The sequence below is a fragment of the Bathymodiolus japonicus methanotrophic gill symbiont genome (assembly GCF_019721995.1).
Classification (GTDB): Bacteria; Pseudomonadota; Gammaproteobacteria; order Methylococcales; family Methylomonadaceae; genus Methyloprofundus.
Window position 1 is genome coordinate 220,199 of sequence record NZ_BLYC01000004.1, and the last position, 53,893, is coordinate 274,091.

Below are 53,893 nucleotides of genomic sequence, written 5' to 3' on the forward strand. Positions count from 1 at the left end.
ACTAAAACCCCGCCTGCGTCAATTTTATTGAAGAAAGCGGCTGGTATCACTTCAGGTAGTAGTAATCCAAACACGGTTAAAGTCGGTACAGTAACTCGTGCGCAACTAGAAGAAATTGCAACGACTAAAATGGAAGACCTGAATGCAACAAATATGGATGCTGCTGTGCAAATTATTGCCGGTAGTGCGCGTAGCATGGGTCTAAATGTGGAAGGTTTATAATGGCTAGATTATCGAAAAGAGCAAAACTTGCTAAAGAAAAAGTAGATGCTGAGCGTCAATACCCTTTTGTAGAAGCTGTCGCTGTATTAAAAGAACTTGCTACAAGAAAATTTTCTGAGTCAGTTGATGTCAGTGTGAATCTAGGCATTGATGCAAGAAAGTCAGATCAAAATGTTAGAGGGGCAACTTTATTGCCTAAAGGCTCGGGTAAAACAGTCAGAGTTGCTGTGTTCACTCAGGGGCCAAATGCCGATGCTGCAAAAGAAGCAGGCGCTGATATTGTGGGCATGGATGATTTGGCTGCTGAAGTTAAAAAAGGTCAGATGGACTTTGATGTTGTTATTGCGTCGCCAGATGCAATGCGCGTTGTCGGTCAGTTAGGGCAAGTATTAGGCCCAAGAGGCTTGATGCCAAATCCTAAAGTAGGCACTGTAACGCCGGATGTTGCAACAGCGGTTAAAAATGCGAAAGCAGGGCAGGCGCGTTACCGTACTGATAAAGCAGGAATTGTACACTGTTCAATTGGTAAAATTGAATTTAGTGCTGATGATATTCAGGAAAATCTGCAGGCATTGATCGCTGACTTAGTTAAAGCAAAACCAAGTGCAGCTAAAGGTGTTTATCTAAAGAAAATCAGCCTGTCGACTACGATGGGAACAGGTGTCACTCTAGATCAATCTAGCTTGTCACTTTAAGCAAAAAAATACGGCAGATTCTTTAGCCGTAGTACGTGTTACAACAATAAAGAATTTTTGGTTGCCTGTTCTATTGGTAGCCATCAAAGACCGTAGGCGCTTTGCTTAAAATAAAAGCCTACGTAGATGGGAGCTGAAACTGGGAAACTGGTGAAAGACCCGTTGGGTGCATTTCGCAAGAGGTGTGGTGTGTAAACCTGATGAAAGTCAGTAATAACGGAGAAAAATGTGGCCTTAGCATTAGATGGCAAAAAAGCTGTCGTAGAGGAAGTTGCTCCATATGCAGCTAAAGCGCACTCTGCTGTTGCAGCTGAATATCGCGGACTTACAGTAGCTGAATTAACTCAGTTGCGTACAGTTGCAAGAGAAACAGGCGTTTATTTACGTGTAGTAAAAAATACACTGGCTAAGCGAGCAGTTGCCGGAACTCAATTTGAATGCATGCAGGAAAAGATGGTCGGACCATTGATCCTTGCATTTTCAATGGAAGATCCAGGCTCTGCAGGTCGTTTAATCAATGATTTTGCTAAAAGCAATAACAAGCTTATTGCCAAAATCGTGTCTATCGATGGGCAAGCTTATAATGGCTCGGAATTAGCGCGCTTGGCTAGCTTACCTACACGTGATCAAGGTATTAGCTTGATTATGGCATTGATGTTAGCTCCTGTAGAGAAGTTAGCACGTACTTTATTGGCTCTAAAAGAGCAGATGGATACGGGCGAAGCAGAGACGGGCAGCACTGCAGATGCGGTAACAGAGTAAGCTTTATAACCAGTTTAAACCAATTATTTAGAGGAACATAGAATGGCAATCTCACAAGAAGATATCTTGGAAGCAGTATCGAACATGACTGTTATGGAAATCGTTGATCTAATTTCAGCGATGGAAGAAAAATTTGGTGTATCAGCAGCAGCAGTTGCAGCAGCTCCAGCAGCTGGCGGTGACGCGGGTGCAGCAGAAGAGCAAACTGAATTTGATGTAGTTATGGAATCTTTCGGTGCTAATAAAGTTTCTGCAATTAAAGCGGTACGCGGCATTACTGGATTAGGCTTGAAAGAAGCTAAAGCAACAGTTGAAGGCTGTCCAGTAACAGTAAAAGAAGGCGTAAGCAAAGCAGAAGCTGAAGAAGTAAAAGCGACATTAGAAGAAGCTGGTGCGACTGTCGAAATTAAATAATTTTGACAAAATATCATAGGCAGCAATGCCTGTAATATGGGCTGGTGATTACTTAAGTAGTCGCCGGCCTTTTACTGTTTTAGGAGTGCGCATGGGATAAGTTGAGCGTATTGACGCAGGATTTTTGTTCGTATTCAAGGCATAGCAATTGGCGCATAGCGAGCTACGCAACAATTGCTGTAACGCAGATGACGGACAAAAAAAGACATCAATTGTTCAAGTTATTCGATGCACGCTACTTTATGCCCCGAATTCAGAAAACTACTCACAATAAGGATAAGGAAGTAATATGGCCTATACTTTTACTGAAAAAAAACGCCTCAGAAATAATTTTGGAAAAGCAAATGAAGTTCTAGACGTTCCTTATTTGCTGGAAACGCAAATCAAATCTTATGCAAGTTTTTTACAGACTGGCATTATTCCATCTAAAAGAAAGGATGGTGGCTTGCACGCGGCATTTTCCAGTATATTTCCAATTGTGAGTCATTCGGGTTATGCAGTTCTTGAGTATGTTAAGTATCGCTTAGGTGATCCCGTTTTTGATGTGCGCGAGTGTCAGCAACGTGGGGCAACGTATGCAGCGCCTTTACGCGTAATTGCGCGTCTTGTTATCTACGATAAAGATGCGCCTGGTAGCAAAAAGATTGTTAAGGATATCAGGGAGCAAGAAGTTTATATGGGCGAATTGCCACTAATGACAGAGAATGGAACATTTGTTATTAATGGTACAGAGCGAGTAATAGTGTCTCAGTTACACCGTAGCCCGGGTGTGTTTTTTGATCACGATAAAGGTAAGACGCATTCATCTGGAAAGTTGTTGTTAAATGCACGAGTGATTCCCTATCGCGGATCCTGGTTAGATTTTGAATTTGATCACAAAGATTGCGTGTTCGTCAGAATTGACCGGCGCCGTAAAATCCCGGCAACCATTTTGTTGCGTGCATTGGGATATGATAACGAAGAAATACTGAAAATTTTCTTCGATATAAATAAATTTTCTATCAGTGCGGATAAGTTTTCTCTGGATTTAATTCCTGAAAGGCTAAAGGGTGAAATTGCTACTTTCGATATTAAATTCGATGGCAAAGTGCTGGTAGAAGAAGGACGACGTGTCACTGCCAAACATATCAGGCAGATGCAAAAACAGAAAATCAAGCAGCTAGACGTTCCCAAAGAATATTTATACGGTAATATTATAGCAAATAATATTATTGATGAGAGTACCGGTGAGTTAGTTGCAAATGTAAATGATGAACTTACCGAAGAGTTATTACACCAGTTAATATCAGCTGGTATTACAGAGATCAATACGCTATATGTCAATGACCTGGATCTTGGGTCATACATATCTTCAGCAATGCGTATGGATAGCACGACTAATCGCCTGGAAGCATTAATAGAGATTTATCGTATGATGCGTCCGGGTGAGCCGCCGACTAAAGATTCGGCGGAGAATTTATTTAAAAACTTATTCTTTACTGAAGACAGGTATGATTTATCTGCAGTAGGTCGGATGAAGTTTAACCGACGTCTAGGCATGCGAGATAATGAAGGCGATGGTACTTTAAGTAAAGAAGATATTATTAATGTCTTAAAAGAGCTGATTAATATTAGAAATGGTCATGGCAGCGTGGATGATATTGACCACCTAGGTAACCGCCGTGTTAGATCAGTCGGGGAAATGATTGAAAACCAGTTTAGAGTAGGCTTGGTTAGGGTAGAGCGGGCGGTTAGAGAGCGCCTGACGCTTGCTGATTCTGAAGGTTTGATGCCACAGGAAATTATTAATGCCAAACCAGTTTCAGCTGCCGTTAAGGAATTTTTTGGTTCCAGTCAGCTATCGCAATTTATGGATCAAAATAATCCATTATCGCAGGTTACACACAAGCGCCGCGTCTCGGCACTAGGTCCGGGTGGACTGGCTAGAGAGCGAGCAGGCTTTGAGGTGCGCGATGTACATACCACTCACTATGGGCGTGTATGTCCGATTGAAACGCCGGAGGGACCAAATATAGGTCTGATTAACTCATTAGCTGTTTATGCGCGTACCAATAGCTATGGCTTCCTGGAAACACCATATCGTAAGGTTGAAAAGGGTGTAGTGACTGACCAAGTTGATTACCTGTCCGCAATCGGTGAAGGAAACTTTGTTATTGCGCAGGCAAGTGTGGCAGTGGACAAAGATCGCAAGCTAGTTAAAGGGTTGGTGTCTTGTCGTTATAAAGATGAGTTTACATTGGTTAATTCTGCTGATGTGGAGTATATGGATGTATCAGCTAAGCAGATAGTTTCAGTTGCAGCGTCTATCGTGCCATTTCTAGAGCACGATGATGCAAATAGAGCATTGATGGGATCGAACATGCAGCGCCAGGCTGTGCCTGTGCTGAAGGCTGAAAAGCCTATCGTAGGTACAGGAATGGAGCGTACTGTTGCCAAAGATTCCGGGGTAACAGTAGTTGCTAGGCGCGGTGGAGAGGTTGTCAGCGTTGATGCAAGTAGAATCGTGGTGCGGGTGAATGATACTGAAACAGAGTCTGCCGAGACTGGGGTAGATATTTATAATCTGATCAAATACGTACGTTCTAACCAGAATACTTGTATTAATCAGAAGCCATTAGTCAGACCTGGTGACACAATCACCGCTGGTGATATTATGGCGGATGGCCCATCTACTGATATGGGGGAGTTGGCATTAGGACAGAATATGCTGATTGCTTTTATGCCATGGAATGGCTACAACTTCGAAGATTCGATTCTTGTATCTGAGCGCGTGGTAAAAGAAGACCGCTTTACATCAATTCATATTGAAGAAAAGACCTGTATTGCGCGTGATACCAAACATAGCCCGGAAGAAATTACCGCAGATATTCCGAATGTAAGTGAAGAGGCGCTATCTAAGCTGGATGATTCAGGGATTGTTTATGTCGGTGCTGAGGTTAAAGGTGGTGATATTCTGGTGGGTAAAGTGACACCGAAAGGTGAATCTCAACTAACCCCGGAAGAAAAGTTACTTAGAGCAATTTTCGGAGAAAAAGCGGCTGATGTGAAAGATACCTCGTTACGCGTACCCGGTAGTATTCGGGCAACAGTGATTGATGTGCAGATTTTTACCCGTGATGGCGTCGAAAAAGATAAGCGTGCGCTGGCGAATGAAGCAATGGCAATCAAGAGCTATAAGAAAGACATCAATGATCAGCTAGCCATTGTCGAAAAAGATATCTATCAACGTACGGCTAATGTCATTATTGGTGAAAAAGCACTTTCTGGCCCAAATAGCCTGAAATCCGCTACGGTGCTTACCCAGGAATATCTTGATTCAATCAAGCGTTCCGAGTGGGCCAGCATCAAGATGGAAAAGGAAGAACTGAATGTGCAGCTGGAAGGGCTAGAAGCGCAGCTAGTCAAATTACGTAAAGAATTTGATGAGCGTTTTGAAGTCAAGCGCAAGAAAATCACCATGGGTGATGATCTGCCACCTGGTGTATTGAAAATGGTTAAAGTTTATTTAGCTGTTAAAAAACGTATTCAGCCGGGTGATAAGATGGCAGGACGACATGGTAATAAAGGGGTTATTTCGCGAATTAACCCAATTGAAGATATGCCGTATCTAGCAGATGGAACGCCTATCGATATTGTCTTAAACCCATTAGGTGTGCCGTCACGAATGAACGTAGGGCAGGTGCTGGAAACGCATTTAGGCTGGGCTGCTAAAGGCCTGGGGCATAAAATTGGCAAAATGCTCGAAGTAAATTCGGCAGTCACAGAAATACGTAGCTTTTTAGATAAAATTTATAATAGTAGTGGGCAGAACGAAGATCTGGATTCATTTTCTGATGCAGAGATTCTTGAAATGGCTAGAAATCTGGTGGCAGGTGTGCCGATGGCTTCGCCTGTTTTTGACGGTGCGAGCGAAGAAGAAATTCGCTATATGTTGTCACTGGCAGATTTACCCGAAAGTGGCCAGACAACACTTTATGATGGTTTAACCGGTGAGGCGTTTGAGCGTGATATAACCGTGGGTTATATGCACATGCTGAAGTTAAATCATTTAGTTGATGACAAAATGCATGCGCGATCAACAGGGCCATATAGCCTGGTAACGCAACAGCCATTAGGGGGTAAAGCACAATTTGGTGGTCAGCGCTTTGGGGAAATGGAAGTATGGGCACTAGAAGCTTATGGTGCAGCGTACACCTTGCAGGAAATGTTAACGGTAAAATCTGATGATGTTACTGGGCGTACGCGCATGTATAAAAATATCGTCGATGGTAATCACCAAATGGACCCAGGTATGCCAGAGTCATTTAATGTACTGCTTAAAGAAATTCGCTCACTTGCTATTAACATCGAAGTGCAATAAGCACTTATTGAAATAGTAACAAGTACAGCGCCGTGTTGTTTAAATGGATAATATTTTTAGTTGCTAGCAACTAAATAATCGGTTTCTAAAAAGAAAATTAGGTGCTGCACAGGCTTATGAGTTCTGGTATAGCCAGATAACAAACAAAGGGGATAAGCTCTTGAAAGATTTATTAAATTTCTTAAAACGCCAAAATAGAACAGTTGATTTTGATGAAATTAGCATAGGCCTGGCATCGCCAAACCAGATTAGATCATGGTCGTATGGTGAGGTTAAGAAGCCGGAAACCATAAATTATCGTACCTTTAAACCAGAACGTGACGGCCTTTTCTGTGCAAAAATATTTGGTCCGGTCAGCGATTATGAATGTTTATGTGGGAAGTATAAGCGCCTGAAGCACCGTGGTGTTATCTGTGAAAAATGTGGCGTAGAAGTTACTTTGTCTAAAGTGCGTCGTGAGCGTATGGGACATATCGAACTTGCTAGCCCGGTTGCGCATATCTGGTTTTTAAAATCATTGCCCTCTCGAATTGCTCTGTTATTAGATATGACATTGCGTGAAATTGAGCGGGTTTTATATTTTGAATCATTCGTCGTGCTTGACGAGGGTTTGACCCCTTTAGAAAGAAAGAAGCTATTAACGGATGATGAATATTTAGATGCATTTGAAGAATATGGTGATGAATTCATTGCGAAAATGGGTGCGGAAGCCATCTATGAGTTATTAAAAACCATTGATATCAAGGCGGAAGTTGATCAATTAAGAGAGGAAATTAACAGCACCAATTCTGAAACCAAGATTAAGAAATTTTCCAAGCGCCTGAAAGTTCTTGAGTCGCTGTTAGGGTCTTCTAACCGCCCGGAATGGATGGTGATGAATGTTCTGCCTGTGTTGCCGCCTGAATTACGTCCGTTAGTACCACTGGATGGCGGTCGTTTTGCAACATCCGATCTGAACGATCTATATCGACGGGTTATTAACAGAAATAACCGCCTGCATCGTTTACTGGACTTAGGTGCGCCGGACATCATCATTCGCAATGAAAAAAGAATGCTGCAAGAGTCGGTTGATGCCTTGCTGGATAACGGTCGTCGTGGGCGCGCGATAACTGGGACTAACCGACGACCACTGAAATCACTTGCCGATATGATTAAGGGTAAGCAGGGGCGATTTAGACAGAATCTGCTAGGTAAGCGGGTCGATTATTCAGGGCGTTCAGTTATTGTCGTTGGGCCTACGCTGAAATTACATCAGTGTGGTTTACCGAAAAAAATGGCGCTGGAATTATTCAAGCCATTTATTTTTAGTAAATTACAGTTGCGTGGTTTAGCAACTACGATTAAGGCTGCCAAGAAACTGGTAGAAAGCAAAGGCGCCGAAGTCTGGGATATTCTGGAAGAGGTTATTCATGAGCACCCTATACTATTAAACCGTGCGCCGACATTACATAGATTAGGTATTCAGGCGTTTGAGCCAACGCTAATCGAAGGTAAGGCGATTAATCTGCATCCATTGGTCTGTAGCGCATTTAATGCCGACTTTGATGGTGATCAGATGGCGGTACATATTCCATTGTCTATCGAAGCCCAGATTGAAGCGCGGACATTGATGATGGCAACCAATAATATTTTGTCACCTGCCAATGGTGAGCCGATTATTAATCCTTCTCAGGATGTGGTTCTAGGGCTCTACTATATAAGCCGTGAAAAACTTAAAGCTAAAGGGGATGGCTCGGCTTTCTTTAATATTAATGAAGTTAAGCGAGCGCTAGATGCAAAAACTGTTGAATTGCAGTCGAAAATTCAGGTAAGAATAACTGAAAAACTCAACAATAAAGATGGCGAAGTTGAGGAAAAAACAACGCGTTATGAAACCACAGTTGGTCGTGTCTTAATCTGGGAAATAGCACCCGCAGGAATGCCATTTGAAATTGTAAACTGTGATATGACCAAAAAGAATATCTCACGTTTACTCGATTTCAGTTACCGTTATTTAGGAAATAAAGACACTGTCATACTTGCTGATCAGATTATGTATCTGGGCTTTAAATATGCAACTCGTTCAGGAATTTCTTTTGGTATTAATGATATGGAAATTCCAGTAGAAAAAGCTGATATTTTAAATGAAGCAGAAAAAGAAGTGATTGAAATTCAGGATCAGTATTCTTCGGGTCTGGTAACTGATGGCGAGCGCTACAATAAGGTTGTTGATATCTGGTCGCATGCCAATGAGAAAGTAGCCAAGGTAATGATGGATGCGCTGGGTACCGATGAAGTTGTGGATGATAACGGGGCGGTCTTAAAGCAGAAATCATTTAACTCAATCTTTATGATGGCTGAATCTGGAGCGCGGGGTTCTGCGGCACAGATTAGGCAGCTTGCGGGTATGCGTGGCTTGATGGCGAAGCCGGATGGTTCAATTATTGAAACGCCAATTACCGCAAACTTCCGTGAAGGTCTAGATGTACTGCAGTACTTTATTTCTACCCATGGTGCCCGAAAAGGTCTGGCGGATACTGCTCTTAAAACGGCTAACTCTGGATATCTGACGCGTCGACTTGTCGATGTGGCACAAGATCTAGTAATTAATGGTGTAGATTGCGGGACTACGAACGGCATGGTCATGGTGCCAATTATTGAAGGTGGTGATGTTGTTGAGCCATTGGCAGAGCGAGTGCTGGGTCGAGTAGTGATTGGTGATGTACTCGCGGGATCTTCTGGCGAAGTTATCGTTTCTGACGGCACCATGCTGGACGAGAATTATGTATCTATCCTAGAAGAGCATAGCATCGATGATGTTTTTGTTCGCTCAATTATTACTTGTGATAATAGGCATGGAGTCTGTGCGAAATGTTACGGGCGTGATCTAGGGCGTGGGCATATGGTCAATAGTGGTGAAGCAGTTGGAGTGATTGCAGCACAGTCTATTGGTGAGCCAGGCACGCAGTTAACCATGCGTACTTTTCATATTGGTGGAGCTGCATCACGACAAGTTGCGATTAGTAATGTGCAAGTGAAATCGAAAGGGGTTATTAAGTTACATAATCTAAAAACGGTAGAAAATCGTGCCGGAAATCTAGTTGCTGTATCAAGATCAGGTGAAGTCGGGGTAATGGATGAGTATGGCCGCGAAAAAGAAAAGTACAAGATTCCTTATGGAGCAGAGTTAAGTTGCAAAGAAGGTAGCATGGTTGAACCTGGTGATATCGTTGTTACCTGGGATCCACACGTGCATCCTGTGGTATCTGAAGTTGCAGGGCGAGTTGAGCTAGTCGATTTTGAGCCGGGACTGTCTGTTCAGGAAGTGTCTGATGAGATTACTGGGGTAAGTTCCATTACGGTGCTGGATCCTAAGCAACGGGTGAGTGCGGGTAAAGATTTACGGCCTCTAGTTAAACTAGTGAGCGAAGATGGGGAAGATGTCATGTTGCCAAACACTGAATTAGCTGCGCAGTATGTATTGCCAGCAGGTTCAATTGTTGCGGTAAAAAATGGCGCGGAAATTCATGTGGGTGACGTGCTTGGGCGAATTCCTCAGGAGTCAAGTAAGACACGTGATATTACCGGAGGTTTGCCACGAGTTGCTGATTTATTTGAAGTAAGAAAAACCAAAGACCCGGCAATTTTAGCCGAAGCGACAGGTGCGGTAACTTTTGGTAAGGAAACTAAAGGTAAGCAGCGTATCGTTATTACCGATTCAGAAGGCGAGCAGTATGAGACCCTGGTCCCTAAATGGCGCCATATCACAGTGTTTGAGGGTGAATTTGTCGATAAAGGTGAAACCATTGCGGAAGGTGAATTAACCCCGCATGACATTTTGCGTCTGCGTGGTGTCACAGAACTCACTACTTATTTAGTGAAAGAGATTCAGGATGTTTATCGTCTTCAGGGGGTGAAAATTAATGACAAGCATATTGAAGCGATTATTCGCCAGATGTTGCGTAAAGTCGAAATTACTGCATCGGGTGATAGTGATTACACCAAAGGTGATCAGGTCGAAAAAGTAGTTGTTAAGGAAATTAATGACAAGCTTGAAGAAAATGGAAAAATTCCTGCCAGCTATGATCCTGTATTGTTAGGTATAACCAAAGCTTCACTAGCAACCGAGTCATTTGTTTCGGCGGCATCATTCCAGGAAACAACTCGAGTGTTAACTGATGCAGCGGTTCGCGGTTTGAAAGATCAGTTATATGGATTAAAAGAAAATGTAATTGTTGGGCGTTTAATTCCGGCAGGTACAGGTTTGGCATTCCATGAAGCAAGAAGAAAGCGTAAGGAAGCGCAGTTAGAAGCGATACAAACTCCGGAAGAAGTGAAGTCAATGGAAGTTGTAGATGCGGAAGAAGCATTAAAGCAAGCCTTGAATGCCGAATAACAAGAAATAGTTGACTTTAAAGGAGCAGGATAATAGAATGTTCTGCTCAATAGAGTTATTGTAAATAATTAAAGTGCATTATTGAATGCGCTAAGCAAAAATAATGCAAGACGGAGTAATTTAACTTATGGCTACTATTAACCAACTGGTTCGTAAGCCGCGCACAAGAAAAGTAGAAAAAAGTAATGTGCCAGCGCTTGAGGCTTGTCCTCAAAGACGTGGTGTTTGTACGCGTGTTTATACAACTACACCAAAAAAACCAAATTCTGCATTACGTAAGGTAGCGCGGGTAAGGCTCACTAGCGGTGCTGAAGTGAGTAGTTATATAGGTGGTGAAGGGCACAATCTGCAAGAGCACTCGGTGGTTCTGATTCGCGGGGGAAGGGTAAAAGATTTACCCGGTGTGCGTTATCACGTAGTACGCGGAAGTCTGGATACTTCTGGCGTAGATAGTCGTAGATGTGGCCGTTCTAAGTACGGTACAAAAAAGCCTAAGGGCTAAGCAGTAAAAAATAAAATTAATTGTTGGTGATATAAATGTCAAGAAGAAGAGCGGCGATAAAACGTACGGTTTTACCAGACCCAAGATATAGTAGCGTTACTTTAACCAAATTCATGAATATGGTTATGGTGGACGGGAAGAAATCAGTAGCAGAGAAAATAGTCTATGGCGCACTTGAAGCTGTTGAAGCTAAAGGTCATGCCGAGCCATTAGAAGTTTTTACTAAAGCACTAGAAAATATTCAGCCTCGTGTTGAAGTAAAGTCAAGACGTGTCGGTGGCGCAACTTATCAGGTGCCTATCGAAGTTAGACCTAGTCGTCGAGTGGCGTTAGCTATGCGCTGGATGATTGAGGCATCACGCAAGAGAAATGAAAAAAATATGCCGCTTAAGCTGGCAGGTGAAATGATGGATGCAGTGGAAGGACGCGGATCAGCAGCTAAGAAACGCGAAGACACACATAAAATGGCAGAAGCGAATAAAGCATTCTCTCATTATCGTTGGTAGTATTGTAGGTTTTTTGCAGTGGGACGTGTAACGCCGATTGAGAATTATCGGAATATAGGGATTATGGCTCATATCGATGCGGGTAAAACCACAACGACAGAGCGAATTCTATATTATACGGGTGTCTCACATAAGATCGGTGAGGTTCATGATGGCTCGGCTGTTATGGACTGGATGGAGCAGGAGCAGGAAAGAGGGATTACCATTACCTCTGCAGCAACAACCTGTTTCTGGTCAGGCATGGAGGGCGGATACGTCAAGCATCGTATCAATATTATTGATACGCCTGGTCATGTAGATTTCACCATTGAAGTTGAGCGCTCGCTGAGAGTTCTTGATGGTGCGTGTGCAGTTTTCTGTGCTGTGGGAGGTGTAGAGCCACAGTCTGAAACAGTTTGGCGGCAAGCGAATAAATATAAAGTACCCAGAGTAGTTTTCATCAATAAGATGGACCGTTCGGGTGCTGATTTTTTTAGAGTAATCGAGCAAATTACTACCCGGCTAGGGGGAGAGCCCGTAGCTATGCAGATCCCAGTGGGTTCAGAGGATGAGTTTGCTGGGGTAGTTGATTTGTTAAAAATGAAAGCCATTTATTGGCAAGATGCCAATATGGGGATGACGTTCAGTGAAGAACCGATACCTGAAGCTTTGCAGGGTGAAGCTGAAGAATGGCGTGAAAAGTTATTTGAAGCTGCGGCCGAAGCAGATGATGAGTTAATGGAAAAGTACCTTGAAGAAGGCGAGCTATCTATAGACGAGATCAAGTTGGGGCTGAGAAAGAGAACCATAGCTAGTGAGATTTCACCGGTGTTCTGTGGTTCAGCCTTTAAGAATAAGGGCGTACAGGCTTTGCTTGATGGCGTGCTGGATTATATGCCTTCGCCACTGGATGTCAAATCGATATCGGGTGAGCTAAAGGACGGCAGTCATGCAGAAAGTCATGCATCTGATGAAGGGCCGTTTGCAGCATTGGCATTTAAAATAGCAACTGACCCTTTTGTAGGTTCGTTGACTTTTATCCGGGTTTATTCCGGGGTGCTGGCATCAGGTAGTGTTGTATACAACGTGCTGAAAGGTAAACGCGAGCGAGTTGGCAGATTGCTGCAGATGCACGCAAACAGCAGAGAGGAGATCTCTGAGGTAAGAGCGGGTGATATTGCGGCGGCAGTGGGTTTTAAGGATGTAACGACTGGCGAAAGTCTGTGTGCAGAAAATGCACAGATCATTCTGGAAAAAATGGATTTTCCCGAGCCGGTTATCTCTATAGCAGTTGAAGCTAGAACTAAAGCTGATCAGGATAAGATGGCTGAAGCACTGGGACGCTTAAAGAAAGAAGATCCGTCTTTTCATGTGATGACAGATGAAGAGTCAGGGCAGGTTATTATCTCAGGGATGGGTGAGTTACATCTGGAGATTTTGGTCGACCGGATGCGCAGGGAATTCTCTGTAGCTCTGAATGTTGGAGCACCGCAGGTTTCTTATAGAGAAACCATAAAGCAGGCGGTTCGGCAAGAAGGAAAGTTTATTCGACAGAGTGGCGGAAAAGGACAGTATGGACATGTCATAATCAAGCTGGAACCTATGGAGTTGGGCTCTGGCTATGCTTTTATCAGCGAAGTGTCTGGTGGTACGGTTCCCAAAGAATATATACCTGCTGTTGATAAAGGAATACAGGAGCAAATGAAAAATGGTGTCCTGGCAGGGTATCCGGTAGTGGATGTTAAAGTAACCTTACTCGATGGTTCTTACCATGATGTAGACTCAAGTGAAATGGCTTTTTCCATTGCCGGGTCTATGGCTTTTCGAGATGGGTCAAAACAGGCTAAGCCAGTTTTGCTGGAGCCGGTGATGAAAGTGGAAATCGTGACTCCCGAAGAATATATGGGAGATGTGGTAGGAGATGTAAACAGGCGTAGAGGTGTGGTTCTAGGGATGGAGGATGCGTCAATAGGTAAGACAATTAACTGCGAAGTGCCGTTAGCTGAAATGTTTGGTTATGCAACTGACCTGCGCTCGGCAACTCAAGGGCGTGCTACTTACAGTATGCAATTTGAAAAATATAATGAGACACCTGCAAAAATTGCAGATGCAATTATACAAAAAACGTCATAAGAATTGATATTTAAAAAAGGTATGGGCTAATGGCTAAAGAAAAATTTGAACGTAATAAACCACATGTAAACGTCGGCACAATTGGCCACGTTGATCACGGTAAGACTACTCTAACTGCTGCGCTGACAAAGGTGATGGCAGAAAAGCTGGGTGGTGAAGTAAAAGCATTTGATCAGATTGATAATGCGCCAGAAGAGCGTGAGCGCGGAATTACAATTGCAACATCACACGTAGAGTATGAATCAGACACGCGTCACTACGCACACGTAGATTGCCCTGGTCACGCGGATTATGTGAAGAACATGATTACCGGTGCTGCGCAAATGGATGGTGCAATCCTGGTGTGTGGTGCAACAGACGGTCCTATGCCGCAAACAAGAGAGCATATCCTGTTATCAAGACAGGTAGGTGTTCCATATATCGTAGTGTTCCTGAACAAAGCTGATCTACTAGCCGAAGATTGCGGTGGTGTAGGAACAGAAGAATACAACGAAATGCTAGAGCTCGTTGAAATGGAAATTCGCGAAATTCTAGACCAGTATGAATTCCCTGGTGATGACACGCCAATTATCGTTGGCTCTGCTCTGAAGGGACTGGAAGGTGATGATAGTGAGCTAGGTACGCAGTCAATTATTAAATTAGTGGACGCATTAGACAGCTATATTCCCGAGCCAGAAAGAGCGACGGAAGGTGCTTTTTTGATGCCGATTGAAGATGTATTCTCAATCTCGGGTCGTGGTACTGTTGTAACCGGCCGTATTGAGCGAGGCATTATCAAGGTTGGCGAAGAAATCGAAATAGTTGGTATTAAAGATACTGTTAAGACAACTTGTACAGGTGTTGAGATGTTTCGCAAGTTGCTTGATGAAGGTCAGGCGGGCGATAACGTTGGTATCCTGTTAAGAGGAACCAAGCGTGAAGAAGTTGAGCGTGGTCAGGTACTGGCGCATGTTGGCTCAATTAATCCGCATACCAAGTTCTCTGCTGAAATCTATGTGTTGGCTAAAGATGAGGGTGGTCGTCATACGCCATTCTTTGATGGTTACCGTCCGCAGTTCTACTTCAGAACTACAGATGTAACTGGCGCAGTTAAATTGCCCGAAGGTACGGAGATGGTAATGCCTGGTGATAACGTATCTGTAGAAGTAACCTTGATCGCGCCAATTGCGATGGAAGAAGGTTTACGTTTTGCGATCCGTGAAGGTGGTCGTACGGTTGGTGCCGGTGTTGTTGCAAAAATTATTGAGTAATAGATATGTCTAGTCAAACAATTAGAATAAGCCTGAAAGCATTTGATCATAAACTGATTGATCAATCCGCAGGTGAGATTGTTGAAACAGCAAAAAGAACAGGTGCACAAGTAAAAGGCCCTATTCCGCTACCAACAAAACATGAGCGTTTTACAATTCTGACTTCACCGCATGTCAATAAAGATGCGCGCGATCAGTATGAATTGAGAACATACAAACGTCTGCTTGATATCGTTGAGCCGACTGATAAGACTGTTGATACGCTAATGAAGTTAGATTTAGCTGCAGGTGTCGACGTTAAAATAAAGCTTATTTAAGCTTGAGAAGTTTGAGGGTTTAATTATGTCATTAGGTCTAATTGGTCGTAAATGTGGGATGACGCGTGTCTTTACGGAAGATGGTGTGTCAATGCCTGTTTCGGTTGTACAAATAGATTCAAATAGAGTTTCACAGATTAAAGGGCTGGAAACTGATGGTTATCGTGCGGTGCAGGTTGCTGCAGGTGATAAAAAATCATCAAAAGTAAATAAAGCAATGGCGGGTCATTATGCTGCGGCAAATATGACTGCGGGTCGTGGTCTATGGGAATTTAGACTGGCAGAAGGTGAAGGCGAAGAGCTGGAAGTCGGTGCCGAACTGACTACAGATGTATTTGCTGATGGGCAGTTAATTGATGTGCAGGGTGCAAGTATCGGTAAAGGATTTCAGGGTGGTGTAAAGCGTCATAATTTCCAGATGCAGGATGCAACCCACGGTAATTCAATCTCGCATAGATCGAATGGTTCGATTGGTATGTGTCAGACGCCAGGTCGAGTTTTCAAAGGCAAGAAAATGTCGGGTCATATGGGGGCGGTTACTGTTACTACGCAAAACCTGACTATTCATTCTATCGATGCTGAAAGAAATCTTATATTAGTTAAAGGTGCAATTCCTGGTGCTAAAGGTGGCGATGTCATTTTAACGCCGGCAATTAAGCAAAAAAATAAAGGATAGGTCATGAGTGTCAAAATACCAGCAATTAATAGTGCAGACTCTGCAGGTGAAATAGAGGTAAGCGCAGATGTTTTTGGGCGTGAATATAACCAAGCCTTGATTCATCAGTTGGCTGTGAAGAGCATGGCCGGCCTACGTTCGGGAACAAAAGCACAAAAAAATAGATCTGCCGTAAGTGGTGGTGGGGCGAAGCCCTGGAAACAAAAAGGTGCGGGTCGTGCAAGATCTGGTACAATACGCAGTCCACTTTGGATAGGAGGTGGTACGACATTTGCAGCACAGCCTAGATCTTTTGATCAAAAGCTAAATAAAAAGATGTATCGTGCTGGAATTCGTTCCATATTATCTGAGCTACTACGTCAAAATAGATTAGTGACTAGCGAAGATATAATGCCGTCAACTCCAAAAACTAAAGAGTTAGTTGCAAGATTGAAAGGCTTAAGTAAAAGCCGGGTTTTAATTATTGCCGATGAGTTAACTGAAAATATTTACTTGTCGTCAAGAAATGTTGCAAACCTGGAAGTTACTACTGCAAACGAACTTGATCCAGTGATGTTAATTGCTGCGGATAATGTTATTGCGACACCTGCAGCGTTAAAAGCAATTGAGGCACAGTTATTATGAGTGTAGAGTTTAATCTTTCTAATGTCATAAAGGCGCCAGTAATATCTGAGAAAGGTACGATTGCTGCTGAAAACGAAAATAGATTTGTGTTTAAAGTGGCAAATCAGGCGACGAAACTACAAGTTAAAAAGTCTGTAGAGTTAATGTTTAATGTTGAAGTGGAAAAAGTTCAGCTGTTAAATGTTAAAGGCAAATCAAAGAGATTTGGTCGCTATATGGGCAAGAGATCTGACTGGAAAAAAGCCTATGTAAGGCTTAAGCTAGGTCATGATATTGATTTCGAATCAGCTTAATTGCAAGTAAAAGAATATAAACGGTAGGGTAAATGGCTATTGTAAAATCAAAACCGACATCGCCGGGTTCAAGGTTTGTCGTAAGAGTAAAGCATGAAGATTTACATAAAGGTAAACCTTATGCTCCTTTACTAAGTAAAAAAACTAAGAGTGGTGGACGTAATAATAACGGCCGCATTACAACTCGGCATATTGGTGGTGGACACAAGCAAAGCTACCGGATTATAGATTTTAAGCGCAACAAAATGGATATTCCAGGTATAGTAGAGCGTTTGGAATATGATCCTAATAGGACGGCAAATATTGCACTAGTCTTATATAAAGATGGCGAGCGAAAATATATTATTGCACCTAAAGGTGTGGTTGCTGGTCAGGAAATTATTGCATCAGAAAATGCACCTGTTAAAGCAGGAAATTGCATGCCTTTGCGTAATATGCCTTTAGGTTCTGTTATTCATTGTGTTGAACTTAAGCCTGGTAAAGGTGCGCAAATGGCGCGTAGTGCTGGGACATCAGCGCAGCTAGTTGCTAAAGAAGGCGCGCATGTTACTTTGCGGTTGCGTTCCGGTGAAATGCGTAAAGTATTAGCAGATTGTAAGGCGGTTATTGGTGAAGTATCAAACTCTGAACATAATCTAAGATCACTTGGTAAAGCGGGTGCTTCTAGATGGCGTGGTGTGCGCCCAACTGTTCGTGGTGTGGTAATGAATCCGGTAGATCATCCGCACGGTGGTGGTGAAGGAAGAACATCAGGTGGTAGACATCCTGTTTCTCCTTGGGGTACGCCAACTAAAGGATATAAAACCAGAAAAAATAAGCGTACTGACAAGATGATTGTTAGGCGTCGTAACAAGCGTTAGAGAGGAATTAATAAAGTGCCACGTTCAATTAAAAAAGGTCCTTTTATTGATCATCATTTACAGAAAAAAGTTGATGATGCGGTCAGTAGCAATAGTAGGAAACCGATTAAGACTTGGTCTAGACGATCAATGATATCGCCTGAAATGTTAGGCTTAACAATAGCTGTACATAATGGTCGTCAGCATGTTCCGGTATTAGTCTCGGAAAATATGGTAGGCCATAAATTAGGTGAATTTGCGCCGACTCGTACATACAGAGGCCATTTGGCTGATAGAAAGTCAAAATAAGGGTGAGTTATGGAAGTTTCAGCTAAATTAAGTAATGCGCCATTGTCTGCTCAAAAAGCGAGATTGGTTGCAAATCAAATCAGAGGACTCAAGGTCGAAGAAGCTTTAAATGTATTGAAATTCAGTACCAAGAAAGCAGCTGCGATTACAAAGAAAGTACTTGAATCAGCTATTGCGAATGCAGAGCATAATGAAAGTATGGATATTGACGAGTTAAAAATTTCAACAGTATTTGTTGATGAAGCGCCAACGCTTAAACGCTTTAGAGCGAGAGCGAAAGGTCGTGCAAATCATATATTGAAGCGCACTTGTCATATTACAGTTAAAGTCGCAGAGTTCGAGTAGAGGCAATCAAATGGGTCAAAAGGTACATCCAACCGGAATCAGACTGGGAATAGTCAAGGATTTCACTTCAAGATGGTATGCAAATAGTAAGGACTATCCTGTATTTTTACACCAGGATTTAACAGTTCGTGACTATATTCAGAAGAAATTAGCACATGCATCTGTTAGTCGTATACAAATCAACCGTCCAGCAAATAATGCTCATATAACTGTACATACGGCTCGTCCTGGTATTGTTATTGGTAAAAAAGGTGAAGATATTGATTTGCTACGTAAAGAAGTGTCTAAAATGATGGGCATTCCTGTACAGATTAATGTTGAAGAAATTAGAAAGCCTGAGCTAGATGGGAAATTAGTTGCCGAGAGTATCGCGCAGCAATTAGAAAAAAGAATAATGTATCGTCGTGCTATGAAGCGCGCGGTGACAAATTCTATGCGTTTAGGTGCTGAAGGGGTTAAAATTAATCTAGGCGGTCGTTTGAACGGCGCAGAAATCGCTCGTAGCGAATGGTATAGAGAAGGGCGTGTTCCTCTACATACCTTAAGAGCCGATATAGATTACGGTGTTGCCGAAGCCAATACTACTTACGGTATTATTGGAATTAAAGTCTGGATTTTTAAAGGAGAGGTTTTTAATACAGACCCTGCTTTGGCAAATTCAGAAAAAACTAAAACTAAAAAATAGGTGAAGGGAAAATACAATGCTTCAACCTAAAAGAACGAAATTTCGTAAACAGCATAAGTTAAGAAATACAGGTATCGCTGTTCGTGGGTCATCAGTCAGTTTTGGTGAGTATGGGCTAAAATCAGTCGAGCGTGGCAGAATTACTGCGCGTCAGATTGAGGCAGCTCGTAGAACCATAACCAGACATTGTAAGCGTGATGGAAAGCTTTGGATCAGGATTTTTCCTGATAAGCCGATTACTAAAAAGCCTTTAGAAGTTAGAATGGGTAAAGGTAAAGGTAGCGTTGAATACTGGATTGCACAAATTAAGCCAGGAACAATGTTATATGAATTGCAAGGTGTGCCAGAAGAAATAGCTCGTGAAGCATTTACTTTGGCTGCAGCAAAACTACCTGTTAAAACTAAATTTATAGTTAGGACGGTACTGTGATGAAAGTAACTGAATTACGTCAGAAAAGTGTGGCAGAACTAGATTCAACCCTGGTTGAATTAGGACGTGAACAATTTAATTTACGGATGCAAAAAAGCACGGGGCAATTAAGTAAGCCTGACCAGGTAAAAAAGGTTAGAAGAAATATTGCGAGAGTGCAAACCATCCGCAATGAAATGGCGAGACAAGCATAATGAGTGATAATGCAGAAAAAATACGTACCATAACAGGTCGTGTGGTAAGTAATAAAATGGATAAAACAGTCACTGTCTTAGTAGAGCGTCTGGTTAAGCATCCTATATACGGAAAATATATTCGTAGATCTACAAAATTATTCGCACATGATGAGAATAATGTTTGTAACGAAGGTGATGTAGTTTCGATCACATCCTGTCGTCCGTATTCAAAAAATAAAACGTTTAAATTAGTAGAAGTAGTTTCTAAAGAAAGCTAATCAACTGTTTTAAATAACAAGTAAAAAGATAATTAGGTATTAAATAATGATTCAGATGCAAACTAACCTTGATGTCGCTGACAACAGCGGCGCAAAAAAGGTCATGTGTATCAAAGTTCTCGGCGGGTCACATAGACGCTACGCTGCGATTGGGGATATTATTAAAGTCAGCATTAAAGACGCTATCCCACGCGGCAGAGTGAAAAAAGGCGAAGTTTATAGTGCTTTAGTTGTACGTACTAAAAAAGGTGTGCGTAGAGCTGATGGCTCGTCTATAAGATTTGATGGCAATGCAGCGGTAATTTTAAACACTCAACTACAACCATTAGGCACACGTATTTTTGGGCCGGTGACGCGTGAGTTGAGAAATGAGAAGTTTATGAAAATAATTTCTCTGGCACCAGAAGTATTGTAAGGGTCTTAATTATGCAAAAACTTAAACAAGGTGACGAAGTCATCGTTCTTATCGGAAAAGATAAGGGCAAACGAGGACGAATCAGCAAATTCTTAAACGATAAGGTGCTGGTTGAAGGTGTTAATCAAGTTAAAAAACATCAAAAACCAAATCCAAATGCGGGCGTACAGGGAGGCATTATTGAAAAAGAAATGCCAATTCATAAATCTAATGTTGCACTCTACAATGCTGCAAGCAAGAAAGCAGATAAAGTAGGCTTTAAAACATTAGATGATGGCAAGAAAGTGCGATATTTTAAATCTAATAACGAAACTATTGATGTGTAGGCATAAGCATGGCTAGATTACGAGAAGATTATAAACAAAAAGTTCAGCCTGCATTGATGGAACAATTCAAATACACATCAGTAATGCAAGCTCCAAAAATTACTAAAATAACACTCAACATGGGTTTGGGTAAAGCTGTTGCAGACAAGAAAGTTGTCCAGGCTGCGCTTAGTGATATGGAAAAAATTAGTGGTCAAAAACCGGTTGTAACATTATCACGCAAATCCATAGCGGGTTTTAAAATACGTGATGATATGCCAATTGGCTGCAAAGTGACTCTGAGACAAGATAAGATGTACGAATTTCTCGATCGTCTTATCAGTATAGCGATACCAAGAATTCGTGACTTTAGAGGCTTGAGTCCTAAAAGCTTTGACGGTCGTGGTAACTATACTATGGGTGTTACTGAGCAGATTATCTTTCCGGAGATCGATTACGATAAAATCGATACTTTGCGTGGCATGGATATTTGTATCACTACAAGTGCTAAAAACAATGAAGAAGGTCTGGCATTGTTGAAGCAGTTTAACTTTCCATTTAAGAGCTAACAGTATGGCTAAAAAATCAATGATAGCTCGTGAAAACAAGCGAGTTAAACTAGTAGAAAAATACGCAGCAAAACGAGCTTCTTTAAAAGAAATTATTAGAGATCCAAATACCTCTTTTGAAGAAAAAGATCAAGCTAGTCTGGCATTACAAAAACTGCCAAGAGATTCTAGTGCGGCAAGATTGCGCAATAGATGTAATATTACCGGTCGTCCACATGGGTTCTATCGCAAATTTGGTCTAAGCAGAAACAAGCTTAGAGAAGCCACAATGCGCGGGGATGTTCCCGGCTTATCAAAAGCCAGTTGGTAATAGACTAGTTAGATATTTGGAGAATAAAAAATGAGCATGACAGATCCAGTTGCAGACATGCTTACCCGCATTAGAAATGGGCAGTCTGCAGGAAAAATAAACGTTAGTATGCCATCTTCAAAACTTAAAGTTGCAATTGCAAAGGTTTTGAAAGATGAAGGCTATATTACTAACTACTCTACTGAAACGACAGGTGCACATGTATCGATGTCGGTAGAATTAAAGTATTACAATGGTAAACCCGTAATTGACAAGGTAAAGCGTATTAGCAAACCTGGTTTACGTGTTTATAAATCAAAAGATGAGCTACCTAAAGTTTTAGGTGGCTTGGGTGTAGCAATCGTATCTACTTCTAAAGGTGTTATGACAGATCGCGCGGCGCGTGCAATTGGTCATGGCGGTGAAGTACTTTGCACTGTTTGTTAAGGGAAGGGTGAGTTATGTCTAGAATTGCAAAAAGCCCGATTACTTTACCCGCTGGTGTGGAAGTAAAAGTGGATGGCTCAACAGTTTCAGTAAAAGGCTCTAAAGGTCTTTTAAGTATGAGAATCAACAATCTTGTACAGCTAGAGCAATCTGATTCTACTATCAATATGAAGTGGGATCAGAATAATAAGAAAGCGACTGCTCAGGCTGGAACAGCACGAGCAAATATTGCCAATATGGTAACTGGTGTTACTGACGGCTTCGAAAAGAAGCTAACTTTGGTAGGTGTTGGTTATAGAGCCCAGGTTAAAGGTAAGACCCTTAGTTTAAGCCTTGGATTCTCGCATCCCATCGAGTTTAGTATGCCTGAGGGTATTGTTATTGAAGCACCCAGTCAAACTGATCTAATTGTTAAAGGTATAGACAAACAGTTAGTTGGTGCAGTATCCGCAGATATCAGAGCGTATAGGCCTCCTGAGCCATATAAAGGTAAAGGTGTAAAGTATGCTGATGAGCATATTGTTAGAAAAGACGCGAAGAAAAAATAGGCTAACAAAATGAATAAAAAAGCATCTCGAATGAAAAGAGCACTAAAACTTAGATCCAATATTAAAAGATTGGCTGCTAACCGTTTATCAGTGCACAAAACATCGAAACATATGTATGCTCAGATAATTACTGAGAATGGGACAGTGACTGTTGCAAGTGCCTCTACTACACAGGCTGAAATTAAATCAGCTGTCAAAAGTACTGGTAATGTTGAATCAGCCGCATTGGTTGGTAAAGCAGTAGCGGATAAAGCAATCGCTGCAGGTATTACAGAAGTAACTTTTGATCGTTCTGGTTTTAAATATCATGGCCGTGTAAAAGCATTAGCTGATGCTGCTCGCGAAGCTGGCTTGAAGTTCTAGGGGAAAAAAATGGCAAATGCACCTAAACAAGCGAATTCTGATGGATTGCAGGAAAAATTAGTTTCTGTCCGAAGAGTCGCAAAAGTTGTTAAAGGCGGTAGAGTATTCGGTTTTACTGCGCTTACTGTAGTAGGCGATGGTGATGGTAATGTGGGTTATGGTGTTAGCAAAGCAAAAGAAGTGCCGATAGCAATCCAGAAGTCACTTGAGCAAGCTAGAAAAAACATGCATAAAGTAGCGCTTAAAGGCGATACTTTACAATATTCGATTATGTCTGAATTAGGCGCAGCAAAAATATTTATGCAGCCGGCTACAGAGGGTACGGGTATTATCGCGGGTGGTCCAATGCGTGCAGTTTTTGAAGCAGTTGGCGTTCACAACGTACTGGCTAAATGTATTGGTACTAACAATCCAATCAATGTCGTACGTGCAACGATTGATGGCCTGGCAAATATGAATAATGCTGAGCAAATTGCTGCAAAACGTGGCTTATCAGTTGAAGAGATCACAGGGTAATCGACATGGCAGATAAAAAATTACGCATTACAATGACAAAGAGCAGTATCGGTCGTTTAAAAAAGCACAAAGCCTGTTTGCAGGGTCTGGGCTTAAGACGTATCAACCACACCGTTGAGGTTATCGATACTGTTGAAAATAGAGGGATGATTAATAAAGTCTCTTATATGGTTACAGTAGAGGAAGTCTAATGTATTTAAATACAATCAAACCTGCTGAAGGTTCTAGGAAAGATCGTAAGAGAGTAGGTCGGGGAATTGGATCTACTTTTGGTAAGACTTGTGGGCGTGGTCATAAAGGTCAAAAGTCACGTAGTGGCGGATTTCATAAGGTCGGTTTTGAGGGTGGTCAGATGCCACTACAAAAACGCTTGCCGAAAGTGGGTTTTTCAGCAAGAAAAACTAAATATACTTCTGAAGTAAGGCTCAGTGAAATTCAAAAATTGAATCTTGATGTTGTCACACTTGCAGATCTTATTAAAGCAAACGTAGTCCCTGCTTTTACTAAAGTAGCCAAGCTTATCAAGTCTGGTGAAATAACTTCCGCTGTTACTTTAAAAGGTATCAAAGCAACGGGTGGTGCAAAAGCAAGTGTTGAAGCTGCTGGTGGAAAAGTAGAGGAATAAAAGTGAGTAGATCAGGCGCGCAAATGAAAGATCAATTCGATAAGACTTCGGAATTGCGATCAAGACTGTTATTCGTTCTCGGCGCTTTTTTTGTTTACCGGATCGGAGCACATATTCCGGTTCCGGGCATTGACCCTCAGGCATTAGCTTTGATGTTCAAGCAACAAGAAGGTTCTATCTTCGATATGTTTAATATGTTTTCCGGAGGAGCTTTAAAGAGACTCAGTCTTTTTGCTCTGGGAATCATGCCGTATATCTCTGCCTCTATTATTATGCAGTTGATGGCGATTGTTATTCCTGCGCTGGAACAGATTAAAAAAGAAGGTGAATCTGGTCGGCGCAAAATATCACAATATACTCGATATGGTACGGTTGTGCTGGCTACTTTTCAGGCGATTGGTGTGTCAGTTGCGCTGCAGAATCAGACTGCAGGTGGATTGCCGGTGGTAATCAATCCGGGAATGCAGTTTATCGTTATTACCGCGATCACCCTGGTTGCAGGAACTATTTTCCTGATGTGGTTAGGAGAGCAAATTACCGAACGTGGTTTGGGTAACGGAATTTCACTAATTATTTTTGCCGGTATCGTGTCTGGTTTACCATCTGCAATTGGCGGCACGCTGGAATTGGCAAGAACAGGTGAGTTGAATGGTGCATTTATTGTGCTGCTTTTCTTATTGAGTATCGCAGTGACAGCTTTGGTCGTATTCGTGGAGCGTGGTCAGAGAAGAATTGTTATCAACTACCCAAAAAGGCAGCAAGGCAAAAGAATGTATGCAGGGCAAAGTAGTTTCTTGCCTTTAAAGCTAAATATGGCAGGCGTAATTCCACCTATCTTTGCTTCAAGTATTATATTGTTTCCAGCGACTATTGCTGGATGGTTTAGTAGTTCTGAAGGAATGGGCTGGTTGCAGGATATTGCTACGTCAATTTCTCCGGGGCAGCCACTGTATGTCATGCTTTATACTATTGCGATAGTATTCTTCTGTTTTTTCTATACTGCATTGGTATTTAATTCGACAGAAACTGCGGACAACTTAAAAAAATCAGGTGCTTTTTTACCTGGAATCAGGCCGGGCGAGCAGACTGCAATTTATATAGATAAGGTCATGACACGTTTAACGTTGATTGGTGCTTTTTATATAACAGCCGTTTGCCTCTTGCCTGAGTTCTTAATCGTTTACTGGAATGTACCATTTTATTTTGGTGGGACTTCACTACTGATTATTGTTGTGGTTGTGATGGATTTTGTTTCGCAAATGCAAACACATCTTATGTCACAGCAATATGATGGTCTGATGAACAAAGCAAATTTAAAAAGATAATTAATTAATTAATCAATAAGGGGTGAGCTGTGAAAGTACGAGCTTCTGTAAAAAAAATATGCCGTAACTGTAAGGTAGTAAAAAGAGCCGGAGTTGTTAGAGTTATATGTAAAGATGGACGTCATAAACAACGTCAGGGTTAGAATTTTTATTGCTTTATAAAGTGTTAGTGCTATAATTGAGCGCTTAACTTTAGAATACTGTGAGGAGTATCTAGATGGCACGAATTGCCGGAATTAATGTACCAGATCATAAACATGCAGAAATTGGTTTAACTGCAATATATGGTATTGGTAAACCAACTGCAATTAATATCTGTAAAGAAGTTGGTATCGAACGGACAATTAAAATTAAAGAACTAAGCGAAGAGCAGTTAGAGGCGATTCGTGGTGTTATTGCAAAGATTATTGTTGAAGGTGATCTACGACGCGAAGTATCAATGAATATTAAGCGTCTAATGGATCTTGGTTGTTATCGCGGTATTCGTCATAGACGTGGACTGCCATTACGCGGTCAAAGAACGAGAACAAATGCTCGTACTAGAAAAGGACCACGTAAACCTATTAGAAAATAAGGGTATAAGAAATTATGGCTAGTTCAAACCGTACAAAGAAAAAGATTAAAAAGGAAATTGCAGATGGCATTGCGCATATTCATGCAACTTTCAATAATACTATCGTTACAATTACCGATCGCAAAGGAAATGCTCTAACATGGGCAACATCTGGTGGTTCTGGTTTTAGAGGCTCTAGAAAAAGTACGCCTTTTGCTGCTCAGGTAGCTGCAGAACATGCTGGTAAGGCAGCCCAGGAATTCGGAATGAGAAATCTTGATGTCATGATCAAAGGTCCAGGCCCAGGTCGTGAGTCTGCAGTTAGATCATTCAACAACCTAGGTTTTAAAATTGGCAATATCGTAGATGTTACGCCAATACCACATAATGGTTGTCGTCCACCGAAAAAGCGTAGGGTATAGTTAGGAGTTTATTATGGCTAGATATGTAGGACCCACTTGTAAATTAAGTCGTCGCGAAGGTACTGATCTGTTTTTAAAGAGCAGAGGTAAGTCGCTAGAAGGTAAATGTAAATTAGATCAGCGTCCTGGTCAGCATGGAACAAAACGTGCTCGTGACTCTAACTATGCAACACAGTTAAGAGCTAAGCAACGTATCAGACGTATCTATGGTGTGCTAGAAAAGCAATTTAGAAATTACTATAAATCAGCAGATCTACAAAAAGGTGCAACAGGTTTAAACCTATTGAATCTTTTAGAGTCTAGACTGGATAATGTTGTTTACCGTATGGGGTTTGCTGTCACTAGAGCAGAGGCTAGACAATTAGTCAGCCACAAATCTATTTTGGTCAATGATCAGATTTTAAATATTCCTTCAGCACAGATTGCTGTTGGCGATAAGATCTCGGTAAGAGAAAAAGCAAAAAAACAGGTGCGTATTATTGATGCACTGACGGTTGCAGGCCAGTATGGGATTCCAGCATGGCTAGAAGTCAATACAAAGGATTTTTCTGGTTCTTTTAATTCCTTACCTGATCGTGCTGATTTAGGTTCTGATATTAATGAGCAGCTAGTAGTTGAGCTTTATTCTAAATAACTTGGGGTTTTAAATGCATAGTGCTGTTACTGGTTTATTAAGGCCTCAATTGGTTGAGGTTGTTAGTAAATCAATTAATCATTCAAAAATAGTTGTCGAGCCTCTAGAGCGAGGTTTTGGTCACTCTTTGGGAAATGCATTAAGAAGAGTTCTTCTTTCTTCAATTCCTGGTTGTGCTGTTGTTAGTGCCGAAATTGAAAAAGCGGAACATGAATATTCAGTAATTGATGGAGTACAAGAAGATGTTATTGACATCCTACTGAACTTAAAGCAATTAGCTATTATTCTGCATTCTGGTAATGAAGTTACTTTAACATTAAGTAAAAGTGGTTCTGGTGCTGTTACTGCAGCGGATATAAAAGTTACCCATGACGTTGAAATCATAAACCCTGAATTGGTTATTGCGAATTTAACCGAAGAAGGCGAACTGAATATGAAAATCAATATTCAGCGCGGTCGTGGTTATGAGCCGTCAAACACGCGCACCGAAGGTTTGGGTGTCGGTGTCGTCGGTGCATTGCAAGTTGATGCTTCATATAGTCCGGTTGAGACTGTTGCTTATAGTGTAGAAACTACACGAGTTGAGCAACGTACTAACCTGGATAGACTGATCATTGAGCTAGAGACTGATGGAACAATAGATCCTGAAGCGACTATAAAGCTTGCGGCAACAATCTTGCATGATCAACTTTCTGTGTTTGTTGATTTAGAGCAAATTAACGAGCCAGTTATCGACGAGCCAGTCGAGCCAGTCCCGCAGATCGATCCAAATCTACTGCGTCCAGTAGACGATTTAGAGTTGACTGTTAGATCTGCAAACTGTCTGAAAGCTGAAAATATATATTATATCGGTGATTTAATTCAGCGTACTGAATTTGAATTATTGAAAACCCCCAACTTAGGTAGAAAGTCGCTAACTGAAATAAAAGATGTGTTAGCACTTAAGGGACTTTCTTTAGGAATGCGACTAGAGAACTGGCCGCCTGAAAATTTGCTTGAGCAAGCTCAAGCGGTTTTATAACAAAACAAGGTTTAACCGTATGAGACATCGTAAGTCTGGTAGACAACTCAATAGAAATAGCAGTCATAGAAAAGCTATGTTTAGCAATATGGCAACGTCTTTATTTGATAAAGAATTAATTAGAACGACTTTGCCCAAAGCAAAGGAATTACGCACTATCGCTGAGCCACTTCTGACTTTATCTAAAAAAGATTCAGTAGCAAATCGCCGTATCGCTTTTGCAAAACTAAGAGATCGCGCAATTGTAACTAAATTATTTAACGAACTTGGCCCACGTTACCAAGATCGTCCTGGTGGTTATTTGCGTATCATGAAGTGTGGCTTCCGTACCGGTGATAAAGCACCTATGGCATACGTTGAATTAGTTGACCGCCCTGAACTAGAAGAAGCAGAAGATTAAACTTCCTGCATTTCTATTAAAAAGACCAGCTTCGGCTGGTTTTTTTATGTCCGCAGGTTTGTAGGGTTATTGCTTGAACCAAGAATCCGCAGTTGAGCGCAGAATTTGTGGATAACCTGTGCATGAAAGTTAAGATACAACTCGCAGACAATGGCCGGAGCCCTTGGCAAGAGCTGTAAAACAGGGTTTCGCGCATAGATTTATTCACAAAACTGTGAAGCGGAGGTCACTCACCCAACAGGTGACAAGGTTTACGATCATTATTTTTTAATGTTCAGCGGTTTACAATGTTACATATCGGTCAACTGCGTTTTTTAGGTTCAAGAGATATTGATAATACCTGAATTCAGGAATGAAAAAAACAACTGAAAACATAATAATATATTTAGCCCGTCAAAAAGGCCAAAATAAAAAAATATGGCGCGAAATGATACAGGAGCTAATGGAAAGCAGAGAGTTAATTTGGCGACTGGTTATTCGAGACTATTCTGTACTCTATCGCCAATCTATACTCGGATATATCTGGGCTGTCTTACCACAACTTGTTACCGTAGCTATCTTTACTTTTTTAGCAAAACATCCGCTGAAAATCATGGAAACGGAGCTTAGCGAAGTGTTGATTTTTAGTCCCTGATAGGCGACAGGGCAATTTGCTGATTCGACGTGTGCTAGCAGCACGCGAGAGGAGCAAGAATTGCATTCCGAATAGCCGTCCAGCCAGTGAGGTAGTAATGACGAAGCGGCTTTTGTGCGTAGTCGTTGCGGACGCAGGGCGTTCAGGGCATCTCCCATCCGCTGCGTAGGTGAACGAATTATGGCGACAGGAGTCCCGGAATTTCGTGAGGTAGCATGGCGCGCCTGGTGTTTTTGATATGGGAGAAACTGCCATGCCGTATGTGATACACGCGTTATGGAGTGTTTCTGTCTGGCACTTATTTTCGGGGTGCCTAATTGGCTGTACTAATAGCCTTGTTAATGCTGGGTCTTTAGTGACTAAAATTAATTTTCCTAAGGAAGCATTGGTCTTCTCTGCCATTGGACAGGCCGTATTATATTTTATTATTCGATTGCTACCAGTCACTATCGTCTTTATTTGGTATGGCTTCATTCCCTCATGGCATAGCCTGCTGATTCCTTTTATCTTAATTAGCATTATACTTTATGGCTTTAGGCGTTGGCTTTACCATGGCGATTATTAACCTGGTTCTACGCGATATGGGGAATATGATGAGTATGGCATTAACCTTTGGCATGTTTTCAGCGATCGAGGTTTATTTTAGGTGGTTTTGCCATGTTTATAGCAAACCCCTACTTAATTCCCCTTAGGCAATAGCATTTGAAACGAATGAAAAGACTATTTTTTCATATAGTTGTAGCATAGTTTCAATTTTACCATAAATAATTATTGGGAAACTTCAGTATATGAATCCTTTTAGTCCATTATTAATTGCCACCCAAAATTTGCTGTAGGGACAAGAACTAATGCAACCGCAAATATTAGGGATAATGCTTGGTTTAAGTCTCTTCATTTTCCTTTTCGGTTGGCGAATGTTTCATATCACCATGCCTGGAATTGCAGAGAGAGCTTAAGCGATGAGTGATGATGTTCTTATTAAGGTCATCAGTGTTCCCATTGAAAGAAGAGGTGCCTAAACAAAGCAGCCTATAACCTACCTGAATGTAGCACCACTCGAATATTTCCATCTTTTTGATTTTAATCACTTATAACAGCAAATAGACACTCTGTAGGCACCGTAAAAAAACAACAAATAATTTCAAATAAAGCTTGCAATTGCCGAAAAAGGTTTTCTAAAAATTTTCGTTTTAATCACCTCATAAACGGATATCACCCATGCTTAAAGACCTACCACTCTCTGAGCATATTCACCAACACTGCAATGAAAGTATGGAACCTGCCCTGTTAGCAGAGCGTCATCCTTTGTGGGCTCGTTCATGCCCAGAGTTGAAGGATATCGACTTTATTCGCCTTCGCTGAAAATCATGGAAACGTAGCTTAGCGAAGTGGTGATTTTTAGTCCCTGATAGGCGACAGGGCAATTCGCTGATTCGACGTGTGCTAGCAGCACGCGAGAGGAGCAAGAATTGCATTCCGAATAGCCGTCCAGCCAGTGAGGTAGTAATGACGAAGCGGCTTTTGTGCGTAGTCGTTGCGGACGCAGGGCGTTCAGGGCATCTCCCATCCGCTGCGTAGGTGAACGAATTATGGCGACAGGAGTCCCGGAATTTCGTGAGGTAGCATGGCGCGCCTGTTTTAGATGAAATGGTCAAGGAACGAACCAGGGAACTAGACCAGACTCGCCTGGAAATTATTCAACGCTTAGGGCGTGCTGCCGAGTATAAAGATAACGAAACGGGTATGCATGTTATTCGCATGAGTCATTACTCAAAACTGCTGAGGCTTGCCAATGGCATGTCTGACGAAGAAGCGGGCCTGTTGCTTAATGCGGCGCCTATGCATGATATAGGCAAGATTGGAATTCCGGATAGAATTCTTCTGAAACCTGGATGCCGGTGAATGGGAAATCATGAAAACCCACCCGCAGATGGGCGCTGAAATTTTAGGTAGCCATAATTCAGTATTACTTAATTTAGCACGGGATATTGCTCTGACCCATCATGAAAAATGGGATGGATCTGGATACCCCCGCAGGGTCTAAAAGGGGAAGAAATTCCATTGCACGCACGTATCGTTGCAATTGCAGATACGTTTGATGCGCTCACGACAGTGCGCCCCTATAAGCATCTGGCTGGTAGCAGATGCTATCGATCTATTAAAGAAGGAGAAGGGAGCTCATTTCGATGCTGATCTGGTGGATAAGTTTCTAGGCATTATACCGCAAATCATCGAAATAAAAGATAAGTATGCCGAGATTACAGTTGAGAATTTAGGTTAAAATTGCGGTCTTAAAACTTGTGCACTGACATTTAAGTGCTTTGGCGACCGTGCTGTATAACCGTATGCTACTCGATAACTATTAGCTCACAGACATAAAAAATGCTCATCGCTTTGCATGCAATGAGCCTTTTATTAATTTGGTGCCTTAGGTCAGCACCATTAACAATAAATGTTTTTAGAAGTTGTGATATTGGTCTCTTACTTTCTTGAATTTATCAACTGCTTGACCCATTAACTCTTCAGCTTTTTCATGTTGATCTTTTTTATACGCAGAACGAGCTTTTTTAAGCTTTCCAAGTGCCCTGTCACGATTAGCTAATACAACAGAACTTTCAATTGTTTTACCAGTCTGTTTAGTCTTCTTTAGTAAAGCCATAACTGTCTCTTTATCGGCCCCACTTTTCATTGCCGCTAAAGTTTCTTCTGCGATCGCAACCGTGTCATCTAGCGATTGTACTACGCCCTCTTGAGTCTGGTTTGCCACTTTACCTGCAGGCTTTGCCATTGCAGAAGGAGCCACAGCAAGCATTGCGAAGCTAACTAAAAAAGCCACTACTAATTTTTTCAATAAACCCATCTTAGATTTCACCTTATGTAAATGATTATTATAGAGTTGATGCATAATACAAAGCTTACGCATGTAGAGTATAATAACATAAAGTAGCAAAAATATTTTTTTAAAATTAATAACTTATATTAAGCATGGTTATTAATCACTCATATTAATGCCGCTAATTATGTCGTGTATACGATTTAGAAGCTGTAAAGGCACTGCCACGATGTAACAATGCCTGGTTATCTTTATTCAGGAATTAAGCCTGCTCCAACGGTTACTACTTTAAGTGCGTTTGTTCCGCCTTCCTGCCCAGTTAGATCACCTTTAGTAATAATAAAGGTGTCGCCTTTTTCGGCATAATGGAATTGTTTTAGTAATTCAATTACGTCTCTGTTTATTTGCACATGATCTTGAGTTTTTAGCTCATAGTAAATCGGTATAACACCGCGATACAGAGTAACTCTTCCCAGGGTCGCTTCAGAGCCACTAAATGCAAAGATAGGTAATCCGGATCTGATTCGCGACATCCATAAAGGCGTTGCACCTGATTCTGTTAGCGAAACCAGGCCTTGTATATCTGAATGATTAGCCAAATACATCGCTGCCATAGCAATTGCCTCATCTGTACGTTCAAAGCGCGTATCAACTCGATGCTTGGACGTTCTAGCCGCTCGCTGCTTATCTGTTTCCAGACAGACGCGCACCATTGCTTGAACGGTCTGTACTGGATACTTACCCGCTGCTGTTTCTGCTGAAAGCATAATGGCATCAGTTCCATCAAGTACAGCATTGGCGACATCAAAGACCTCAGCGCGCGTTGGAATTGGATTTTCAATCATCGATTCCATCATTTGCGTTGCGGTAATAACGGCTCGATCTAGTTCTCGTGAACGGCTGATAAGTATTTTTTGTGCAGCTGGTAAATTTGCATCACCAATTTCCACGCCTAAATCACCTCGCGCCACCATAATTACATCAGAAGCAAGAATGATTTCATCCATCACTTCTTTCTGCATGGCTTCTGCGCGTTCTATTTTGGCAACGATTCCAGCGTGACAGTCTACATCAGCTAATAGCTTGCGAGCTAGATGCAGGTCATCCGCACAGCGCGGAAAAGATACAGCAACAAAATCTGCCTGAATCTTGCCAATAGTAATAATATCTTCTTTATCTTTTTCTGTCAGAGCAGCAGCAGATAAGCCTCCACCTAATAGATTAATACCTTTGTTATTGGATAAATATCCGCCGACAACTACGGTGCAATTAATACGCCCATTAACGACATTGACAACATCTAAAACCACGCGGCCATCATCAAGCAACAATCGGCTGCCTTCTTTTACCTCATTAGCTAATGCTTCGTAGGTAATGCCCACATGGGTATTATCACCATCGTTTTCATTAAGATTAATATCTAAAGCAAAATCTTGTCCCTCATCCAGCCAGACCTTATCTTCAGCAAAACGGGCGATACGAATTTTGGGTCCTTGCAAATCTGCCAGAATACCGACACGTCGTCCGGTTTTTTTAGAGACTGCGCGTACATTATTGGCGCGATCAATATGATCTTGTGCGCTACCATGAGAAAAGTTTAGTCGTACAGCGTCAACCCCTGCTCTAAAGAGTTCTTCTAATACTCCAGGTTTATCTGTTGCAGGTCCAAGGGTTGCTAATATTTTCGTTCTTCTGATTTCAGGCATATAAAGGGGGAGTAGCTATTAAGGTAATCTAAATAAGACAAAGAGTTCAACCATAGATATGGTTGAATGATCTATCAGCTAATGCTGGGGCGTGTTCGTCTGATTATGTGGGCGAAAGCAGGTGGACTAAAGTCCGCCTTACATCGTGATCAATTGGGTGCTTATTTTGCGTTCATTAGGGCAACCGTAGTATCAACCATACGATTTGAAAAGCCCCATTCGTTGTCGTACCACGCGAGTACTTTAACTAATGTTCCGCCGGTTACTTTAGTTAGGCTTGCTTCATACGTTGAAGAAGCAGGGTCATGATTAAAGTCCATAGAGACTAAAGACTTGTTATTGATATTTAATACGCCTTTTAATGAGCTTTCAGATGCCGCTACTAATAACTGGTCAATTTCTTCTTTCGTTGTGGCTCTGGATGCGACAAAGGTTAAATCTACTACAGATACATTAATTGTCGGCACACGCATCGCGAAACCATCCAGTTTACCGGCCATTTCAGGTAATACTAAACCCACTGCTGCCGCTGCACCTGTTTTAGTGGGAATCATAGATTGCGTCGCTGAACGCGCACGACGTAAATCAGGATGATAAACATCAGTTAAAACTTGATCATTTGTGTAAGAATGGATTGTCGTCATCAAGCCGCTTTCAATTCCGATACCGTCAATCAACGGCTTAACTAGAGGTGCAAGGCAGTTTGTTGTGCAAGATGCATTAGAAATAACAGTGTCGGATGCTTTTAAAACATCATGATTTACGCCATATACAATCGTAGCATCAACATCTTTTCCTCCAGGCGCAGAAATGATGACTTTTTTTGCACCTGCGGCTAAATGTGCAGAGGCTTTTTCTTTAGTAGCAAAAAAACCAGTACACTCATGTACAACATCAACGCCTAATTCTGTCCATGGAAGTTTTGCAGGGTCTCTTTCTGCCAAAACTCTGATTTTATCGCCATTAATAACAATATAATCACCTTCTACAGTCACTTCAAAAGGGAACTTTCCATGTACAGTGTCATATTGCGTTAAGTGCGCATTCGTTTCTGCATCACCTAAATCATTGATTGCAACAATTTCAACTTCATCTGTACGGTTCGCTTCATATATAGCACGTACAACATTACGCCCAATACGGCCATAACCATTAATTGCAACTTTAATCGCCATCCAGTTTTCTCCTAGAGATAAATGTAAAAGTCTGTCCGCAACTTAAAATTAGGTGCGGAAAATATTCTAATTATAACAAAACCCAGTAGGGCTAGTCTATCGAATTCAGATTAAACCACACAAATTTAAGGCGATACCTGAATTACCTGTGCTTATCTGCAGCCAAGAGCTAACGAATATAGCCATACTGCCTCGCGCGATAGCAAAAATCCTCGGCTTATTGATATGCTATAATAATCTGATGTTCAATCACGCACTATTCTTTATGCCTGGTTTTAGCCTGCCGTTAACTTACCAGGACATACAAAAGCAATCTCAAACAAGCATCAATATAATGCCAGTATCACTAGACACACTTGAAACTATTATCCGCGAAGCCGGAGATATTGCTCTAAGTCAGTTCAATGACCTGCAAAACCTGGAAATTTCCCAAAAAAGCCCGCGCGACTTTGTTACCGTAGCCGATGTCGCCGTAGAAAAATTTCTTAAATCTGCGCTCGCCAAACATTATCCAGAATATGGTTTTTGGGGCGAGGAGAGCGGAAAAAGTGAGAACCAGAGTCAGCGCTGGATTGTTGACCCGATTGATGGCACTCACTCATTTGCCAAGGGGCAATACTTCTGGTCTATCAGTGTTGCTTTGGAAATTGATGACGAGCTGATTTTCGGTGCCGTTTATGCACCAGCACTGAGCGATTATTACTGTGCAAAAAGGGGGCAAGGCGCGTTTAAAAACGCCCAGAAAATCAGTGTTTCTAATGAAACTGACCTGGGCAATTCCATGATTGCAACCGGGTTCGCCTGTTTACGCTCGTACCTGGAAGAAAATAACCTTGAGCGCTTTTGCAGAATCGCACAAAAAACCACGGGACAGCGCCGCTTTGGTTCAGCCGCAATGGACTTATGCCTAGTTGCTGACGGTCAGGTCGATGCTTTCTGGGAGCAGGAATTAAATTTATATGATGTTGCAGCGGGTGCGCTAATCGTATTGGAGGCAGGGGGAACGGTAACAGATTTCAAAGGAAATAACGGCGTATTCCCCAAGCAAATCCTGGCCAGTAATGGCACAATTTTAGATGAGCTTTTGGTGTTGATGTAATGAACGAAACTAATGCAGCGCTCTTTCTCTATGAACCTAGAAGCGGCGTTTGCGCCCCATACAAGCCCTGGTAGCTGATGATATTAGATAAATAGCATCGTCAGGGGCTGTTGATCTAGCCCGAATTTATATAATTAAGTGCGTGGATTTCTAGAATGTCTGGGGCTGTTGCAGCGTGTTAATTAGCGTGAGCGACGTCCTGCTTTCGGAGTTTCAAAGCCAACTCTTAGTGGCTTGCCGTTGAAATCTTTGCCGTCCAGGCCTGATATTGCTGCACGCGCTTCATGACCTTCCATTTCAATAAAGCCAAAACCTTTGCATTGTCCAGAAAAAACATCCGTGATAAGCTTTAGTGAGCGCACCTTTCCAAATTCAGAAAACAAAGCCTCAAGCTCTGGTTCACTTGTGTTGGCAGATAAATTTCCAATAAATAGTTTTTTCAATTCTGTTTCCCTTTGGGGTATTGAGGGGTTAATGATTAAATTAAGCCACAAAAAAAGAACCCCGCTGGAGCGGGGTTCTGCGTATTTAAGGCGTTATGCCTTAAGCAGCTGTAACGCTCGTAGCTTGAGGACCTTTTGGGCCATCTTCTACTTCGTAAGCAACAGCTTGACCTTCATTTAATGTTTTAAATCCAGAACCCTGGATTGCACTGAAATGTACGAATACATCTGCGCCGCCATCATCCTGAGAAATAAAACCAAAACCTTTAGCCTCGTTGAACCATTTTACTGTACCTGTAGCCATGTATCTTTACACCTGAAATAAATTAAACAAATAGGGAATCGCATACAGCTAGTGAAACGGGGTATTCAGAAGAGGGGGTAACACGGTGGGAACAACCATAACTGCCAATAACAAAACCTGTAGCTGTGATTACTATAAGATAATTCCGCGTAATTTACCAGAAATAAATTATAATTTATTAAGATATCTGGCTGTTCCGAGCACGCTCAAATGGTAGTAGTCCGCCAATAAGTCCTGTAAATGATGCCTGAATCCTAGTGTTAGCAGGTTATGCAGAGGAATTTCCGCATAGCATGAAAGAGAGCTATGCGCGTAGAAAAATGTGCAATGTACAGAAAAATATAAGTACAATGAGTGCTGAGGTTCTCGTAGGCAGTTAAAATAATTTAAATCGGATCTCCCTCACTTCACCGGACCCAAATATGAGCAAGAGTTCAACTGTAGGTATCATGCGCGAACAGATACGTCAGCAATTGTTGCATATTCTCCCTGCTGATTGTATTTTATACTAGGAAGAAGATCTAAGACCGTATGAATGCGATGAGCTATCCGCTTATCGGAAGATACCTTTAATTGCTGAAGTTTCTTAGAAATTCATCAAGCAACCATTCGCAATAAAACGGCTACCACCGAATTTACAGGGGAGCTGCTGTATTTGGGGCAAACCCTTTCAAAATCCGGATCCAAAGCCGCTTCGGCAATGATGCGGCGGATATCTGAAAATGCGAAACTGGCTCGCCCCTTCACTTTGTGCCGACGTTCCGGATCGGTTTTTAAACGATCCGCGTAAATCCACGTCAGCGTTGTTACCATCATACAGAAGTTCAAACGCTGTCAGCCCCGGACGGGCTGATAGTCTCCAGAAGGCGCAGGGAAATTTGCCAATCCGAAGTGCGCGATAGCGCGCGAGGGAGGCTAAAATTTTATCCCGAATAGCCGTAGAGCCATTTGTGGTAGCCATGACTGAGCTTCTTTGTGCTCAGTCTGTGGCGGACGCAGGGCGGCTGGAGCATCTCCTATTCGCTGCGTAGGTGAACGAATTACGGCGACAGGAGTCCCGGAATTTCGTGAGGTAGCATGGCGCGCCTGTGGTTGGTCACTGCCTGCGCATTTCGACACTGACTTTTCTGACTCCCTATGTCTTGCTTGAGCTCTTTGAACCCGGATTCTATTTTCCATCGCGCACCATAATACTCAATAATCTGTGTGACGGATAAACTTAGATCGGTCGTAAACAAAGCAATCCACTGTGTGCGACGAAACACCCAGACAACCTGAACGGGTCGTTTCAATGTTTTCAGCATGACAACGCGACTATAAGCCCTGACTTCACGCTGTTTTCCATAGAGATTCACGGTATACGATCGGGTCTTCGCTGAAAATCATGGAAACGGAGCTTAGCGAAGTGGTGATTTTTAGTCCCTGATAGGCGACAGGGCAATTCGCTGATTCGACGTGTGCTAGCAGCACGCGAGAGGAGCAAGAATTGCATTCCGAATAGCCGTCCAGCCAGTGAGGTAGTAATGACGAAGCGGCTTTTGTGCGTAGTCGTTGCGGACGCAGGGCGTTCAGGGCATCTCCCATCCGCTGCGTAGGTGAACGAATTATGGCGACAGGAGTCCCGGAATTTCGTGAGGTAGCATGGCGCGCCTGAAAGCAGTGGGATAAAGAAGATAAACGGTTGAAAAAGAGCGGTATAGCAAAAAAAGATCGGCCTATTAAGCCTGAACGTGACAGTGCCTACCCGACCAAAACAGAGATTGCATTAGGCTTATTAAAAGAGTTTAAAGTTGCGCATAGCCTTATTAAAATTAAAGGCGTACTGTCTGATGCGCTGTATGGTGAAAAAGCCTTTATGGACGAAGCTGCTAAAGAATCTGGAGGCTCGCAGGTGATTAGCCAATTACGTAAAAACCAAAATATTGAATATAGAGGTAGAATAAGGTCAGTCGAGAGCTACTTTAATTCGATTAACAAAGGCATTGATCAGATAATACGTGTACGTGGCGGCAAAGAGATTAAAGTGACTGTCAGCAGTGCAGGATTAAAGGTGAGTTCTCACAGTAAAAAACGCTTTGTCATTGCCTTAAAATATGACGGTGAAAACGACTATCGCTATTTAGTGGCGACAGACCTGACTTGGCGCACACAAGATATTATTCAAGCCTATGCGTTGAGATGGCTGATTGAGGTTTTCTTTGAGGACTGGAAGCTTTAATGAAGGATGGGGGCGTGAGGCCAAACAATTAGATGAAGAGGGATCAAGCCGTGGCCTGATTCTGAGTCTTTTGTTTGACCATTGCCTTCTCCTTCACCCAGAGCAAATAGCCCGCATTGAAAGCAAACTACCTGCGTATACCGTAGGAAGCTTACAGCGCAAGTCTCAAATGGATGTACTGCTTGAGTTCATCACGTCATTGCTAGAGTTTCCAGATCCTGGTGATAAGCTGAAAGAGTTAGGTGAATTAATAAAGGATGTGTTTCAACTGATGCCATCAGGAAAACATATGATTGGCAGAGATTTAGGGCGCTTAGGGCCAACAGCATCATTAAAGTATTGTTCTGCTGGGTGAAGGTAAGAGTTTGATGGCAATGGGATGGAAAAACTTGAACATCGAGTTATAGCAAACCCCTACTTAATTCCCCTTAGGCAATAGCATTTGAAACGAATGAAAAGACTATTTTTTTCATATAGTTGTAGCATATTTTCAATTTTACCATGAATAATTATTGGGAAACTTCAGTTACTTCAACAATGTCACCGAGAAGGTGGAAGACCTGGTTCCGTTGATTGATAAGTGGGGTGGCCCGGAGACCTTTCCTCCGCTGAAAATCATGGAAACGTAGCTTAGCGAAGTGGTGATTTTTAGTCCCTGATAGGCGACAGGGCAATTCGCTGATTCGACGTGTGCTAGCAGCACGCGAGAGGAGCAAGAATTGCATTCCGAATAGCCGTCCAGCCAGTGAGGTAGTAATGACGAAGCGGCTTTTGTGCGTAGTCGTTGCGGACGCAGGGCGTTCAGGGCATCTCCCATCCGCTGCGTAGGTGAACGAATTATGGCGACAGGAGTCCCAGAATTTCGTGAGGTAGCATGGCGCGCCTGACATGGCGGCTGGTTGGGCAGTAGCCTTTGATGCGCCTTTTACGTGGACCAAGCAGGTAGCCTCAGACTTCGGCGGTACCCGCAATGGAATGATCGTTCATTGGCTGAATGACATCAAGGAGAAGGGCGGAATGCGCAGCCAATTTGGTCACGTCATCGATATCGCGCCGACCATTCTCGAAGCAGCCGTGTTACCTGAGCCGAAGAGCGTTAATGGTACACCTCAGACGCCTATCGAAGGTACCAGCCTACTATATTCGTTCAATGACGCAGATGCCCCAGAGCGGCACACAATCCAGTACTTTGAGATGTTTGGCAACCGGGCGGTCTATCACGATGGCTGGTTTGCACGGACAATTCATCGGGCACCCTGGCAAGCGGTTAATATGCCTCCATTAGAGACAGACACATGGGATTTGTACAATGTAAATGAAGACTTCAGCCTTGCCAATAACCTGGCTGACAAATATCCGCAGAAAGTTGTCGAGATGGAGGCGCTGTTTATGAGCGAAGCTGAGAAATACCATGCTTTGCCGATTGATGATCGGGTCATAGCGCGGATGAATCCTGCCATTGCGGGTCGTCCTGATCTCCTGGGTGACAGAACAACACTGACGCTCTACTCTGGGATGGACGGTATGTTGGAGAATACCTTCATGAATGTGAAGAACCGCTCGAAGACGATCACGGCTGAGGTTGTGATTCCCAAGGGTGGCGCGAATGGTGTGATTCTTTCTCAGGGTGGGCGGTTCGGAGGCTGGTCGCTCTATATGAAAGACGGAAAACCAATCTACACCTACAACTATCTTGGCTTGGAACGTTTTACCGTAGCATCGACTAGCAGGATTCCTGCGGGTGATGCGACTATTTTACTGGACTTTGTCTACGATGGTGGTGGACTCGGCAAAGGCGGTAAGGCGACTCTTTCCGTCAACGGAAATACAGTCGCCAAGGGACGTATCGAGAAGACCCAGCCACTGATATTCTCCGCCGATGAAACGGCTGACGTTGGTCTCGACAATCAGACGCCAGTCGCTGAAGGCATCGGCATCGGGCGTGATGAGACCCGTTTTACTGGCAAAATTCACAAAATTACGCTTGCGGTGAAAGATGTGAAGTAGGCGTTAGAAATTATCCTTGGAGGTGCTATGTACACAAGGTACTCTAAGGTTGCTCTTGTCTGGGCAGTCGCGTTTTATGTTTCATTAGTGGTGTTTAATAATCTTACGGATTGGCGCGAACTATGAGTTCGTTGTGCACCTGCTTAAAATGGATGCCGTATTTCAGCATAATAGAGATTCATGGTGGGCAATTGATACGCCTTTTGTTTATCATGCAGCTTATTTTTTTATCATCATTGTTGATGTTGTAATTGCAGTTTTGTGCTGGTTGGGAGGATGTAATCTATTCAGTTCAGAAAACGATTTAGCCCGATTTAATATAAAGCTAAAGGGTTTGCAATTCTTGGGCTAACATTAGGTATATTGCTCTGGTTTACAGGGTTTATTGCGCTAGGTGGGAAATTGTTTTTAATGTGGCAATCGAAGACCTGGAACGGCCAACAGGCAGATTTCCATTTGCTTGTAATTCTTGGTTTCACGCTTTTGTATCTTATCCAGCCGGATAGGGAGGATCAAGCCTAGACAGTATTAAATTTATCAGATCAAATCTGCATAACTACATATAAGCTATGTATAAACTGTGTTTTTTCGTACCAGAAAGTCATGTTGAACAAGTAAAAACAGCCTTGTTCGCGCAAGGGGCTGGAAAGATAGGCGAGTATGATTGCTGTGCCTGGCAAGTTAAAGGCACAGGACAATTTAAGCCACTGCAAGGCAGTCAGCCGTTTATTGGTGAAACCGAAAAAAATCACCAGGCTATCTGAATATAAGGTAAAAATGGTGTGTGCTGATCGGCTGATTAAACAAGTGGTAGTAGCTCTGTTGCAGGCATACCCTTATCAACAGCCCGCTTATGAAGTCACAAAAATATTATCGCTTAATGAGTTGCCACAATAAAATGAATCGCGAAATATCTGAAAGTTCGTTCCTCGGCTTAGTCTCACTGCCATGAAGAGAAAATCAATAATTATCATGACCCACAGAGACAAGACATAGCTTATCTCTATGGGGTTTAGAGAAGTTAGAAACTAACACCAGCCTGTAGCCAGAATTTGTGGGTGTTTTTATTAAATGCAGCCAGACCGTTTGCTTCATTCGCATCATAATACGCGTATTTGGCCAGGATACGATAATGGCGGGCAAATTTTTTGGTGATTAAGAAATCAAATTCATTGCCGTAATCGATGCTGTTAGTAACACTTTGAAAATTATGGTATACAAACATTAATTTAGTGCCTAAGATCTTGCCTGCTAGTGTTGCATTAATATCGCGTACACCATCTTTTGGCGTGACCAGAAATTTATCAGCCCAGCCTTGGAATTTATGGTTGGTTCCAAAGGGTGTCTGAAATGCCTGAGAGACATTTGCGCCTAATTCTTCTACAGCACCTTTGGCAGTAACGCCCATAAAGCTGAATCCCCCCATCAGGCTGTAACGGCTTAATTTAACACTATTAGGATTATTAGCGTAATTAGACTGATAACTGTATTCTGCACGATAATGCAGTTTTATTTCATCATTGAGTATAGGTGAGCCATGTACACTTAAGCCGTATGTCTGAGCAGATAGACCGGCTTTATGTTTATCGTAACTTGCTAGCCAAAAACCATAAGCTGTTACAGTGGCGAGCTCCTGATATTTATATTTCACGTTAGCAAAAGGGAAGTTAACATCTCTGCTCTGAGACCAGATATCCTGGATCTGACCGATATAACCCGCTTTTAAAGTTAAATTTTCAATTGATGTGTTGGTGATGACACCTGAGTCGAATGTTTGCTCCATCTGTCTCCAGGCTACTGTACCGATAAAACGCTGATCATCAATGTTGATTTCTTGGCGACCGGCTTTTATTTCAGTATCTGGTATACCTTTATAACTTATCCATAACTGATTTAATTCACTTGTCTGTGGGTCTGCGACTACTTCACGAGTAGGATCGCCTTTCCAGTTGGATAGTGGTGAGAAATAATCTTTTTGCATGGCAAGATTACCTTCATATTCAGCATACCCCTGAAAACTATAAAATTCAGGTGTTAAATAACCCAGGCGTAGACGCAGGGTATTAGCATAGGCTGTTTCTCTACCATTGTTGGCGACATCGACCATTTCAAAGCGGTAGCGCAAGTCAACTTTAAATTGACCATACTTTGCATCTTCCTGACCTAGCTTTAAGCCGCTTTCGACAGGTTTGTCAAAATCAGCTATATCATAAGCGGTTGCAGGCTGCATAACAAAAGCTGCGATGATAACTGAGGGCAGGGCGATTTTATTAAAATGCTTAGACTTAATGGGGTTGATTGCTTCTGACAGCATAGCTGATGTGGCTCCTAAGTTATTTATTGTAATTTAACCAGGGTGGGTAACAGGCTTGACTAGTACAGTATCCCTTAAATAAGTAAAACAAAAAACAGCATAAGCAATTGATTTATTGCTAACTTCGGGGGTGCTGAACAAGTATTAAAATAATGAGGGTGCTTGCTATAAGATAGAGCACGTAGCAGCTTTAATGGCTAATAGCCTAATTCCATACTGGTATTATTGTATTATACGCTATCTTTATTTCTGATTGGGCAGAATGTGGAAAAGTTTGCAGCTAAATAGCTTTATATGCGGTAGTGGCGTCATCAAATAATGATTATTTAATACCAACCCAGACATTATTATCCTAAAAACACCAGTTGAGTACTTTGTTGTGGAAAATCTAGGCGTGAAAGACAAAAAATAGCTCGAAGAGAATGGCCTTAGTCCTTGTCGAGAGCTATTCTGCAGGATAATGAATATCCATCAATTCCGGATGCAGAAATTTATAGTTTAAAACCTGCTTCACTTTTGCATTACTGACAATTTTAAAAGCTGAAGTTTCCCCGCTTAAAATCAGGGAAACGGAGCCTAAGCGGAGTGATGATTTTTAGTCCTTGGTAGGCGACAGGGCAATTCGCTGATCCGAAGTGCGCTAGTAGCGCGCGAGGGAGGCAAGAATTGCATTCCGAATAGCCGTCCAGCCATTTGAGGTAGTCTTAACGGAGCAGGGTTTTGTGCGTAGTTGAGACGGACGCAGGGCGACCAGGGCATCTCCCATTCGCTGCGTAGGCGAATGAATGTTGGTGACAGGAGTCCCAGAATGTTGTGAGGTAGCATGGCGCGCCTGTATTAATTCACCTAACTCTTTCAGCTTATCACCAGGATCTGGAAACTCTAGCAATGACGTGATGAACTCAAGCAGTACATCCATTTGAGACTTGCGCTGTAAGCTTCCTACGGTATACGCAGGTAGTTTGCTTTCAATGCGGGCTATTTGCTCTGGGTGAAGGAGAAGGCAATGGTCAAACAAAAGACTCAGAATCAGGCCACGGCTTGATCCCTCTTCATCTAATTGTTTGGCCTCACGCCCCCATCCTTCATAAAGCTTCCAGTCCTCAAAGAAAACATCAATCAGCCATCTCAACGTATAGGCTTGAATAATATCTTGTGTGCGCCAAGTCAGGTCTGTCGCCACTAAATAGCGATAGTCGTTTTCACCGTCATATTTTAAGGCAATGACAAAGCGTTTTTTACTGTGAGAACTCACCTTTAATCGTGCACTGCTGACAGTCACTTTAATCTCTTTGCCGCCACGTACGCGTATTATCTGATCAATGCCTTTGTTAATCGAATTAAAGTAGCTCTCGACTGACCTTATTCTACCTCTATATTCAATATTTTGGTTTTTACGTAATTGGCTAATCACCTGCGAGCCTCCAGATTCTTTAGCGGCTTCGTCCATAAAGGCTTTTTCACCATACAGCGCATCAAGCCAGTACGCCTTTAATTTTAATCAGGCTATGCGCAACTTTAAACTCTTTTAATAAGCCTAATGCAATCTCTGTTTTGGTCGGGTAGGCACTGTCACGTTCAGGCTTAATAGGCCGATCTTTTTTTGCTATACCGCTCTTTTTCAACCGTTTATCTTCTTTATCCCACTGCTTTAAGGCTGGATCCGGCATATAAAAGAAAAAACCGACAGGCACTGTAATGGATGAGGTAACTAGCAGCAATAATACTATCGTTTGTCCATTAACATACCCGCCGGAGCCTTTGTGTTTCTGCTTGTAAACCTTATAAATACGTTTTGTAGACTTAGATCGTGCTCGGTCTGATTCATCAAAGGCCAACACACCTTCAGTAATGCCATAACGTTTTAAAATTAAGACCACACTCACCCGTAGCAACCAGTCCCAGGGTATACTTGCTTTACGAAACACCCAGGATAATGCGGCTACTTTGCAATCTCCAAGGCTTGCTCGCTCAAACTTAGCCCAGCAAACAGAGTTCATTAGCAGTATGCCCGTTAAACAAGTGCCCAACCAAGCGGCTTGAATCCGTGTCAAAGCGGCTCCGGGTTTTAGCTGATTGAGCGCATCATTTAAATCGTCAATATAGCTTTGGATAAAGGTGGCTGGGGCATTCATTAACATGGGCTTACACCGATAAAATTACAACAACCTCAGAATACCTGATTTTACCTTCTCAATATCAAAAACTTGAACATCGAGTGAAAGCTACCAAAGTGAGGATGATTTAGAACGTGAGCTGATTCGTGACCTGGAAAACCAAGGCTATGAATATATAAGCGGTTTAAATACACCGGATAAAATGCTGGCTAATGTGCGAGTAGCTTTGCAAGCATTGAATGGTTTACAGTTTTTGGAGGGGGAATGGCGACGCTTTGTTGAACAATATTTAGATAAACCTAGCGATAACAGCCTCGCCAAAACTCGTAAGATTCATGATGACTATATCTTTGATTTTGTGTTTGATGATGGGCATATCGAAAACATTTATTTGCTGGATAAAAAACCATTGCACGCAATAAAGTACAGGTGATTAAACAGTTTGCGCAAACAGGAACACTGGCAAACCGTTACGATGTTACGATTTTGGTGAATGGTTTGCCCTTGGTGCAAATAGAGCTTAAAAAGCGCCAGGCGCGCCATGCTACCTCACGAAATTCCGGGACTCCTGTCGCCATAATTCGTTCACCTACGCAGCGGATGGGAGATGCCCTGAACGCCCTGCGTCCGCAACGACTACGCACAAAAGACGCTTCGTCATTACTACCTCACTGGCTGGACGGCTATTCGGAATGCAATTCTTGCTCCTCTCGCGTGCTGCTAGCACACGTCGAATCAGCGAATTGCCCTGTCGCCTATCAGGGACTAAAAATCACCACTTCGCTAAGCTACGTTTCCATGATTTTCAGCGGGTGTGGCGATACGCGAAGCCTTTAATCAAATGCACAGTTACAGCAAAGAAAGCTTTAATGCCGATAACTCTCTGTATAAGTATTTACAGCTATTCGTGATTTCTAACGGTACAGATAGCCGCTATTTCGCCAATACCATCCAGCGCGATAAAAATAGCTTTGATTTCACCATGAATTGGGCGAAGTCGGATAATACATTAATTAAAGATTTAAAAGATTTTACCGCGACATTTTTCCAGAAAAATACCTTGTTAAATGTGCTGTTGCACTATTCGGTCTTTGATGTGAGCGGTACTTTGTTGGTGATGCGCCCCTATCAAATTGTCGCGACTCAGCGGATTTTGTGGAAAATTAACAGTGCCTATCAAGGCAAAAACTGGAGTAAGACCGAGAGCGGTGGCTATATCTGGCATACCACCGGCTCAGGTAAAACCTTAACCAGCTTTAAAGCCGCCCGTTTGGCGACTGAACTGGATTTTATTGATAAAGTATTTTTTGTGGTTGATCGTAAAGATCTCGATTATCAGACCATGAAAGAATACCAACGCTTTTCACCCGATAGCGTGAATGGCTCTGACAGTACCGCAGGCTTAAAGCGTAATCTTGATAAGCAAGACAATAAAATTATTGTTACCACCATTCAAAAGCTCAATAACTTAATAAAGGGTGACGATGACTTGCCTATTTATAATAAACAAGTGGTGTTTGTTTTTGATGAGGCACACCGTAGCCAGTTTGGTGAGGCGCAAAAGAACCTTAAAAAGAAATTCAAAAAATATTATCAGCTTGGTTTTACGGGTACGCCGATCTTCCCAGAAAACGCTTTGGGTGCTGAAACCACGGGCAGCGTGTTTGGCAGTGAGTTGCATTCCTATGTGATTACCGATGCGATTCGTGATGAAAAAGTGCTCAAGTTTAAAGTAGATTATAACGATGTACGCCCACAGTTTAAGGCTATTGAGACTGAGCAGGATGAGCTTAAGCTCAGTGCCGCAGAAAACAAGCAGGAGTTATTACACCCCGACCGTATTGGTGAAATAACTCAATATATCTTAAATAATTTCAGACAAAAGACGCGTCGTCAGCAAGCGAGTGGCAAAGGCTTTAATGCACTGTTTGCCGTGAGCAGTGTGGCTGCTGCCAAGGCGTACTATGAATCGTTTAAGCGCTTACAAAAGGGGGCTGATAATAAGCGGCTCAATGTAGCGACCATATTTTCATTTGCAGCCAATGAAGCGCAAGATGCAATAGGCGCAATTCCTGATGAAACCTTTGAAGTCAGCGCGATGGATAGCAGTGCTAAAGAGTTTTTAAGTGTCGCTATAGACGACTATAACGCCCGTTTTAATCCAATTTTGGGGTCGATAGCAAGGGCTTTCAAAACTACTACCGCGACCTTGCGCTGCGGGTTAAAAAACAAGAAGTGGATTTGCTGATTGTTGTGGGGATGTTTTTAACGGGCTTTGATGCACCCACGCTGAATACGTTGTTTGTTGATAAAAACCTGCGTTACCACGGCTTAATGCAAGCCTTTTCACGCACCAACCGCATTTATGATGCCACCAAAACCTTTGGCAATATTGTCACCTTCCGCGATTTAGAGCAAGCTACGGTGGATGCGATTACTTTATTTGGCGATAAGAACACTAAAAATGTAGTGCTGGAAAAAAGCTACCAAGAATATATGGAAGGCTTTACCGATATAACCACAGGCGAAGCCAGACGCGGTTATCTGGATGTAGTAAAGGAATTACAACAACGTTTCCCCAAGCCTGATGAGATTGTGTTAGAAAAAGACAAGAAAGACTTTGCTAAACTATTTGGCGAATATTTGCGGGTAGAAAATATACTGCAAAACTATGATGAATTTGCAGGCCTAAAAGCCTTACAGAATATTGACATGGATGACCTGCAAGCAGTTGAAGGATTTAAAGAAAAACACTATTTGAACGATGATGACTTAGCCGCAATGCAAAGCATCGAAGTACCGTCAGAACGAACTATTCAGGATTATCGTTCAACGTATAACGATACGCGCGATTGGCTACGCCGTGAAAAAGCGGACAATGATAAAGCAAGCTCCCATATCGATTGGGATGATGTGGTATTTGAGGTGGTTCTGCTTAAATCACAAGAGATTAATCTAGACTATATTCTTGAGTTGATTTTTGAACACAATAAAAAGAACAAGAGCAAAGCCACGTTGATTGAGGAAGTGCGCCGACTTCCGCTGTCAGCCCCGGACGGGCTGATAGTCTCCAGAAGGCGCAGGGAAATTTGCCAATCCGAAGTGCGCGATAGCGCGCGAGGGAGGCTAAAATTTTATCCCGAATAGCCGTAGAGCCATTTGTGGTAGCCATGACTGAGCTGCTTTGTGCTCAGTCTGTGGCGGACGCAGGGCGGCTGGAGCATCTCCTATTCGCTGCGTAGGTGAACGAATTACGGCGACAGGAGTCCCGGAATTTCGTGAGGTAGCATGGCGCGCCTGTTCTTTCAATGGGAACACTGATGGCCAGCTTAGGTAATCGCGCTAAAGAAAGCCTAATTGTCGATTTCATTAATCAAACCAATCTGGACGATATTAACGATAAGGCCAGTATTATTGATGCTTTTTTCTCATTTGCACAAGCTGAACAAAAGCGTGAAGCTGAACAATTGATTCGTTCGGAAAGTTTAAATGAGGATGCTGCCAAGCGTTATATCACGGCATCATTAAAACGGGAATATGCAAGTGAAAATGGTACTGAGCTAAATTCAACTCTGCCAAAAATGAGTCCGCTTAATCTAGAATATAAAACAAAAAAGCTGACTGTTTTTGCAAAGATAGCCGCCTTTGTTGAAAAGTTTAAGGGCGTAGGCGGTCAAATTTAACCCTGGCATTATCCATACACTTGAAGAGACCTAATACAATTTATGTGAGCTTTGAGGGGAATTTAAAACATCCCTTCCAAGACACCAGGAGTTGAAATACTTCCACCTCCTGAAAAACTAAACTCCACCACCTCATCCCCAGGCCGCAACGAAAACTGCACCAAATAACTAGGCTCAGGTACACATTAAATCATGAGGTAAAAAAGGCCGCTTTCTGCAGCCTTTTTTATGCCCAGAGAAAAGGCAATACTTGTGTATGCCTATGCACAGGCGAAGCCGACACCTGTAAATTTTATTTTTTTATAATCAAGGCATCATTAAGATAGTTTTTAAAGATTGAATCGTAAGTTATTACGCGTAAAGATTCGTATTTTTCCTGAGCAATAAGTAAACGATCAAAGGGAACTTTGTGGTGTGTAGGTAATTCCATGATGGCTTGAGTATGACGGGGCGTAATATTTAACCATTGAAAACCTTGTGATTCGATCTGCTCGGCAATTTGAGAGGTGGGAAGAGGCATCCTCCCTAAGCCATTTTTGATTGCCATCTCCCATACTGCAATCGAGCTGACCAGGGCTCCTTCATTTAAAATTAGCTCAATGATGGAATAATCCTTAATTCTGTCCATCATCCAGGCATAAATGATGCAGGTATCAAGTAGCAGAGGCATTATCGTTTGCTGTAAGAAGTAGCTCTATCTCTGCATTGGTTTCCGGTGAGTCCCAATCATCGCTGTATGCTATTTGATTTTTCGAGATGCCAGGAGGCTGTACTTTTGGCGGGGTGTATTTGATTAGTTTAGCGACTGGCTGGCCATTGCGTGCAATAACGACTTCCTCGCCTTGTTCTGCTGCAACAATCAAACTTGATAAATTATTTTTAGCCTAGAATATATTAATTTGCATAATAAATGACCTTTACAAGTAGATTATAGCTAACCATAGCTAATCTTGAATTTTTTGTCAATAATGCAAGTATAATTCGGGTAAAATACGCCAACTCAAGTATAAGGCTAAAGAATATGAACAGACGTGATTTTATTAATAAGGCAGGTGTCGGTGCAATTGCTGCTGGCGGGGCATTGCTCGCGCCCGGTGTTGTGCATGCCAAGGCGCAATTTAAATGGAAAATGGTCACTGCCTGGCCGAAGAATTTCCCTGGCCTGGGTGTAGGGGCAAATTTGCTGGCCAAAATGATTAATGAAATGAGCGGCGGGCGCATTAAAGTCAAGGTCTATGGTGCCAATGAATTAGTGCCCGCCTTCGAGGTCTTTGATGCAGTCTCTAAAGGAACGGCGCAAATGGGGCATTCGGGTGCTTATTACTGGAAAGGTAAGAATGCAGCAACGCAGTTTTTCTCTGCGGTACCGTTTGGCTTAACCGCTCAGGAAATGAATGCCTGGCTATATTATGGTGGTGGCATGGAGTTATGGCGCGAGTTATATGCGCCGTTTAATTTAATTCCAGTCGCTGCGGGTAATTCTGGCGTGCAAATGGCGGGCTGGTTTAATCGTGAAATCAAGACGGTCGATGATTTAAAAGGTCTGAAGATGCGGATTCCGGGCTTAGGCGGAGAAGTATTGCGCAGAGCCGGAGGCACAACGGTTAATATTCCGGGCGGTGAGTTATTTACGTCTCTGCAGTCTGGTACTCTGGATGCGACCGAATGGGTGGGGCCTTATAATGATCTGGCGTTTGGTTTTTATAAAGTAGCGAAATATTATTACTACCCAGGCTGGCATGAGCCAGGCTCGACCATGGAGGCGATGATCAATAAAGATGCGTTTAATAAATTACCCGCTGATTTGCAGAGTATTGTTATGGCTGCCTGTAAAGCAGTCAATATAGATATGCTATCTGATTATATGGCGAAAAATAATCAGGCATTGGATACTCTGGTTAATAAACACGGTGTCAAGCTAATGCCATTGCCTGATGATGTATTGCGCAAATTAAAGCAGCTGTCTGAGGAGGTGGTGCTTGAGCTAGCTAATAAAGATCCGATGGCGAAGAAGATATATGCTTCATTTAGCCAGTTTAGAACCCAGGTCTCACAGTGGAGTACTTTGTCTGAACAGGCGTTTTTAAAAGCTAGGGCTTTGGTATGATTTATAAAACAATGTAGGCTGGATTAGCGATAGCGTAATCCGGCAAAGTATTTACTAGCTGAAGTTTCCCAATAATTATTTATGGTAAAATTGAAACTATGCTACAACTATATGAAAAAAACAGTCTTTTCATTAGTTTCAAATGCTATTGCCTAAGGGGAATTAAGTAGGGGTTTGCTATAAACATCATCAGTGTTCCCATTGAAAGAAGAAGTACCTAAACAAAGCAGCCTATAACCTACCTGAAGGTAGCACCACTCGAATATTTCCATTTTTTGATTTTAATCACTTATAACAGCAAATAGACACTCTGTAGGCACCGTAAAAAAACAACAAATAATTTCAAATAAAGCTTGCAATTGCCGACGCTGAAAATCAGGGAAACGTAGCCTAAGCGAAGTGATGATTTTTAGTCCGCGATAGCCGTAGGGCCGTTGTTTTGTCGGAGTCTGAGCGTTAGCGAAGGTGGAGACAAAATAAAAGGCCATCCGACACGGCGTCAAGTCATTTGGAGTCTATGTTCCGACCCCTTGTTGGGTCGGGACGAGGTGACGAGGACGAATCGGGGCCGCCGGAGGCATAAGTGGTCGCGTTAAGTTTTTGCTGCTTGCTTGGGCTGGGATGCCCAAAACAAGCTTTCGCAAAAATAGCGACTCCCCGCAGTGGTCGCCATTTCCTCCAAACCAATGAACAGATGTATGGCCAGCTGCTTCCCCACTCAACGTATTTTAAATCACTGAAGTCGCATAGACGAACAAGTATGCTTGAGGCATTTGAACAGCAGAGCTATCATCTTCACGTTGAAACACTGCTATCGCAAGGCATTGATTATCTTAAAGCATTCCCAGAACTTGACGAATACACCATAGAAGCAGTGGATGGACATTTTATTGATCATGCCTGCCATACTGAAAAAAACAGCAAGGGGAAAGTTTATGCGGCCGGGGGGATTTACGCGTTGAATCTCAGAAGTGGGTTGCTCAGATTTCTTTGTCTGGTGACAAACGGAACTCAGAGGCATCAAGAAATACCTGTGTTACGAGATCATATTGAAAAGCAAAACAAGGGAAATAACAGCTCTCAGAAACATCTCTATGTCTACGATAAAGCCGTCACCGACTTTGTCTGGTGGGATCGGCAGAAACGACATGCTAATTACATATTTCAATGCTAAAAGAAAATTCAATTGCGACTCTGGTTGAGTCTATCCCTTTTGACTCCCGCCATGAGATCAATACAGGGGTTGAAGCATAAAGTGTGTACGAAAACAAGGGCATCAAATTTAACGTGGTGGATTACCGTGATCCAGAAACCGGAAAACTTCACCGGTTTGTGACAACCTTGCCAATGACTATTAACCCTGGAACCATTGCCATGCTGTATTTCAAGCGATGGACGATTGAAAAGACATTCAATAACACTAAAACTCGATGTTCAAGTTTTTCCATCCCATTGCCATCAAACTCTTACCTTCACCCAGCAGAACAATACTTTTCGGGGAGTCGCTATTTTTGCGAAAGCTTGTTTTGGGCATCCCAGCCCAAGCAAGCAGCAAAAACTTAACGCGACCACTTATGCCTCCGGCGGCCCCGATTCGTCCTCGTCACCTCGTCCCGACCCAACAAGGGGTCGGAACATAGGCTCCAAATGACTTGACGCCGTGTCGGATGGCCTTTTATTTTGTCTCCACCTTCGCTAACGCTCAGACTCCGACAAAATAACGGCCCTACGGCTATCGCGGACTAAAAATCATCACTTCGCTTAGCCCATCTTCGTCACTTTCATCTTCCTAAGCCATTGATTCATCGGTTTAAGCGATTTTTTGTCGAAAAATTCTCTTTAAAATCAATGGTGTTTTTTTTGAAAGTTTTGTAGTGCCATTTATATTATTTTTGTCGATAAATTCATTGACTTTTGTCAAAAAAATCATCATTATTTGAGTGTAATTTACATGCGACAAAAATACTCTAAAAAATCCAACGTTTTATACAAAAACACAAAATCTGTAGTGCCAACTGGCTACTTTTTAAAATTTCAACCAATTGATTTATAACAACTACATCATCAATAGTGACGAAGATGGGTTAGGCTCCGTTTCCCTGATTTTCAGCGAATGATGGTGTTGGCTCTAAGCGCCCTAAATCTCTGCCAATCATATGTTTTCCTGATGGCATCAGTTGAAACGCATCCTTTATTAATTCACCTAACTCTTTCAGCTTATCACCAGGATCTGGAAACTCTAGCAATGACGTGATGAACTCAAGCAGTACATCCATTTGAGACTTGCGCTGTAAGCTTCCTACGGTATACGCAGGTAGTTTGCTTTCAATGCGGGCTATTTGCTCTGGGTGAAGGAGAAGGCAATGGTCAAACAAAGGACTCAGAATCAGGCCACGGCTTGATCCCTCTTCATCTAATTGTTTGGCCTCACGCCCCCATCCTTCATAAAGCTTCCAGTCCTCAAAGAAAACCTCAATCAGCCATCTCAACGTATAGGCTTGAATAATATCTTGTGTGCGCCAAGTCAGGTCTGTCGCCACTAAATAGCGATAGTCGTTTTCACCGTCATATTTTAAGGCAATGACAAAGCGTTTTTTACTGTGAGAACTCACCTTTAATCGTGCACTGCTGACAGTCACTTTAAACTCTTT

General features: G+C 42.4%; 73 protein-coding genes and 8 pseudogenes (2 of these 81 cut by a window edge). 60 read left to right on the forward strand and 21 right to left on the reverse strand.

The features are described 5' to 3' along the window. The 38 genes from rplK to rplQ all read left to right on the forward strand — a co-directional run. Positions 1–222, forward strand: the 3' portion of a protein-coding gene (gene rplK, locus K6984_RS08160) for a 50S ribosomal protein L11 (RefSeq protein WP_221895069.1). Its footprint begins 210 nt before the window's first position; only the last 222 of its 432 coding nucleotides appear in the window; its start codon lies off the left edge, out of view; it ends in the stop codon at positions 220–222. After that, the gene (gene rplA / locus K6984_RS08165) at positions 222–917 is read left to right on the forward strand and encodes a 50S ribosomal protein L1 (protein ID WP_221895070.1); all 696 of its coding nucleotides are present in this window, start codon (positions 222–224) and stop codon (positions 915–917) included. The genes rplK and rplA overlap by 1 nt, the downstream gene beginning before the upstream one ends. Before the next feature lie 228 nt (positions 918–1,145). Then, complete coding sequence (rplJ, locus tag K6984_RS08170) at positions 1,146–1,679, forward strand: 50S ribosomal protein L10 (RefSeq protein ID WP_221895071.1); 534 nt, start codon at positions 1,146–1,148, stop codon at positions 1,677–1,679. 42 nt (positions 1,680–1,721) lie between these two features. Then, positions 1,722–2,093, forward strand: a complete 372-nt coding sequence (rplL, locus tag K6984_RS08175; RefSeq protein ID WP_221895072.1) for a 50S ribosomal protein L7/L12 — start codon at positions 1,722–1,724, stop codon at positions 2,091–2,093. Positions 2,094–2,382: 289 nt separating this feature from the next. Further along, positions 2,383–6,453 carry a DNA-directed RNA polymerase subunit beta gene (gene rpoB, locus K6984_RS08180; RefSeq protein WP_221895073.1) on the forward strand — a complete coding sequence of 1,357 codons (4,071 nt, stop codon included), beginning with the start codon at positions 2,383–2,385 and terminating at the stop codon, positions 6,451–6,453. Positions 6,454–6,613: 160 nt separating this feature from the next. Then, positions 6,614–10,828 carry a DNA-directed RNA polymerase subunit beta' gene (rpoC, locus tag K6984_RS08185; RefSeq protein WP_221895074.1) on the forward strand — a complete coding sequence of 1,405 codons (4,215 nt, stop codon included), beginning with the start codon at positions 6,614–6,616 and terminating at the stop codon, positions 10,826–10,828. A gap of 127 nt (positions 10,829–10,955) precedes the next feature. Next, a complete protein-coding gene (gene rpsL, locus K6984_RS08190; RefSeq protein WP_221895075.1) occupies positions 10,956–11,330 on the forward strand; it encodes a 30S ribosomal protein S12 in 375 nt (124 codons plus the stop codon). Positions 11,331–11,365: 35 nt separating this feature from the next. After that, entirely contained in the window at positions 11,366–11,836 is a 471-nt protein-coding gene (rpsG, locus tag K6984_RS08195; protein ID WP_221895076.1) for a 30S ribosomal protein S7, read from the forward strand. An 18-nt stretch (positions 11,837–11,854) separates the two neighbouring features. Further along, entirely contained in the window at positions 11,855–13,948 is a 2,094-nt protein-coding gene (fusA, locus tag K6984_RS08200) for an elongation factor G (protein WP_221895077.1), read from the forward strand. A 29-nt stretch (positions 13,949–13,977) separates the two neighbouring features. Continuing rightward, positions 13,978–15,198: an elongation factor Tu gene (gene tuf / locus K6984_RS08205; RefSeq protein WP_221895078.1), complete on the forward strand. Its 1,221-nt coding sequence runs from the start codon at positions 13,978–13,980 to the stop codon at positions 15,196–15,198. Between the two features lie 5 nt (positions 15,199–15,203). Then, positions 15,204–15,515, forward strand: coding sequence for a 30S ribosomal protein S10 (gene rpsJ, locus K6984_RS08210; RefSeq protein WP_147635848.1), 312 nt, complete (start codon positions 15,204–15,206; stop codon positions 15,513–15,515). 25 nt (positions 15,516–15,540) lie between these two features. Further along, entirely contained in the window at positions 15,541–16,191 is a 651-nt protein-coding gene (gene rplC / locus K6984_RS08215; RefSeq protein WP_221895079.1) for a 50S ribosomal protein L3, read from the forward strand. A 3-nt stretch (positions 16,192–16,194) separates the two neighbouring features. Continuing rightward, on the forward strand, positions 16,195–16,815 hold the full coding sequence (gene rplD, locus K6984_RS08220) for a 50S ribosomal protein L4 (RefSeq protein ID WP_221895080.1): 621 nt from the start codon (positions 16,195–16,197) through the stop codon (positions 16,813–16,815). Continuing rightward, the gene (rplW, locus tag K6984_RS08225; protein ID WP_221895081.1) at positions 16,812–17,108 is read left to right on the forward strand and encodes a 50S ribosomal protein L23; all 297 of its coding nucleotides are present in this window, start codon (positions 16,812–16,814) and stop codon (positions 17,106–17,108) included. Before rplD ends, rplW begins: the two co-directional genes overlap by 4 nt. Before the next feature lie 32 nt (positions 17,109–17,140). Continuing rightward, positions 17,141–17,968 (forward strand): 50S ribosomal protein L2, encoded by an 828-nt coding sequence (rplB, locus tag K6984_RS08230; protein WP_221895082.1) that lies wholly within the window; start codon positions 17,141–17,143, stop codon positions 17,966–17,968. Between the two features lie 15 nt (positions 17,969–17,983). Continuing rightward, the gene (gene rpsS, locus K6984_RS08235; RefSeq protein WP_221895083.1) at positions 17,984–18,256 is read left to right on the forward strand and encodes a 30S ribosomal protein S19; all 273 of its coding nucleotides are present in this window, start codon (positions 17,984–17,986) and stop codon (positions 18,254–18,256) included. A gap of 9 nt (positions 18,257–18,265) precedes the next feature. Next, on the forward strand, positions 18,266–18,601 hold the full coding sequence (rplV, locus tag K6984_RS08240; protein WP_221895084.1) for a 50S ribosomal protein L22: 336 nt from the start codon (positions 18,266–18,268) through the stop codon (positions 18,599–18,601). Positions 18,602–18,611: 10 nt separating this feature from the next. After that, positions 18,612–19,286, forward strand: coding sequence for a 30S ribosomal protein S3 (rpsC, locus tag K6984_RS08245; RefSeq protein ID WP_221895085.1), 675 nt, complete (start codon positions 18,612–18,614; stop codon positions 19,284–19,286). A 16-nt stretch (positions 19,287–19,302) separates the two neighbouring features. Continuing rightward, positions 19,303–19,716, forward strand: a complete 414-nt coding sequence (gene rplP, locus K6984_RS08250; protein WP_221895086.1) for a 50S ribosomal protein L16 — start codon at positions 19,303–19,305, stop codon at positions 19,714–19,716. Beyond that, positions 19,716–19,910, forward strand: coding sequence for a 50S ribosomal protein L29 (rpmC, locus tag K6984_RS08255; protein ID WP_221895149.1), 195 nt, complete (start codon positions 19,716–19,718; stop codon positions 19,908–19,910). The genes rplP and rpmC overlap by 1 nt, the downstream gene beginning before the upstream one ends. Further along, the gene (gene rpsQ, locus K6984_RS08260) at positions 19,910–20,170 is read left to right on the forward strand and encodes a 30S ribosomal protein S17 (RefSeq protein ID WP_221895087.1); all 261 of its coding nucleotides are present in this window, start codon (positions 19,910–19,912) and stop codon (positions 20,168–20,170) included. The genes rpmC and rpsQ overlap by 1 nt, the downstream gene beginning before the upstream one ends. A gap of 46 nt (positions 20,171–20,216) precedes the next feature. Next, the gene (gene rplN, locus K6984_RS08265) at positions 20,217–20,585 is read left to right on the forward strand and encodes a 50S ribosomal protein L14 (protein WP_221895088.1); all 369 of its coding nucleotides are present in this window, start codon (positions 20,217–20,219) and stop codon (positions 20,583–20,585) included. Between the two features lie 11 nt (positions 20,586–20,596). Beyond that, positions 20,597–20,911 carry a 50S ribosomal protein L24 gene (gene rplX / locus K6984_RS08270; protein WP_221895089.1) on the forward strand — a complete coding sequence of 105 codons (315 nt, stop codon included), beginning with the start codon at positions 20,597–20,599 and terminating at the stop codon, positions 20,909–20,911. An 8-nt stretch (positions 20,912–20,919) separates the two neighbouring features. Further along, positions 20,920–21,459, forward strand: a complete 540-nt coding sequence (rplE, locus tag K6984_RS08275) for a 50S ribosomal protein L5 (RefSeq protein WP_221895090.1) — start codon at positions 20,920–20,922, stop codon at positions 21,457–21,459. Positions 21,460–21,463: 4 nt separating this feature from the next. Then, a complete protein-coding gene (gene rpsN, locus K6984_RS08280) occupies positions 21,464–21,769 on the forward strand; it encodes a 30S ribosomal protein S14 (RefSeq protein ID WP_221895091.1) in 306 nt (101 codons plus the stop codon). Positions 21,770–21,799: 30 nt separating this feature from the next. Then, complete coding sequence (gene rpsH / locus K6984_RS08285; protein WP_221895092.1) at positions 21,800–22,195, forward strand: 30S ribosomal protein S8; 396 nt, start codon at positions 21,800–21,802, stop codon at positions 22,193–22,195. Positions 22,196–22,209: 14 nt separating this feature from the next. Then, on the forward strand, positions 22,210–22,743 hold the full coding sequence (gene rplF, locus K6984_RS08290) for a 50S ribosomal protein L6 (protein WP_221895093.1): 534 nt from the start codon (positions 22,210–22,212) through the stop codon (positions 22,741–22,743). Between the two features lie 9 nt (positions 22,744–22,752). Beyond that, entirely contained in the window at positions 22,753–23,106 is a 354-nt protein-coding gene (gene rplR / locus K6984_RS08295) for a 50S ribosomal protein L18 (RefSeq protein ID WP_221895094.1), read from the forward strand. Positions 23,107–23,115: 9 nt separating this feature from the next. Further along, the gene (gene rpsE / locus K6984_RS08300) at positions 23,116–23,622 is read left to right on the forward strand and encodes a 30S ribosomal protein S5 (protein ID WP_221895095.1); all 507 of its coding nucleotides are present in this window, start codon (positions 23,116–23,118) and stop codon (positions 23,620–23,622) included. 5 nt (positions 23,623–23,627) lie between these two features. Beyond that, positions 23,628–23,813 (forward strand): 50S ribosomal protein L30, encoded by a 186-nt coding sequence (gene rpmD / locus K6984_RS08305; RefSeq protein WP_221895096.1) that lies wholly within the window; start codon positions 23,628–23,630, stop codon positions 23,811–23,813. Next, positions 23,813–24,247, forward strand: a complete 435-nt coding sequence (rplO, locus tag K6984_RS08310) for a 50S ribosomal protein L15 (protein WP_221895097.1) — start codon at positions 23,813–23,815, stop codon at positions 24,245–24,247. The genes rpmD and rplO overlap by 1 nt, the downstream gene beginning before the upstream one ends. Before the next feature lie 23 nt (positions 24,248–24,270). Next, positions 24,271–25,572: a preprotein translocase subunit SecY gene (gene secY / locus K6984_RS08315; RefSeq protein ID WP_221895150.1), complete on the forward strand. Its 1,302-nt coding sequence runs from the start codon at positions 24,271–24,273 to the stop codon at positions 25,570–25,572. Between the two features lie 29 nt (positions 25,573–25,601). Then, positions 25,602–25,715: a 50S ribosomal protein L36 gene (gene rpmJ, locus K6984_RS08320; RefSeq protein WP_221895098.1), complete on the forward strand. Its 114-nt coding sequence runs from the start codon at positions 25,602–25,604 to the stop codon at positions 25,713–25,715. Positions 25,716–25,789: 74 nt separating this feature from the next. Continuing rightward, positions 25,790–26,146, forward strand: coding sequence for a 30S ribosomal protein S13 (rpsM, locus tag K6984_RS08325; protein WP_221895099.1), 357 nt, complete (start codon positions 25,790–25,792; stop codon positions 26,144–26,146). 14 nt (positions 26,147–26,160) lie between these two features. After that, positions 26,161–26,547: a 30S ribosomal protein S11 gene (rpsK, locus tag K6984_RS08330; protein WP_221895100.1), complete on the forward strand. Its 387-nt coding sequence runs from the start codon at positions 26,161–26,163 to the stop codon at positions 26,545–26,547. A gap of 13 nt (positions 26,548–26,560) precedes the next feature. Then, positions 26,561–27,181: a 30S ribosomal protein S4 gene (gene rpsD / locus K6984_RS08335; RefSeq protein ID WP_221895101.1), complete on the forward strand. Its 621-nt coding sequence runs from the start codon at positions 26,561–26,563 to the stop codon at positions 27,179–27,181. Positions 27,182–27,194: 13 nt separating this feature from the next. Further along, positions 27,195–28,202: a DNA-directed RNA polymerase subunit alpha gene (locus tag K6984_RS08340; RefSeq protein ID WP_221895102.1), complete on the forward strand. Its 1,008-nt coding sequence runs from the start codon at positions 27,195–27,197 to the stop codon at positions 28,200–28,202. A gap of 19 nt (positions 28,203–28,221) precedes the next feature. Then, the gene (rplQ, locus tag K6984_RS08345; protein ID WP_221895151.1) at positions 28,222–28,602 is read left to right on the forward strand and encodes a 50S ribosomal protein L17; all 381 of its coding nucleotides are present in this window, start codon (positions 28,222–28,224) and stop codon (positions 28,600–28,602) included. 495 nt (positions 28,603–29,097) lie between these two features. On the opposite strand, the gene K6984_RS08350 is transcribed toward rplQ, so the two are convergent. After that, positions 29,098–29,394, reverse strand: a complete 297-nt coding sequence (locus K6984_RS08350; protein WP_221895103.1) for a hypothetical protein — start codon at positions 29,392–29,394, stop codon at positions 29,098–29,100. Between K6984_RS08350 and K6984_RS32895 the strand changes: the two genes are divergently transcribed. The 3 genes from K6984_RS32895 to K6984_RS08360 all read left to right on the forward strand — a co-directional run bounded on the left by K6984_RS32895 (position 29,351) and on the right by K6984_RS08360 (position 30,598). Next, positions 29,351–29,473: a hypothetical protein gene (locus tag K6984_RS32895; protein ID WP_263458679.1), complete on the forward strand. Its 123-nt coding sequence runs from the start codon at positions 29,351–29,353 to the stop codon at positions 29,471–29,473. The genes K6984_RS08350 and K6984_RS32895 overlap by 44 nt on opposite strands. 1 nt (position 29,474) lies before the next feature. Next, complete coding sequence (locus K6984_RS08355) at positions 29,475–29,801, forward strand: hypothetical protein (protein ID WP_221895104.1); 327 nt, start codon at positions 29,475–29,477, stop codon at positions 29,799–29,801. Between the two features lie 653 nt (positions 29,802–30,454). Then, positions 30,455–30,598: a hypothetical protein gene (locus tag K6984_RS08360; RefSeq protein WP_221895105.1), complete on the forward strand. Its 144-nt coding sequence runs from the start codon at positions 30,455–30,457 to the stop codon at positions 30,596–30,598. Here the strand turns inward: K6984_RS08360 and K6984_RS08365 are convergent. Beyond that, the gene (locus K6984_RS08365) at positions 30,582–30,803 is read right to left on the reverse strand and encodes a hypothetical protein (protein WP_221895106.1); all 222 of its coding nucleotides are present in this window, start codon (positions 30,801–30,803) and stop codon (positions 30,582–30,584) included. The two genes, K6984_RS08360 and K6984_RS08365, sit on opposite strands and share 17 nt — an antisense overlap. Here K6984_RS08365 and K6984_RS32900 point away from each other — a divergent pair. Beyond that, positions 30,760–30,882, forward strand: coding sequence for a hypothetical protein (locus tag K6984_RS32900; protein ID WP_263458680.1), 123 nt, complete (start codon positions 30,760–30,762; stop codon positions 30,880–30,882). The two genes, K6984_RS08365 and K6984_RS32900, sit on opposite strands and share 44 nt — an antisense overlap. Then, positions 30,875–31,517 (forward strand): annotated as a pseudogene (locus K6984_RS08370) (HD-GYP domain-containing protein); the annotation flags it as partial. The gene K6984_RS32900 and the pseudogene K6984_RS08370, both read left to right, overlap by 8 nt. Before the next feature lie 177 nt (positions 31,518–31,694). Here K6984_RS08370 and K6984_RS08375 read toward each other — a convergent pair. The 3 genes from K6984_RS08375 to gap all read right to left on the reverse strand — a co-directional run bounded on the left by K6984_RS08375 (position 31,695) and on the right by gap (position 34,950). Next, entirely contained in the window at positions 31,695–32,159 is a 465-nt protein-coding gene (locus K6984_RS08375; protein WP_221895107.1) for a hypothetical protein, read from the reverse strand. 161 nt (positions 32,160–32,320) lie between these two features. Further along, a complete protein-coding gene (gene pyk / locus K6984_RS08380; protein WP_221895152.1) occupies positions 32,321–33,766 on the reverse strand; it encodes a pyruvate kinase in 1,446 nt (481 codons plus the stop codon). 170 nt (positions 33,767–33,936) lie between these two features. Next, positions 33,937–34,950, reverse strand: a complete 1,014-nt coding sequence (gene gap / locus K6984_RS08385; RefSeq protein ID WP_221895108.1) for a type I glyceraldehyde-3-phosphate dehydrogenase — start codon at positions 34,948–34,950, stop codon at positions 33,937–33,939. A 334-nt stretch (positions 34,951–35,284) separates the two neighbouring features. Between gap and K6984_RS08390 the strand changes: the two genes are divergently transcribed. Beyond that, positions 35,285–36,049: an inositol monophosphatase family protein gene (locus tag K6984_RS08390; RefSeq protein WP_221895109.1), complete on the forward strand. Its 765-nt coding sequence runs from the start codon at positions 35,285–35,287 to the stop codon at positions 36,047–36,049. 182 nt (positions 36,050–36,231) lie between these two features. Here the strand turns inward: K6984_RS08390 and K6984_RS08395 are convergent, their stop codons facing one another. From K6984_RS08395 to K6984_RS08405, 3 genes are all read right to left on the reverse strand, one after another. After that, positions 36,232–36,492, reverse strand: a complete 261-nt coding sequence (locus K6984_RS08395; protein ID WP_221895110.1) for an RNA recognition motif domain-containing protein — start codon at positions 36,490–36,492, stop codon at positions 36,232–36,234. Positions 36,493–36,592: 100 nt separating this feature from the next. Beyond that, positions 36,593–36,796 (reverse strand): cold-shock protein, encoded by a 204-nt coding sequence (locus K6984_RS08400; RefSeq protein WP_221895111.1) that lies wholly within the window; start codon positions 36,794–36,796, stop codon positions 36,593–36,595. Between the two features lie 670 nt (positions 36,797–37,466). Next, the gene (locus K6984_RS08405; RefSeq protein ID WP_221895112.1) at positions 37,467–37,757 is read right to left on the reverse strand and encodes a hypothetical protein; all 291 of its coding nucleotides are present in this window, start codon (positions 37,755–37,757) and stop codon (positions 37,467–37,469) included. Between the two features lie 12 nt (positions 37,758–37,769). On the opposite strand from K6984_RS08405, the gene K6984_RS08410 reads away from it, so the two are divergent. Continuing rightward, positions 37,770–37,946: a hypothetical protein gene (locus K6984_RS08410; RefSeq protein ID WP_221895113.1), complete on the forward strand. Its 177-nt coding sequence runs from the start codon at positions 37,770–37,772 to the stop codon at positions 37,944–37,946. Here the strand turns inward: K6984_RS08410 and K6984_RS08415 are convergent. Both K6984_RS08415 and K6984_RS08420 read right to left on the reverse strand, forming a co-directional pair. Continuing rightward, positions 37,885–38,157 (reverse strand): annotated as a pseudogene (locus K6984_RS08415) (transposase); the annotation flags it as partial. The gene K6984_RS08410 and the pseudogene K6984_RS08415 sit on opposite strands and share 62 nt — an antisense overlap. After that, positions 38,126–38,380 (reverse strand): hypothetical protein, encoded by a 255-nt coding sequence (locus tag K6984_RS08420; RefSeq protein ID WP_221895114.1) that lies wholly within the window; start codon positions 38,378–38,380, stop codon positions 38,126–38,128. The gene K6984_RS08420 and the pseudogene K6984_RS08415, both read right to left, overlap by 32 nt. 97 nt (positions 38,381–38,477) lie before the next feature. Between K6984_RS08420 and K6984_RS08425 the strand changes: the two genes are divergently transcribed. Both K6984_RS08425 and K6984_RS08430 read left to right on the forward strand, forming a co-directional pair. Then, a complete protein-coding gene (locus K6984_RS08425; protein WP_221895115.1) occupies positions 38,478–39,014 on the forward strand; it encodes a transposase in 537 nt (178 codons plus the stop codon). After that, entirely contained in the window at positions 38,995–39,369 is a 375-nt protein-coding gene (locus K6984_RS08430) for a hypothetical protein (protein ID WP_221895116.1), read from the forward strand. The genes K6984_RS08425 and K6984_RS08430 overlap by 20 nt, the downstream gene beginning before the upstream one ends. A gap of 171 nt (positions 39,370–39,540) precedes the next feature. Here K6984_RS08430 and K6984_RS08435 read toward each other — a convergent pair whose 3' ends face one another. Continuing rightward, entirely contained in the window at positions 39,541–39,831 is a 291-nt protein-coding gene (locus K6984_RS08435; RefSeq protein WP_221895117.1) for a hypothetical protein, read from the reverse strand. A gap of 65 nt (positions 39,832–39,896) precedes the next feature. On the opposite strand from K6984_RS08435, the pseudogene K6984_RS08440 reads away from it, so the two are divergent. The 4 genes and pseudogenes from K6984_RS08440 to K6984_RS08450 form a co-directional block, all read left to right on the forward strand. Continuing rightward, positions 39,897–41,021: pseudogene (locus tag K6984_RS08440) on the forward strand (alkaline phosphatase family protein); the annotation flags it as partial. Positions 41,022–41,169: 148 nt separating this feature from the next. Next, the gene (locus tag K6984_RS32905) at positions 41,170–41,373 is read left to right on the forward strand and encodes a DUF2165 family protein (protein ID WP_263458681.1); all 204 of its coding nucleotides are present in this window, start codon (positions 41,170–41,172) and stop codon (positions 41,371–41,373) included. 11 nt (positions 41,374–41,384) lie between these two features. After that, positions 41,385–41,543 (forward strand): DUF2165 domain-containing protein, encoded by a 159-nt coding sequence (locus tag K6984_RS32910; protein ID WP_263458682.1) that lies wholly within the window; start codon positions 41,385–41,387, stop codon positions 41,541–41,543. Between the two features lie 47 nt (positions 41,544–41,590). Further along, positions 41,591–41,918, forward strand: a pseudogene (locus K6984_RS08450) (NGG1p interacting factor NIF3). 124 nt (positions 41,919–42,042) lie between these two features. Here the strand turns inward: K6984_RS08450 and K6984_RS08455 are convergent. The 3 genes from K6984_RS08455 to K6984_RS08465 all read right to left on the reverse strand — a co-directional run bounded on the left by K6984_RS08455 (position 42,043) and on the right by K6984_RS08465 (position 45,476). Next, positions 42,043–43,335, reverse strand: coding sequence for an alginate export family protein (locus K6984_RS08455; protein ID WP_221895119.1), 1,293 nt, complete (start codon positions 43,333–43,335; stop codon positions 42,043–42,045). A 640-nt stretch (positions 43,336–43,975) separates the two neighbouring features. Then, entirely contained in the window at positions 43,976–44,785 is an 810-nt protein-coding gene (locus K6984_RS08460) for a hypothetical protein (protein ID WP_221895120.1), read from the reverse strand. A 25-nt stretch (positions 44,786–44,810) separates the two neighbouring features. Continuing rightward, the gene (locus tag K6984_RS08465; RefSeq protein WP_221895121.1) at positions 44,811–45,476 is read right to left on the reverse strand and encodes a transposase; all 666 of its coding nucleotides are present in this window, start codon (positions 45,474–45,476) and stop codon (positions 44,811–44,813) included. A 76-nt stretch (positions 45,477–45,552) separates the two neighbouring features. Between K6984_RS08465 and K6984_RS08470 the strand changes: the two are divergent. Continuing rightward, positions 45,553–45,983: pseudogene (locus K6984_RS08470) on the forward strand (type I restriction endonuclease); the annotation flags it as partial. Here the strand turns inward: K6984_RS08470 and K6984_RS08475 are convergent. Continuing rightward, on the reverse strand, positions 45,923–46,096 hold the full coding sequence (locus tag K6984_RS08475; RefSeq protein ID WP_221895122.1) for a hypothetical protein: 174 nt from the start codon (positions 46,094–46,096) through the stop codon (positions 45,923–45,925). The pseudogene K6984_RS08470 and the gene K6984_RS08475 overlap by 61 nt on opposite strands. On the opposite strand from K6984_RS08475, the gene K6984_RS08480 reads away from it, so the two are divergent. Together K6984_RS08480 and K6984_RS30785 are read left to right on the forward strand one after the other, a co-directional pair. After that, entirely contained in the window at positions 46,053–46,289 is a 237-nt protein-coding gene (locus K6984_RS08480) for a hypothetical protein (protein ID WP_221895123.1), read from the forward strand. The two genes, K6984_RS08475 and K6984_RS08480, sit on opposite strands and share 44 nt — an antisense overlap. Next, positions 46,264–48,491 (forward strand): annotated as a pseudogene (locus K6984_RS30785) (type I restriction endonuclease subunit R, EcoR124 family); the annotation flags it as partial. The gene K6984_RS08480 and the pseudogene K6984_RS30785, both read left to right, overlap by 26 nt. On the opposite strand, the gene K6984_RS08495 reads toward K6984_RS30785, so the two are convergent. Then, a complete protein-coding gene (locus K6984_RS08495; RefSeq protein ID WP_221895124.1) occupies positions 48,403–48,624 on the reverse strand; it encodes a hypothetical protein in 222 nt (73 codons plus the stop codon). The pseudogene K6984_RS30785 and the gene K6984_RS08495 sit on opposite strands and share 89 nt — an antisense overlap. A 12-nt stretch (positions 48,625–48,636) precedes the next feature. Between K6984_RS08495 and K6984_RS08500 the strand changes: the two genes are divergently transcribed. Then, on the forward strand, positions 48,637–48,789 hold the full coding sequence (locus K6984_RS08500; RefSeq protein ID WP_221895125.1) for a hypothetical protein: 153 nt from the start codon (positions 48,637–48,639) through the stop codon (positions 48,787–48,789). Beyond that, positions 48,770–49,135 (forward strand): annotated as a pseudogene (locus K6984_RS08505) (type I restriction endonuclease subunit R, EcoR124 family); the annotation flags it as partial. The gene K6984_RS08500 and the pseudogene K6984_RS08505, both read left to right, overlap by 20 nt. A 292-nt stretch (positions 49,136–49,427) precedes the next feature. Here K6984_RS08505 and K6984_RS08510 read toward each other — a convergent pair. Continuing rightward, on the reverse strand, positions 49,428–49,766 hold the full coding sequence (locus K6984_RS08510) for a type II toxin-antitoxin system VapC family toxin (protein ID WP_230987982.1): 339 nt from the start codon (positions 49,764–49,766) through the stop codon (positions 49,428–49,430). Positions 49,767–49,788: 22 nt separating this feature from the next. Beyond that, positions 49,789–50,007 (reverse strand): annotated as a pseudogene (locus K6984_RS08515) (type II toxin-antitoxin system Phd/YefM family antitoxin); the annotation flags it as partial. Positions 50,008–50,156: 149 nt separating this feature from the next. Here K6984_RS08515 and K6984_RS08520 point away from each other — a divergent pair. Continuing rightward, the gene (locus K6984_RS08520) at positions 50,157–51,242 is read left to right on the forward strand and encodes a TRAP transporter substrate-binding protein (RefSeq protein ID WP_221895127.1); all 1,086 of its coding nucleotides are present in this window, start codon (positions 50,157–50,159) and stop codon (positions 51,240–51,242) included. 281 nt (positions 51,243–51,523) lie between these two features. Here K6984_RS08520 and K6984_RS08525 read toward each other — a convergent pair whose 3' ends face one another. Both K6984_RS08525 and K6984_RS32915 read right to left on the reverse strand, forming a co-directional pair. Further along, the gene (locus K6984_RS08525) at positions 51,524–51,730 is read right to left on the reverse strand and encodes a hypothetical protein (RefSeq protein WP_221895128.1); all 207 of its coding nucleotides are present in this window, start codon (positions 51,728–51,730) and stop codon (positions 51,524–51,526) included. A 27-nt stretch (positions 51,731–51,757) separates the two neighbouring features. Continuing rightward, a complete protein-coding gene (locus K6984_RS32915; protein WP_263458596.1) occupies positions 51,758–51,886 on the reverse strand; it encodes a hypothetical protein in 129 nt (42 codons plus the stop codon). Between K6984_RS32915 and K6984_RS08530 the strand changes: the two genes are divergently transcribed. The 3 genes from K6984_RS08530 to K6984_RS32920 all read left to right on the forward strand — a co-directional run bounded on the left by K6984_RS08530 (position 51,850) and on the right by K6984_RS32920 (position 52,882). Beyond that, positions 51,850–52,416, forward strand: coding sequence for a hypothetical protein (locus K6984_RS08530; protein WP_221895129.1), 567 nt, complete (start codon positions 51,850–51,852; stop codon positions 52,414–52,416). The genes K6984_RS32915 and K6984_RS08530 overlap by 37 nt on opposite strands. A gap of 83 nt (positions 52,417–52,499) precedes the next feature. Then, complete coding sequence (locus tag K6984_RS08535) at positions 52,500–52,805, forward strand: hypothetical protein (RefSeq protein ID WP_221895130.1); 306 nt, start codon at positions 52,500–52,502, stop codon at positions 52,803–52,805. Beyond that, the gene (locus tag K6984_RS32920) at positions 52,754–52,882 is read left to right on the forward strand and encodes a hypothetical protein (protein ID WP_263458596.1); all 129 of its coding nucleotides are present in this window, start codon (positions 52,754–52,756) and stop codon (positions 52,880–52,882) included. The genes K6984_RS08535 and K6984_RS32920 overlap by 52 nt, the downstream gene beginning before the upstream one ends. A 444-nt stretch (positions 52,883–53,326) precedes the next feature. Here K6984_RS32920 and K6984_RS08540 read toward each other — a convergent pair whose 3' ends face one another. Beyond that, positions 53,327–53,893 carry the 3' portion of a hypothetical protein gene (locus K6984_RS08540; RefSeq protein ID WP_221895131.1) on the reverse strand. The gene runs 156 nt beyond the window's last position, so 567 of the gene's 723 nt are visible here — the last part of the coding sequence; its start codon lies beyond the right edge, outside the window; the stop codon is at positions 53,327–53,329.

Bases quoted from the DNA above. Each gene is read 5' to 3' on its own strand.
- rpsD (WP_221895101.1), top strand. From the start codon at position 26,561: ATGGCTAGATATGTAGGACCCACTTGTAAATTAAGTCGTCGCGAAGGT.
- rplB (WP_221895082.1), top strand. From the start codon at position 17,141: ATGGCTATTGTAAAATCAAAACCGACATCGCCGGGTTCAAGGTTTGTC.
- K6984_RS08480 (WP_221895123.1), top strand. From the start codon at position 46,053: ATGGGAGATGCCCTGAACGCCCTGCGTCCGCAACGACTACGCACAAAA.
- K6984_RS08455 (WP_221895119.1), bottom strand. From the start codon at position 43,335: ATGCTGTCAGAAGCAATCAACCCCATTAAGTCTAAGCATTTTAATAAA.
- rplL (WP_221895072.1), top strand. From the start codon at position 1,722: ATGGCAATCTCACAAGAAGATATCTTGGAAGCAGTATCGAACATGACT.
- rpsM (WP_221895099.1), top strand. From the start codon at position 25,790: ATGGCACGAATTGCCGGAATTAATGTACCAGATCATAAACATGCAGAA.
- rplV (WP_221895084.1), top strand. From the start codon at position 18,266: ATGGAAGTTTCAGCTAAATTAAGTAATGCGCCATTGTCTGCTCAAAAA.
- tuf (WP_221895078.1), top strand. From the start codon at position 13,978: ATGGCTAAAGAAAAATTTGAACGTAATAAACCACATGTAAACGTCGGC.
- K6984_RS08525 (WP_221895128.1), bottom strand. From the start codon at position 51,730: ATGGCCTTTTATTTTGTCTCCACCTTCGCTAACGCTCAGACTCCGACA.
- rpsC (WP_221895085.1), top strand. From the start codon at position 18,612: ATGGGTCAAAAGGTACATCCAACCGGAATCAGACTGGGAATAGTCAAG.
- K6984_RS08435 (WP_221895117.1), bottom strand. From the start codon at position 39,831: ATGGGAGATGCCCTGAACGCCCTGCGTCCGCAACGACTACGCACAAAA.
- rplD (WP_221895080.1), top strand. From the start codon at position 16,195: ATGAGTGTCAAAATACCAGCAATTAATAGTGCAGACTCTGCAGGTGAA.
- K6984_RS08350 (WP_221895103.1), bottom strand. From the start codon at position 29,394: ATGGGAGATGCCCTGAACGCCCTGCGTCCGCAACGACTACGCACAAAA.
- K6984_RS08355 (WP_221895104.1), top strand. From the start codon at position 29,475: ATGGGAGAAACTGCCATGCCGTATGTGATACACGCGTTATGGAGTGTT.
- secY (WP_221895150.1), top strand. From the start codon at position 24,271: ATGAAAGATCAATTCGATAAGACTTCGGAATTGCGATCAAGACTGTTA.
- rplO (WP_221895097.1), top strand. From the start codon at position 23,813: ATGTATTTAAATACAATCAAACCTGCTGAAGGTTCTAGGAAAGATCGT.
- rpmD (WP_221895096.1), top strand. From the start codon at position 23,628: ATGGCAGATAAAAAATTACGCATTACAATGACAAAGAGCAGTATCGGT.
- rpoB (WP_221895073.1), top strand. From the start codon at position 2,383: ATGGCCTATACTTTTACTGAAAAAAAACGCCTCAGAAATAATTTTGGA.
- rplA (WP_221895070.1), top strand. From the start codon at position 222: ATGGCTAGATTATCGAAAAGAGCAAAACTTGCTAAAGAAAAAGTAGAT.
- K6984_RS08510 (WP_230987982.1), bottom strand. From the start codon at position 49,766: ATGATGGACAGAATTAAGGATTATTCCATCATTGAGCTAATTTTAAAT.
- K6984_RS08340 (WP_221895102.1), top strand. From the start codon at position 27,195: ATGCATAGTGCTGTTACTGGTTTATTAAGGCCTCAATTGGTTGAGGTT.
- K6984_RS08400 (WP_221895111.1), bottom strand. From the start codon at position 36,796: ATGGCTACAGGTACAGTAAAATGGTTCAACGAGGCTAAAGGTTTTGGT.
- rpsH (WP_221895092.1), top strand. From the start codon at position 21,800: ATGAGCATGACAGATCCAGTTGCAGACATGCTTACCCGCATTAGAAAT.
- K6984_RS08420 (WP_221895114.1), bottom strand. From the start codon at position 38,380: ATGGGAGATGCCCTGAACGCCCTGCGTCCGCAACGACTACGCACAAAA.
- rpsE (WP_221895095.1), top strand. From the start codon at position 23,116: ATGGCAAATGCACCTAAACAAGCGAATTCTGATGGATTGCAGGAAAAA.
- rpsK (WP_221895100.1), top strand. From the start codon at position 26,161: ATGGCTAGTTCAAACCGTACAAAGAAAAAGATTAAAAAGGAAATTGCA.
- rplR (WP_221895094.1), top strand. From the start codon at position 22,753: ATGAATAAAAAAGCATCTCGAATGAAAAGAGCACTAAAACTTAGATCC.
- rplW (WP_221895081.1), top strand. From the start codon at position 16,812: ATGAGTGTAGAGTTTAATCTTTCTAATGTCATAAAGGCGCCAGTAATA.
- rplX (WP_221895089.1), top strand. From the start codon at position 20,597: ATGCAAAAACTTAAACAAGGTGACGAAGTCATCGTTCTTATCGGAAAA.
- K6984_RS32905 (WP_263458681.1), top strand. From the start codon at position 41,170: ATGGATGCCGTATTTCAGCATAATAGAGATTCATGGTGGGCAATTGAT.
- K6984_RS08495 (WP_221895124.1), bottom strand. From the start codon at position 48,624: ATGGCTACCACAAATGGCTCTACGGCTATTCGGGATAAAATTTTAGCC.
- rpmC (WP_221895149.1), top strand. From the start codon at position 19,716: ATGAAAGTAACTGAATTACGTCAGAAAAGTGTGGCAGAACTAGATTCA.
- rpsN (WP_221895091.1), top strand. From the start codon at position 21,464: ATGGCTAAAAAATCAATGATAGCTCGTGAAAACAAGCGAGTTAAACTA.
- K6984_RS08375 (WP_221895107.1), bottom strand. From the start codon at position 32,159: ATGCGTAAGCTTTGTATTATGCATCAACTCTATAATAATCATTTACAT.
- K6984_RS08520 (WP_221895127.1), top strand. From the start codon at position 50,157: ATGAACAGACGTGATTTTATTAATAAGGCAGGTGTCGGTGCAATTGCT.
- rpsL (WP_221895075.1), top strand. From the start codon at position 10,956: ATGGCTACTATTAACCAACTGGTTCGTAAGCCGCGCACAAGAAAAGTA.
- K6984_RS08405 (WP_221895112.1), bottom strand. From the start codon at position 37,757: ATGGCTACCACAAATGGCTCTACGGCTATTCGGGATAAAATTTTAGCC.
- K6984_RS08360 (WP_221895105.1), top strand. From the start codon at position 30,455: ATGCTTAAAGACCTACCACTCTCTGAGCATATTCACCAACACTGCAAT.
- K6984_RS08390 (WP_221895109.1), top strand. From the start codon at position 35,285: ATGCCAGTATCACTAGACACACTTGAAACTATTATCCGCGAAGCCGGA.
- K6984_RS08465 (WP_221895121.1), bottom strand. From the start codon at position 45,476: ATGTTAATGAATGCCCCAGCCACCTTTATCCAAAGCTATATTGACGAT.
- rplP (WP_221895086.1), top strand. From the start codon at position 19,303: ATGCTTCAACCTAAAAGAACGAAATTTCGTAAACAGCATAAGTTAAGA.
- rplQ (WP_221895151.1), top strand. From the start codon at position 28,222: ATGAGACATCGTAAGTCTGGTAGACAACTCAATAGAAATAGCAGTCAT.
- rplE (WP_221895090.1), top strand. From the start codon at position 20,920: ATGGCTAGATTACGAGAAGATTATAAACAAAAAGTTCAGCCTGCATTG.
- rpsG (WP_221895076.1), top strand. From the start codon at position 11,366: ATGTCAAGAAGAAGAGCGGCGATAAAACGTACGGTTTTACCAGACCCA.
- K6984_RS08460 (WP_221895120.1), bottom strand. From the start codon at position 44,785: ATGGACGAAGCCGCTAAAGAATCTGGAGGCTCGCAGGTGATTAGCCAA.
- gap (WP_221895108.1), bottom strand. From the start codon at position 34,950: ATGGCGATTAAAGTTGCAATTAATGGTTATGGCCGTATTGGGCGTAAT.
- K6984_RS08365 (WP_221895106.1), bottom strand. From the start codon at position 30,803: ATGGGAGATGCCCTGAACGCCCTGCGTCCGCAACGACTACGCACAAAA.
- rplN (WP_221895088.1), top strand. From the start codon at position 20,217: ATGATTCAGATGCAAACTAACCTTGATGTCGCTGACAACAGCGGCGCA.
- rplC (WP_221895079.1), top strand. From the start codon at position 15,541: ATGTCATTAGGTCTAATTGGTCGTAAATGTGGGATGACGCGTGTCTTT.
- rpsJ (WP_147635848.1), top strand. From the start codon at position 15,204: ATGTCTAGTCAAACAATTAGAATAAGCCTGAAAGCATTTGATCATAAA.
- rpsQ (WP_221895087.1), top strand. From the start codon at position 19,910: ATGAGTGATAATGCAGAAAAAATACGTACCATAACAGGTCGTGTGGTA.
- rplF (WP_221895093.1), top strand. From the start codon at position 22,210: ATGTCTAGAATTGCAAAAAGCCCGATTACTTTACCCGCTGGTGTGGAA.